This is a genomic window from Okeania sp. SIO2F5 (genome assembly GCF_010692685.1).
GTDB classification, from domain to species: Bacteria; Cyanobacteriota; Cyanobacteriia; order Cyanobacteriales; family Microcoleaceae; genus Okeania; species Okeania hirsuta.
On the sequence record NZ_JAAHGU010000006.1, the window covers coordinates 57,672 to 115,342 of the forward strand.

A 57,671-nucleotide genomic window follows, 5' to 3' on the forward strand; every position below is an offset into this window, starting at 1 on the left:
TGAGGTAATAATTATGCTACTGGAAATAGATTTGATCACACCTTTTCCATTATACAAATAATAGCACAAATTTATTTAAAATCAACCCCTTGCTGAAAATTTTTTCATCTATTTCAAAGGTACAGCGAACAGCAAATTTTTGCATATCAGTCAGGTATATCAGGTATAATATTCGCGGGCAAGATGCCCGCACTAATTATGAAATAAGCTGTCAAGCCTTCTAATTTAGCCGGAGGTACTGATAACTGAGAACTGAATTTCCTAACCTCCAGTTAAAGAATTTTTAAGTAATTCAATTCCACCCTTGACACCTTCATAACCAAAACGCAGAATTAGACCACTTAAAGTCGCACCCATTGCACAAAGGACCAACCCACCTAAACTAATAACACCATCATCATCCAACAAACCAAAACCAGTAACAAAAATCCCGATCGCCGGTAAAGTATTAGTACCCGGAATTGGAATCATCATCGAAATAGCCATCACAGCGATCGCGCAACCAATGACAATTCTACCAACAAAACTCGTACAAATATAACTCAATCGAGGACGAGAAATCAACTCAATTTTCTGTAACCAAGGAATGCCAGACTTCAAAATTCCTTGTATTTTATCCAGAGAGATTGAATGATTTAACCAACTCTTAGGCAACCACGGAGTTTTAGAACCAACTATTAGTTGAACTGCCAATAAAAGTAATAAAATTCCAAATGGAATTGAATAACCAGGAGCAGGTACAGGCAAAGCAGAAGGTAGAGACAAAATTACGAATAAAAAGCCAAAAATTCTCTCTCCTGCTAAATCAATAATGTCTCCCAAAGTAACTTTAGAAGCACATTTTTCGTCAAAAAAATATCGTTGTAATTCTACAGATAATTTGGCCACGAATTTATATTATTTAAAGTTAAATATGGAACTAAGTTAAAAGTACAAAACTTTCAAGGAATATATGATTAGAAGATTTGATAGTAACCATAAGAGATTGACTTATATCATGTTCGGATAATTAGAGATAAAAAAACTTTCTCCTTCTTATATCAAATTCGATAGTATTGGTGTAATTAAATAAAGAGTGTGGGTAGTGTGGGAAGATGGGGATCTCAAGAAAGATTTGGCAATGGCGCTGAGGATGGAACATTTTTTTATACCGAATTAAACTGATTTGATATTATACCTTAAAATTCTCTTTTCTTCCCTCCTGAGTTCTAACTCCTCCCTTATTATTTATCACTAATTATATCGTCTCCGGATAATTAGTGATCAAAAAAACTTTCTCCTTTTCCTCCTCTTTATTCTTTCTTCCCTCCTGAGTTCTGAGTCCTGAGTTCTGACCAAAAAATAAGGTCTCAAGCCTGCCCTTTTAATGGGATGAAAAAGCGGTCGAGAGATGGCGATCTTCGGAGCGGGTCTGTAAGAACGGGTCTCCTCGCCATATCTAATCGACCAAGAGAAAGAGAACTCCGTATCTCAAGCCTCCTGCTTTCCTGCGGAATGCTGCGCAAACAGTAGGAGGTACTGATAACTGATAACTGAAATGACTCCTCCCTTATTATTTATAACTATTTAACCGGACATGATATTACAAGCTTCTAATATAGAAAATAGCATCCTACAAATATAAAAAACCCAGATAAAATTATGGATGTTTTACCAAGATTCTACCGGGGTTATTTCAAGCAAAATAAAACTAAAAATTATCAAAGGAATAGTAAATTAGATTAAACTAGATTCTTATTCCTTAAAAAATCAATTAGGTACCAACAGTCCAGGAATTCATATACTCGATTTGTTCTGGAGTCAAAGTATCAATACCAATACCCATTGCTTGTAATTTCAAACGAGCAATTTCTTTATCAACTTCTACAGGAATAGAGTGTAAACCTGGTTCTAATTTACCTTTATTTGTAACTAAATATTCACAAGCTAATGCTTGGTTAGCAAAACTCATATCCATAACTGCACTAGGATGACCTTCAGCAGCAGCTAAGTTAATTAAACGACCTTCACCTAATACAATTACAGACTTACCATTCTTGAGTGTGTACTGTTGAGTGAAAGGTCTAACTGTCTTGATATCAGTAGCATTTTTACCCAAAGTTTCTAGGTCAATTTCAATATCAAAGTGACCGGAGTTACAAACTATCGCTCCATCCTTCATCGCATCGAAATGTTCGCCACGAATAACGTGCTTATTACCAGTAACAGTGATGAATAGATCCCCTTGAGGAGCAGCTTCTTCCATTGGCATAACGCGGAAACCATCCATTACTGCTTCAATAGCGCGAACTGGATCGATTTCAGTTACAATTACATTTGCACCCAGACCTCTAGCACGGAGAGCTGCACCTTTACCGCACCAACCATAACCTACAACTACAGTATTTTTACCAGCTAATAAAACATTAGTAGCACGAATAATACCATCTAAAGTAGATTGACCTGTACCGTAACGGTTATCAAAGAAGTGTTTGGTGTCCGCATCATTAACGTTCATAGCAGGGAAAGTCAACACCCCATCATTGAACATTGCTTTTAGACGAACAATACCTGTAGTAGTTTCTTCTGTAGTACCAATGAGGTCGGAAAGTTGACTTTGTCTCTCTTTGACCATGGTTGCTACTACATCGCTTCCATCATCAATAATAATATTAGGTCTATGGTCTAAAGCAATTTCAACGTGGCGCAGATAAGTTTCTGCATCCTCTCCTTTCATCGCATATACAGAAATACCATAATCTACTACCAGACTAGCAGCTACATCATCTTGAGTAGATAAAGGGTTACTGGCAATTAATACAGCATCAGCACCAGCATTTTTGAGGGCGATCGCTAAATGAGCAGTTTCGGTTGTAACATGACAGCAAGCTGCTAATTTAATTCCGCTTAATGGCTTTTCTTTGGCAAAGCGTTCTTGAATTTGGCGTAAAACTGGCATTTCTCGGCCTGCCCACTCAATTCTTTGCTTTCCTAGAGGGGCGAGGGACTGGTCTTTAACTTCGTTTTTGATTTGGACTGGTGTCGCTACCATTCAATTTTTCCTTGAAATTTTATTCTTTGTCAGTATAGCTAATTTTACAAAAGTCGATCAAGAGTGTTAATACGACAAAATTTATTTTGACATTCATGCCAATATATGTTAGATGGTCTGAAAAATTGCCAGCAAAACTGGCCGTGAGAGACCGGAATACAATCAGCGATCACTGATTAATATTATGTCTGTTGGTGTAATATCATGTCCGGTTGAACAGTTATAAAATAAATAACGACCGAGAAGTCAGTAGTCAGTGATCAGGAGTCAGGAGGGAATAAATAAGAAGGAAGAAGAACAGGATAAGAAGAAAAAAGTTTTTTTATCACGCTCTTATCCGGACATGATATAAAAACTTGAGAAATATCTACTTTTCCTTCTTGAAAATTTTCTTCTCTCTTCCTTCTTCCTTACCGGTACTTTGGCAAAAAATATGTTAATAACAGCGTCAAACCCTTATATAGTCAAGGTTTTACATTTAACAAACCTTTTTCCTGATATATCTAGGTTTTCCTGCGGAATGCTACGCAAAGAGCCATTTTTAGCCAGAGCAACGTATTTCCCTTACCGAAAAATTGTGGGTATGCGCCTTCCCTTTTCAGAGGATAATAAAGAAAAATTTTCATGATTAGTCAATCCTCTTCTTTTCAAGGAAAGGTAATTATTAATTATTAATTGTTGAACCCTACTAGCTTTGAAGGCATTTTCGCTGTAAAAAATATCAAAGTACCGTTACTGTATTTGTAACAAACAGTTATCAAATTGGTATCACACTATGTGTGCTGCGAGAGTGAAAAAACAGATAAAAAAAAGAGGTTACTCAAACCCCTATGTCTGAAATTATCCGATTGAAAGTATTGTTTTCAAACTATCCTACACAAAAAGCTCATAGTTGCCCAACTATTAATATCTAGAGCATAATCATCAGTTGATAACCCACTTGATTGAACAGCTAATTGACTAGCACTTTGTAAGTCTCGTAATACTGCTTGTGCTACATTCAAAGGATTTAATACTTCTTGAATTACTCCATCGTTTCTAGCTTGACGTACCTCTCTATTAAGAGCTGCTATTGTTTCCTTGAATGGTTGATAGCTACAGATAATTAGGCTTTCTGCCAAACCTTCAGGACCGATTAGTTTCCACCCAAAAGATTCTGTATCTCTAGGAAAATTACTAATCACAGGAGGCATATTTACGCTATCTTCTGGAGAAATAACTAACCCGGTTTCTGAAGACTCATTATTATTGAGAGATTGATTAGATGCAGCAGGATCGAGAACAAGAATGCACCCACTACTGTCTAAACTGAATAACATAAAATAAACTGGGCGATCGCCGTCATTATACAATCGACATTGAATTCGACTACCAATTGGTAATGTGAGTAATCCATCAGAAACTCCAAAGCTGCCTACACCTTCTATGTTCGTTTTAAATTTCGCCTCATTACTTACCCCTAAAGTTTCCCTACGCATAACTATCTTTGCTTTTGGAGTAATAGTAGCGAAATTGGATCTGACTTTAATTTGAGTCGAACTTTCATTTCTCGTTAAGCGTAGTATTTTAGCTGCGAGTAAAGTTTTTAATTGGGAACTTAACCTTTGTACTGCTACTTTTACTGCTTCTCCTCCTTCCCCTCCTTCTCCTACACTACTGGGTATAAGCACCTCGCCTAGAGAAAATAGAGCATAACGACCTTGGTACATCGAAGGTAGAGGAGCAGAGAGACTTTGAGCAATAGTTGTTTCTGGTACTCGACTAAATATATAATCTGCTGCTTGAATATTGTTTACTACTGTAACTTGGGACTCTGCGGAGAATCCACTGGTAGCATCTACCCGCTCAATTCTTGACAGTTCCCGATCGAGAGCAATAGTCAATTCAGTAGGTTTCGGCAAAATACGAATTTTTTCTCGCACCATTTCTCCTGCCAAAAGTTGAGGATTAGGAGAAGATGTTTGAGTATTTTTTTGTGTTTGGTTGTTTAGATTTTCTCCATTTTCAAACTTCTGTTTTTCCTGCTCTGACAACTCTTGTGAATTATTAGTTTCAATAATTATAGAAGCTTTAGCTTTTAAACCACTCCGACTGCGAATTTGTAATTTAAATTGGTAGTTGTTTGAGTTTAAATCCGAAGAAGGTACAGTTGTGAATAGGGAATTATATGTAACTGCATCAAGAACATTTATTGGCAGTCCTCCTAGCCAAAGGGTTGCTGTTTTGCCGTTATCTTCTACTGAGTTAACTACGCCACTAGCAGGGGGTGATAGGGGGGTTAAGAGATTTTGATAAGGCGTAGCTACTGGAGTTATGGTAGCTTTTTTGGTAAATTGAGCTATACTTTTTTCTGTTGCTTCTTTGAGTTCCGGTTGCTGATAAGTTCCAGCTAGTTGTTCGACGAAGCTAGTGCTTTGTGCAAAACTAATTTGTAGTTTGGTTGCAGGGGTTGTATGCCATAAATTTTGGGTAAGAGCATAAGTGAATAAACCCGAGCTAAAACCATTCCAATCAGTTTCGGTAGCAAATTGGTTATCTCGACTAGCATTAAGGATCAATCCTGGTAGTTGGCTTTGATTAATTGGCTGTCTTCTTTCTAAAGAGAGACGATCGCGTAGCAGTGTTTGCATTGCTTTCTCTTTTTTATTAATTTGCTCCGTAGTCGAACTAGGTCGAGAGCGAACTCTGAGAAAACCTTGCAAACTTTGACCGGGATATACATAGCTAGTGTCTAGTACAGTCACTACTTTTCTTGTATCAAGCGATTGCACTAATAACCATAGAGTTTCTTCTAGTACGTCATTTATTGCTCTACCTTCATTGTTAAGTGATACAGCGTCTATTGGCACTAGAGTATTTTGAAATGTTAATTTTGAGGAACTGAACTCCTCATTTTGTTCATTCTCATTTATCATTTTGCTGACACGACTACCATAACCACTAAAGTGAAAGAGAACTAGGTCATCAGGTCTAGCTTGATTAGTGAGATGATCAATAAAAGCTGTTTCTATATTTTCTCTGGTAGCTTGTTTATTTGTGAGAGTGAGAATATCAGTAGGTAAAAAACCAAACTTATGAACTAGCAATTCCTGTTGCATCTCCAAATCTGTAACACACCCAGATAGAGCTGCATCCGGATATTCGTTAATACCTATGAGAAGTGCTAATTTACGTCCAGTAGTTTGAGCTAGAGCAGTTGAGTAACGACTTTGGAGTCGCCACCACCATGCTTCACTTATTCCCAATGCTCCCAGGGCCAAGCTAGCCCTTTGCAGAAATTCACGCCGCTTTAATCCCATGCTTTTTCCTTAAACTCCTCACCTGAACTGAGTCAATCAGGACTTTTTATCACAACATTATTATTAATTGTCTACATATATTGAAGCACTCTGCAGTTAACCAATAAGGGGGATCGTAGCCAATTTTAAACACTATGCGGGTTTAGTTTACTACAACAAGTCAGCTCTTAAGCAACCATCAAGTTAAAGCAAATTTGAATAGATAACTTGACCCAATTCTTAGTGGAGGTTGAAAAGCTTACTTTTTGTATAGCTTTTTCAACCCACCTCCAAATTCTGGTACAATCATGCTTCATACTTTAAGGAGTGTACCAGAAAAATTTCTGCTCATATCAACTAGATGCTTTCATTGCTTTAGCCAACTCTTGAGCCACCTCTGGTCGTGAAAATTCTGGTGGTGGTAACTCACCCCGACGTAACATTTCTCGTACTTTTGTTCCTGATAGATGAATTCGTTCTTCTGGCAAACTTGGACTTGTTTTACTTGTAGCCATACCTTTAGTACGAGTACAGTAGAAAGCGTGTTCAAACTTCATTGGAACAATATCTAACTCTCCGGGTTCAAACTCATCAAAGATATATTGAGCATCATAAGTACCATAATAATCCCCTACCCCGGCATGATCTCGACCAACGATGAAATGGGTACAACCATAGTTTTTCCGCACTAAAGCATGAAAAATTGCTTCCCTTGGGCCAGCATAACGCATGGCTGAGGGATTAATGGCCATAATTACTCGGTTTTGAGGAAAGTATTTCTCAAACATAATCTCGTAGCAACGCATCCTCACATCAGCAGGAATGTCATCGGATTTTGTCGCACCTACTAAAGGATGTAGAAATAAACCATCTACTACTTCTAAAGCACACTTTTGAATATATTCATGGGCACGGTGGATGGGGTTACGAGTTTGGAAACCTACTACTGTTTTCCAATCTCTTTCTAAAAATAGTTTTCTGGACTCAGCTGGATCGATTTGATATTTAGGAAATAATGGGTGAGGGTGACGTTCTAATAACCACACTGGACCTGCTAAGTTAATAGGGCCAGCATCATAGAGAACTTTTACTCCTGGATGTTTGATTTCGTCTGTACGATAAACATTAATTGCTTCATGGGCTTTATTGTAGCGAAACTTTTGAGTTAATTCTAAAACTCCTACAAATTCTCCATCGGGAGAATCAAGACGCACCCAACTTCCTTCTTTGATTGAATCTGCTACTTCTTCTGAGACTGGTAGAGTGACTGGTATACTCCAAGGTAGACCATTTTGAAGACGCATATCAGTAACTACGGTTTCATAGTCTGCCGCTTCCATAAAGCCATTTAGAGGACTAAAGCCTCCTATAGCTATCATCACTAAGTCTGAAAGTGCTCGTTTATCTAGTTGTACTCGTGGTAAGCTTTCGGCTTTTTCCATGAACTCTTGTCGTTCTGCTGGTGTGGCAATCCGATTAATCAGATGGCCACCGTGTGCTGGTATACCATTGGGATGCTGACTCAAAGCAATTCCTCTCTTTGTTAACTACAGTAGTTGATCAAAATTAGGTTTTCTCATCTCGATCTTACATCTTTGAGGCACTTCTATCTTCAAATTTAGTTATTAGAAGTTGACTGAGGTTCAGGTAACTATCAAAGATGCTTTCTTTTTTCTAACTTCTTTAGTTGTAATTATATGACCGGACTTAATCAAAATTATATCTAAGGCCCAGGGTGGTAAAAAAATTGTGTCGCTATCTATATAAAAACTCTAAATATTTATAAATCACAATTTACTAATATAGCATTTCTATTTAATTAAGCTGTGAGAATATTTTTGAGGAATAAAGCAACTGGGAATTAAATTAGGAATATTTGTTTGATCGTTACAGTCATAAAATCTTACTACATTCGTAACAAAATCTAAATTAATTATAGATCATCAAGTCTGACATTATTATCAGTATTTTCTTCTCTCTAATTTTCAGAGATTTTCTACACAATCTAATGTAGATATAAAAAAAGTAAAAATCAGATAATGTAAAGTTATGTAAATAAAATGTTGTCTTGAATGTAAATAATTTGACAAAAACTGGTTTGACAAATTAGTATTATCTAAATAAGAAGTTGATAAAACTACAAAATTTAACTAGATAAACTATTAGCAATCTTTGATAATGAGTGCTAAAAATACGCCATTATATTTTGAGGACAAATTAAAGAATAAAGTCAAGGTTTTGCATCTGATTAATAATTAATTAGAGGTCAAAAAATTAGCACTCGCCTTGAAAGACTGCTAACTTAAATGTATCTAAAATATAGTTATAATATCAAAAATAATTAGAGAGGAAACACAGAAATGCAGTATACTTTTGAACTTTTAGGTATTTCTCCAATCTTACATTTTTTTAATCACCAACAAAAACTGCAAGTAGAAAAAAACTTAACTGTAGAATATCTAGGAAACCATGAATGTTCTCTAGATGTGTTTATAAAATCTGTTGAAAATGTTTCTACTGATCGTGGTTGGAGAGTAGATAAAGTTGTCGAAACAGTGATTAATTTTTGGATGAATAATCCTGATAGTATTCAGTATTGGAATTCTCGCTTAAAAGATGCTGGGGAGGAAAACCTTTTAGTGGCAAGAGTGGGAGATATTAAATCTTTAAGGCAATCCTTTGAATTATTATTGAATAATTAGGTGGTATTGATGTGGGTCTGGAGATATTTCATTCGCCAATGTAATGTCTACATAAAGACGGGCAATAAAAGTAATATTTTCAGACTTTTTATCTTAAAAATTGAAATTTGGAATTTTCTTAATTCAGATCAGTTAGCTATATTGCATAAGTTAGGTAAACTCGTGATTTTTTGATCTAATATTATATCCGGATAATAGCGTGACAAAAAAACTTTCTACACTTTAAAACTTCCTCTTCTTCCCTGCTGAGAGAATTACTTTGATTAGCGTAGTTATGACGATTGGAGATTTTTTTTATGTCCAATCAAATGGATTTGATATGATTTATGTCATGTCCGGTAGCATCGGTATTGTCAGCGTGAAGGTAAGGAAGAAGGAAGAAGCAAGAGGGAAGAAGGCTTAAAAGCTTGAAAAAACGTAAATTTCCTGTAAATATTCACCCTTGGTTTTACACAAACGCGCCCCAGCGGACATGATATTATGCAAGAGGTCTAATTAGGGTTTGCTGAAAAAGTCTTATGGGCAAGGGTAGGAGACAGGAGACAGGAGACAGGAGACAGGATAAATGGGAATTAATTAGGAGGTAGGAGGAAGAATAACCAAGGGATTATTCTGCGCAACTATGAGCCTAAAATGCGCTCTTTTTTGAACCATTATCACCATTAAGCTTGGACTTTTTTTAACTAAAAAATGCGCTCAACCTTTATATTTCAGTGCTTTTAGATTTAATCAGCAAACCCTAATTAAAAAAAATTGGTATAGCAGTCGAAGGAAAGGGCGCGGACATATCAAAAACTGAAAACTCAGACAAAGCCAGATTTTTCCTTCTTCCTTCTTCCTTGTTCTTTCTTTCTTCTTCCTTCTTATTCACAAATAACAACTTGAGGTGCTAATAATAAATTTTCCTCGGATTTGATTAACTGCCCAATACCCAGAAATACACCTTCAATATTATATACCCGTAAAGGATTTTCAGTTTTTTCGTCTTCTATTTCCCATTTTTTTTGATAAGGTAAACGTTGACCTTGACACCATCTTTTGGCATCCTCAATAACTAAAACTATTGCTTGTAAATGTGCCAATGCTACCTCCGGTGATAAGAGACTAAAAGTTTTTTGTTGTAGTTGAGTTTCCATCTCCTCAAAAGTAAGACTATCTTTCAAAGAAAAGCCACTACTTTCTGTTCGAGTTAAAGTAGCTAAAGTCCCTCCAGTATTTAAAACAGCACCTAGATCGCGAGCGATCGCCCGAATATAAGTTCCGGCACCACAAGCGATCGCTAAATCCAGCTCAGGAAAATCTCCACTCCGCCATTCAAGAACTTCTAAACTAGACACTTCTACAACCCGAGTAGGAATTTCAACAGTTTTTCCCTGACGAGCTAAATCATAAAGTCGCTTTCCTTCCACCTGTATTGCACTGTAACTAGGAGGCAGTTGTTCAATTTTTCCTAAGAAATTTGGCAGCACCGCTTCTATATCAGACAATGTTAACTGTGACGCTAGTGTAGATTTAACAATTTCTCCCTCTAAATCATCAGTGGTCGTAATTACACCAAATTTGACTGTGCCACAATAAGCTTTTTCTGAGCGTAGAAACTGTAATAATCTAGTTGCTTTTCCCACGGCAATAGGTAAGACACCAGTAGCCGCAGGATCGAGAGTTCCTCCATGGCCAACACGCTTGAGACCTAGTAACTTTCTTACTTTTGCTACACAGTCATGGGAAGTCATGCCAGATGGTTTGTTGAGATTGAGAAAGCCTTGCATTATATGGGTTTGCACACTATGGAATGATATTGCCAAAAATTAGTTTAGACTTTGAGTAAAAAACCTAATATTAATCATTTTAGCAATTGATTAATCCAAAATCCTGTTCATCAAAAATCTAAAATCATTTGTCACTGTGCAATGCCAGTTTTTCAATTTTACCTTCAGCTAATAGACATCTCCAAGAATAAAAAATCAATATCTATATCCCAAAGAAATTATCAATTCTTTCCCCTCCACGGTCGGGCCCCGCGGGTGGGTTCCCTACTGCCTACTCCCTACTGCCTACTCCCTATGGGTGGAGGAGATGTCTAATTATCATTACATTTAAGCAACGCCCATTATATTGTTATTCCACCCATAATTTTTCTTTATAGCGCTGCAGGCAACAGGCAACAGCTCCGGAAGGCAACAGGGGGAATAAATTGCGGATAATATAAGACTTTTAGCTATTTGGCCTCTCCTGCAATTTGTAAATATACCAGCGCTCATTGCTATATTCTTTGGTTTTATATCAGGTCTAATTAATTAGACGTAAATATTAATGATCTTCATCAATTATCTTGAGAATCTATCAAATTTCCCCCTAATCCCTACTCCCTACTCCCTACCCCCTAATCAATGTTATCATTTTCTTTGTGGGTTTAATACCCCACCGTCTACACAGTGTTCAAAATTACTTGGGGGAGCGTAGACGCGGAGCGGCAGGTCGTTGACTATCCCCATGTAATTTTCCTCCTGTCTCCTGTCTCCTGTCTCCTGTCTCCTTCTTCAATTGTGGGTATTTAAAGAGACATGATATTAGATAATAGTAAAGTCAAGATCGCCTTCTACAACATTCAGCACTATTGCCAGATAATCTTCATCATCATCCCTCAACCTAATAGCTACACCGTTTTCTCCACCTACAACTGTTGTCTCAAATTCTATGTCACTACGCTCCAAACCATTAATTAATCCAATTTGATCGTCTTCTTCAGGGTTGTAGTCTGTAATAATATCTGCATCTGATGGACTGAGACCACCTGTATTTTCACTAATAGCAAATAAATCTTCTCCTGTCCCTCCAGTTAAAGTATCAGAGTCGCGATCGCCGACTAGAGTATCATCACCTTCACCTCCATCTAGAGAATCATCTTCTTTACCTCCCAAGAGGCTATCATCTTCTTTACCTCCCAAAAGATAGTCATTGCCTTTATTACCATAGAGTGTATCTTCATTTTCTTCACCAAATAGAGAGTCATTATTCCTACCACCCCACAATGTGTCGCTACCATCACCCCCTAGAATAGAGTCCTGTTGTTGCCCACCGAGTAGAGAATCATTACCTTCACCTCCGAGCAAAGTATCATTATCTCCCTCTCCAAAAATTCTATCTCCTCCGCCTCTACCTTCTATAGAATCTCGACCTCCCATTCCCATAATGAGGTCTGCTCCTGCTGTACCATTGATATTCTCATCCTCTTCTGTGCCGAGAATTTCATTGAATTGATTTCCAGAACTCCCACTTCCATCGGTGCTTGTGCTATTACCACTCCCATCGCCATTACCACCTCCATTGGTATCGTTACCCCCTCCTGGCATTGATTCATCAATAATCGAAGGCCTAAAAAAACTAAACAGATCGATTACACCGTTAAAAAGGTTTTCTTGTGTTGCCGTGACCATAAAACTTTACCGAATAACTTCTTTGTGAATAATATTTATATTTATAGTAATAGTATAGATTGGTTAAGACATAAAGTGATACAGTCTCCGGATAATTAGTTATCGTATAATTCAGGAGTCAGGAGTCAGGAGTCAGGAGAAAGTAGTGAGAAATTCAGGATGAGAGTGGAAAAAATCTTGGGATATTCCGGCATTTTATGTCTGTATTTAATGGAAGTAGAAAGTGAGATAACTGTATAACCGGATTTCATATGATAATGATTTTTAGACAGGAAAATGTTTTTCCTACTGTTTCTAGAGCCAGTGTTCCTTCCTATACATAATCTGTTAATTATATTTTTATTCGCCTGTTCAGTAATAGTTAATAGGGATAATATTTGACAAATACACTATTCAAAATAATGGCGTTCCACAGTGACGAATGATTTTAGATTTTTGATTGAATTGGATTTTGGATTAATCAATTGCTAGAATAATTAATATTAGGTTGTTTTTAGTCAAACAGGACTTACGCAAAGACACTATATATAGCGAATGTCAAATAGAGCGATTGCTGACGCAAGGCTCCGCTAACCCTTAGAAAAATTATAGCGATCGCCTAACATTTTTAGTTTTATCCCTATTCATAAAAACCTAAATAACTGTCATTTTAATTGTAGGATATTTAAGTTCAGATACTAGATATTTGGATAATAATTGATGTTTCAGATGATCAATAGTTATCCCCAAAATATTTGCCATTTTTTTCAAATGATTCCAGACTAACATGGCACAAGCAATATGATTCTTTTGGATTTTTGCCCGACGACCCAATCCAAAACTCAAATCCTGTTAGTTGTTTAATTTCTCTATGAAACTCCTCTATTTTCCATCTAGGCGCAAATTTCAAACTCAACGTCATCTGTACTCTGATGACTGAGGTAATTAGTAACAATATATTCTGTTGGTGTTTGTAGAAACAGTAGCCCAGAATAATCTGACTTTTTGATCTCTCGGAAAACCTTTAATCTTAATAATTTTTCCTGATACTAATTCCTCCTGATTCGATGTTAATTATTCCAGTTTTTGTTTTTTTTCACCCCCTGTATCGTCTACTAAACGATTGCTTTTTAACGGGGAATAGTAAACTTTACCTAAGTTATCTATTAAGATAATGAGTTTTTTGGTTGGATATAAGCTATCCATTAATACTGTTTTTACTGGTATTTTCTTCTTTTTTACTACATCAATTATTATATATTCTATATTATCTATTTTACTATTTTCATCACTTTCACTCTTTATAAATCTGATAATATACTATGCAGAAACGTTATATTTGAGGATTAAAATATCAACAATTAACTGTTCCTATTCCACGCACTACCCTATGTTCGTTACCACTATACTGACGCCGAATAAGCTCAATATGCATGGGAATACTTTTTATTCAGAAACCTGTCATCAAAAATTAAATAACCATCTTCAGTAGTTACAATTTCTTCTCTGACATTTTCCCACAACATTTCTGTTCCTAAATCAATATTTTTCAAGTAACGATTAATTTGATTGCTGACGCAAAGCTACGCTATCGTGGCTAACTTTTTCTAGATTGTCAGCCAGGTTTGTCAGAGTGTAATGTTTCTGACTACTTATGAGATACTGACAATATTTTATATAATTAAAGTCTATTAAAAACTCTTCATAAAAATATATGTTATTTGAAATTATAATCATACCAGAGAACCTACAATATACTCAATCTAATTTTTCAGTTAATGATAATTTTGTGGCTCAGGTGTTGGTGGAGCCTAGCGGCAGCTATATCGCCAAGGGAAACGGAGTTTAGATCGCAAATCTAGAGAGAGTCTTAAAGATTAACACTATATATAGTGTCCTTACGTAAGTCCTGTTTTTAGATGATTTTGCCACTGAATATGGTCTGGGAAAGAATAAAAGAGTTATACTGGTCATCGATCAAGCCGGTTGGCATACCAGTCATAGTTTGAAGATACCAGAGGGTTTGGATTTAATCTATTTACCTGCCAAGTCACCAGAACTACAACTAGCAGAACGTTTGTGGCCTTTAACTAATGAAGTTGTGGCCAATAGCTCTCCCCTTTCTTTAGATGAACTTGAAGAACTATTAGTCTTTCGGTGCCAACAACTAATGAAACAGCATGATTTAATACAAGGACTAACTTGCTTCCATTGGTGGCCTCAAACTAGGGCTGTTCAATTATAAGCGATCGTTTGAACATAAAGGTAGTTTGCGTTGGCGGAGTAAGTGCGGCAGCTATATCGCCATCTTCTTGGCCATAAAGTTTGAATACTTCTACTGTAATGATTCTGGCTTTATTATAAGTAATCATCCGAACATGATATTAGACTGTTATGAAATCACTGGAGGTAATGTCATTTGCTATTACCCCTTCAAGTACAGTTAAAACTTCATTAGTGAGGGTGACCTTAACTTCAGTGCTTGTACCTGCATTTTCAATCGTTAATTCGCTGAAAGTTAAACCGTTAGATAATCCAAGTTTATCGTTATTAACTTCAAAGTCTGTAATAATGTCAGTTCCATCTCCTTGACTATAGATAAATACATCATTACCACCACCACCAGTTAGGGTGTCATCACCAAGACCACCTGTAAGTTGGTTGGCAGAATTATCACCTATAAGTTCATCATCACCATCAGAAGCAATCAAGTTCTCAATATTTGTTAAAGTATCTTGAGCGACAACCGTATTGAGCATAGCATCTTCCCAAACTTCAGCTATCTTATCGTAACCACTAGCTGTCAGATGATAACCATCCTTAGTGATATCACTAGACTCTAAAGGTGTATTAAAAATATCTACGAAATGTACATTATGTCCACTAGATTTTCTGGGTTCAACTATTTCACTAGGTATTCGCTCGTTAAACTCCTCAGTTCTCGCTTCTCTGTCCGAGTTACTAAAGTTTGGCAAAATAGATGCAACTAAAATTTGTGATTCTGGTAGTGCTGTGTTCATTCGATCTACCAGATCACCAAGGTCTGCAAGAGCAGTATCTGGACTATCCCCTTTATTAATATCATTTGTACCTGCCATCACTAAAACCATATTAGGATCATAAGTGGCTAAGGTATCTTCAATATTTGTGTATCTTGCGACTGATGGGTGATTTTTACCTCGAGCTTTACTGGCGTTATCTGTAAGTTGATTAATAGTGAATTTACCACGACCTTCGTGGTCTTGATCAATATCAGAAGGACCACTGTATGCTGTACCAACAAAATCTATATTGTAGCCAGCACCATTTAAAGACCTCCATAATTCGTTACGATAGCCAGCATTGCTGGCATCACTAGGATATCCGCTAGTGTTAGAGTCGCCTAGAGGTAAAATTTTAAAGTCTTCAGACCAAGTTTCAAACTTACGGCTGACTTCACCAGTCTCAAGGTTAGCAATAAGTCCACTGGTCTTGTTGCTAGCATAGTTGACTGTATCTTGACCCTCACCGCCATCGTAGCTGTTGTTACCAGGGCTACTGACGAAATTATCATCACCAGGACTACCGTTAAAAGTATTATCTCCACCTAAACCATTATCTGGAGAAGAAGCATCATTGTCTACAACTGTTAACACCGCTGTATCATCAGTGCCGAGGGTGGCTCCTCCTGTAGGGGAGGATAAAGTTAGATTAATTGTTTCGTCATCCTCTTGCTCANAACTTTCTGGTCAAAATGTAGATATTAATAATGAGGAGTTAGTCATTGAAAATGCAGAAGATATAAATATTTCTAAGATTTTAGCAATTTTAAGTTTGCCTATTAAACAATTGAACAGTTAAATTTTCAGTCAACGGGTGGCAGATTTGGTTGCGGATTTGCGATCATCTTCCAATAACAAACACTAGGCACGTTGCATACAATATCCTTACTGGGTTATCATTTTGCCTATATAATATATTAAAAATTCCCCAATTAATCTGGAGGTAATTATGTCAGAAAAATTGACTATTCTGCCCCATGGAGATCCAGACACCAGTCACATGATTCTAGAGGATGATACTCCCTTGGATAGTTTTATTAATGAAAAACAACAACGTCTACTCACAACGGTATTTTATAGCGGTGCTAAAATACCGATAAATGTTCCTTTTATTGTTGCTGCCAATGTGGGTTTATTTTCTCATCTCCTAGATTCAGGAATTGTACCTGATGTCTTTTTAAGTTTGAATATTATTGGTGAGAAAGAATGGTGGGAACGTAATGTTAGCTCTTATTTATTCTGGGAATTTGGCAAAGCACCAGATATCGTAATAGAAATTGTTTCTCCGACTCCCGGTAATGAATTAGGAAGTAAATTAACGGACTATGCAAAGTTAGGAATTCCTTATTATGTTGTCTACGATCCATTGCAAAAACTTAGCGAAACTGTACTGCAAGTCTTTCAATTACAAATTAATTCTTACGTTCCTAAAAATAATGCTTGGTTTGCTCATGTTAATTTGGGATTAACTCTATGGAATGGTGTATTTGAAAATGTTAATGGTACTTGGTTACGTTGGTGCAATGGTGATGGGAATGTAATTAAAACAGGAGATGAAATAACAACAGCAAAAAATCTGGAAATTTCCCAAAAAGATGCTCAAATATCCCTAAAAGATGCTGAGATATCTCTAAAAGATGCTCAAATTAAACAGGGGTTATTATTAGCAATTGAAATGGGATTAAAACTCAAGTTTGGTGATGAATATGTGGAGATTTTATCAGATATTTCAAAAATAGATGATGTGAAATTGTTAGAGACAATAGTATCTCAAATTCCCCAAATTTCCTCAATAGATGAATTGCGAAAACTATTGAATAATTGATAATGGATAATTAATTGAATCTAGGTTTAAAGACTCTCCTTTTAAGGATAAAAAAGGGATTTATCAAATTAAGGTCTATTCAAATCAAGCCCTTTCCCCCTACATTTTTAAGCTGACCATAATCATACACAATTCTTAACAGACAATTCTTAATTCAGTACGCTACAAGAGAAGTTAATGTATTACAAAATAAATTAATTTTTTTAGGAGCATACATAGTTATGTCTACAAATACACCAACTCTTGCAGGATTATACGTTTTCTCCTCAGAAGAGAAACTGACTTTTCCGCTCAAACATACGGAAGTTCAAGCTAAAATAGCTGGCAACCTATCCCGCGTCGAAGTAACTCAACAATTTGAGAACCCATTCACCGAACCCCTAGAAGCAACTTATGTCTTCCCATTACCAGATGAAGCAGCAGTCGATGAAATGGAAATCAAAATAGGCGATCGCTTAATCAAAGGTAATATCAAAAAACGAGAAGAAGCAAAAAAAATCTATCAACAAGCTAAACAACAAGGTCGCACCGCAGGGTTACTCGAACAACAGCGCGATAATATTTTCACTAAGTCCCTGGCAAATATTAAACCAGGGGAACAAATAGATGTAATTATTCGCTATACAGACTCCCTCAAATTTGAAGGTGGGGACTATGAATTTGTGTTTCCGATGGTTGTGGGACCTCGCTATATTCCTGGAACACCTATAGATGGAAGTGGCGATACAGACCAAGTTCCCGATGCTAGTCAAATTACACCACCAATAGTTCCCCCGGCAACTCGTTCAGGACATGATATTGGTATGACAGTAGAAATAGACTGTGGGATGCCAATTTTTCAGGTGAATTCCACATCCCACCAAATTCAAACATCCGAGCGAAGAGAAATTGTTACGGTTAAATTAGGAAATGAAGACACTATCCCAAATAAAGACTTCATTCTCCGCTATCAAGTTGCTAGCAATCATACCAAAGCAACAGTATTAACTCAAGCAGATGAACGTGGTGGATATTTTGCCATTTATCTAATTCCAGCTTTACGGTATCGCAGTGATGAAATTGTGCCTAAAGATGTGGTTTTCCTCATGGATACTTCCGGTTCCCAAAGGGGAGAACCCTTGCTCAAATGTCAGGAATTGATGCGCCGTTTTATTCACGGACTTAACCCCAACGACACTTTCACAATTATCGACTTTGCCAATACTACCAGAAAACTGTCAGAACAACCTCTACCGAATACACCTAAAAACATTGCCACTGCAATTAACTATATCAATAGATTAAATGCAAATGGTGGCACTGAATTACTTAATGGTATCCAGGAAGTGTTGCAATTTCCGCCTCCACCTGCGGGAAGACTACGGAGTATTGTGATGTTGACCGATGGTTATATTGGTAATGAAAAAGCAGTATTGGCAGAAGTGCAAGACCAACTCCAACCAGGTAACCGACTTTATAGTTTTGGTGTCGGTAGTTCGGTAAATCGATATTTGATTAACCGTTTGGCAGAAATTGGGCGGGGTATTGCCAGGGTTGTGCGACAGGATGAACCCACTCAGGAAGTAGCAGAGAAATTTTTTCAGCAAATTAATAACCCAGTATTGACTCAAATTGAGATTAATTGGAATGGTTGGGGTGAAGTACCAGAAATTTATCCGGTGACAACTCCAGATTTATTTGCCGAACAACCTTTGGTTTTCTTTGGGCACAAACAGGATGCTGTGGGAGGTGAGTTACAGGTTAATGGTATTGCTGCTGGTGGGGAAATTTATCAGCAGACTTTCGATATTCATTTTGCTGAGAGTGGTAATGTGGCAGTTGCTCAAATTTGGGCCAGGCAAAAGATTAAGCATTTGATGAATCAGATGTTTGATTATGATAAGAAGTCGATAGTAAAAGAGGTGACGGAGACTGCTTTAAGTTATCAATTGTTGTCTGAATATACGGCGTTTGTGGCAGTTAGTGAAGAGGTGCGTGTTGAACCTGGTGGTAAGAGTATTTCGATGGAAGTGCCTGTGGAAATGCCAGAGGGATTGAGTTATAAGGGGTTCGGTCCTGCACCTGAAATATTTCTAGTAGACAACTGTGCAGCTGAGAGTATGGTAGCTTATTCAGAACAAATTGTGCCGGAGTGTCGAAGAAGTTCAGCAGTACCTCAAGCAACTGATTGGATAGAAAAGGAAAGAGCAATTTCCCTACCAGTTGCGCGGCGTCGAAGAAGAGCAAAAGCAGCAGCACCTCAAACAACTGATTGGATGGAGCAAGAAAAGGAAAGAGCAATTTCCATCGATCCAAAGCCTTTAAGAGGAAGAAGAAGGAGAAGAGCAAATAGCAAAAAGCAAGATTCTGTAAACCTCACTCATAATACTTTGCAAATTATTCAGGTTACGGGGTTAGATGCAGGAGGGCAAGAAAATCTCCAACAGCATCTACAAAATCTGAATATACCATCAAATATTAATGGTGAAATAGTTTTGGAATTGCAGGTGAAAGGCGATCGCGTACTTCGAGTAATTTTAGATGATGAAGCTTCTACATTGAAGGATAAAAAAGTAGTAGAAGAAATTAAGCGATCGCTGTTAAAATGGTGCGTTCCCTCTGGTGTCGCAGATCGGATTGAGATTACAATCAAAGTTAGTTCCTAATATTCAGGAGTTGGGGGATAGAAAAAGTCTATTCCCCAATTGAGAATGCAGAGGGAAAATTTATCCAAATTGCCAAGATATTACAGCGCTTTTCATATTGACGACCTCGCGTCACAATCAAAACCCAGTAGGGATGTTCCATGGAACGTCCCTAATGTGGTCTACCGAAATGAAAACTGCTGTAAAGGCAAGATTTGTCGATTTATAGCAGTCGAAGAAAAGGTTAGGACAGATCAAAAGCTTAAAATTCAGACAAAGCAATATTTTTCGGTTCTTCAGTCCTTTCCTTCTTTCTTCTTCCTTCTTCCCTCTTCCTTCTTCCTTCTGCTGTAAATTGACAAAAAATTACCCTCATCTGCCAAATTACTCTGGCAATATCTCAGTGACAGTTTCATAAAAATTAGTTTCTGGTGGTTTAGCAAATAAATGTGACATTTGTTCCAATGCCGCTTTATAAGCATCAGTTTGATTCGCATCCATATCTTCAACTCCTTCCCAAAAAATTACAGCAATACCTTTATCTGTTCCTGGCAACTGCAATAAATAAGCTCCCTTAAAACCTTCGTTATAGGTAGCAACTGCCTTTTCATAAAGTTCTCTTGCTTCTTCAAACTTTCCTGGTTTAAATTCTCCCAAGGCAACATAAGCATATTTATGCTTCAAAAAATCCATAAAATCAGACATTTTTTCTCCTGATAGATAGGGTTTAATAGCAAATCAAAAGTCAAAAATAAGACTTCTTAACTTGATTAAGAAAGTGTTTGTCAAATAAATATTAAATCATGTATGGCGCTGCACGCAGGCAACAGGCAACAGGTAATAGGCAATAGGGGGAATAAAAAGCTGATAATATAAGACTTTTAGCTATTGGACAATTCCTACAATTTGTAAATATGCCAGCGCACATTGCTATAGTAGACTGTTTCATCTTCAAATATTGCAATAGACATCTCCGGAAAAGAGGGAGTAGGTAGTAGTTCACAGGGGTAGGTTTTTAACAAAGGGGTGAGCGATCGCTTCTATTCAGTAGAAAATTTCAAGCAAAGTGTGCTTTTTTATACAAAAAATGGGCGAAATTCTCCCCACACTTCCCCCTCTTCTCCCTCTTCCCACACCCTAAGATACAATTATAAAAAACCTACCCCTGTGAAACTCCCCTACTCCCCCACTCCCCTACTCCCCTACTCCCTATTCCCTACTCCCTGAAATAATATCCTCAGACAAAGATTTCCAGAAAGGATTATTTTTTCCTAAACGGGTTGTATTTGTCGCATCATGGATACTTCCCCTGAGATTCTGATAATATTTATCGTCCATAAAATTAATATTTAAACTAGCATCAGCTACTAACCTACGGAATTTTTCCTGAGTATAATCTCTACCATTAATTAATGCTCCTACGGGATTTGAAACTAACAATTCTCCGTTAACTACCACCGAATTAACCATATTCGGCCACCAAGAATAACCACTATATCCAAACATAGCTGGCACTTGAATAATCTGGTCATCGCTTAAATTAAACTCCCGCTTCAACTTTTCAATTAATGGGTCTAATTTTTCCCGCTGTAAATAGAGATTATGCTGAATTAACTTCTGATTTTTTAGCGCTGCTCGTACCGTTGTTTGAGTACTTAAACCACGATTTATTGCCGCTTGTCCATATCCTTGTTGACTCAATTCTTGTAATAGTTTTACCCCTGCTTCTGGACTAACAATTAACATTAAAGGTTTGCCAAATTTACTAGGAATAAAAGTAATAATTTCATCTACATGACGAATCATTAACCAAGAAGTATCAATATCTACTGGCGGACCTTGAATTTTTTGCGCTTTAATAAAATCAACAATTTCTGGATTCAGACCTACTTCACCTGCCTTACCATAATAAATTCTTCCCAGATCGTATCCTGGTAGAGGTGGTGTCACTTCTAGGTTGCCATAAGCATCTGCCCATCTATTTAGGGGATCGAGTTGTCTAGGTTTACCTACTTCAAACCAGCCAAAATCTTCTTTGAGCAGACTTCTAGCGTATTGGTCATTTTCCCCAGGGCGGTTAGCTTTGAGTACCACATTCATATTATGGGTTTTGCCTTGAGAGGGAAATTGCACATAACCTATTTCTTTAGTATCTTGCATCCAGGTGGTGCCACCAGAATTAATTTGAGCTTTAGCACCTGTTTTTTCGACGATATGTTTGATTTTGGCGACAAATTCTTGATTGCCAAAACCACGTTCGCTGACATGAAGCTCTTTGACTGGAGCAGTATTGGGAGACATTAACCAGGGGACTACACCTATTTGAATACTATCAGAAGCAATTTGTCTACCATTTTTTTCAGCGATCGCTGTTAATTTAACGACTCCTTTCCAGTTACGATCGGCGAACTGTTTAGCTTCCACACCTAATACTACTTTCTCTCTAGATATTAATGCTTCAGTACCAGAAATATCTACTGGTTGCCATCCGTATTCTGTTTTTTGGAATACATTAATATAGTCACTAGCATCTGTATCTGTTGAGATATAGATTTGAGCATCTTGATAATTTTCTGCTACTTGAATATTCACCAGCGCTAAGTCTGCTTCATCTGTTTTGCCATTAACTTCTCGATCGCGCCAGTCTGGTATTCGATCGCCATTATCATCATCGCTATTAAATAGCATCAATGCACCTTCTGATAAAGTCCATTTTTCTCTACTCGATCTGTCAGCTTCATCTAACTCTCCGTCTCTGTTGGTGTCGCCATACATGGTGAAACCAGGAGATAAACTATATGCAATGGGTGAATAATTGGTTGTATTATTGTCTGTGTCATCTTCTGTATTTTCTACCCATCTTCTTGCTGCTATGACTTTTTCATAGGAGGCAACTGCTAAATAACCCTGATATTCGATCATTTTTTCGATCGCTTTATCTGTAATTAACGAGTTTTGGGGAATTTGGCGCAGGTTGAAAATTGCCTCTAACCAAAGATTTTCTGCTTCTTGCCAAGTTTGGTAATTTGCCTGAATTGTTTTTCCTTTTTCTACTGCCTTACTTGCTTTGGCGATCGCTTGCTTCCAGCTTTGAAGCGCTTTTTCTTCTCTAATAATATTAGCTTCTACATTACGGAAGTTTTTCAGGTTTTTTTCATACTTTTGTAGGTGAAATTGGTATTGCCAGGGTTCTTCTACTTCTTGGAGAGTTGGCCTTTGAGAAACTTTATTCAGTTCAGCTTTTATTTCGTCTCTAAGCTGGTAAAGTTCTGATAGTGAATTTACTTTTCTTGTAGTTTTTAAGTTGTTGTTTATTGACTCGAGGGTTTCTAAAGGCGAAACTGCTGAGTTTGCTTGTTCTAGAAGTGAAGGTTGTGCCACTGCTTGAGGAACAGGCACCCAAATAATTGCTACTAATGCTCCAATGGTATTAACTAGAGCTATTTTGACATATCTAATCCAACACATAGTATACATCCTCATATATACTAATGGATTTTAGCGGATTTTTGGCAACTCAGAGGACTAATTTCCTATCTTTTCAATATTAGACATAGGCATGAAAAAGATATAGAATTTTTGCACATAGCAGGCAACAGGCAACAGTTCCGGAAAGCAACAAGGAATAGATTTTTAGGAAAAAGGTACGAAAAATGATTTAGGGAACTTACTTTTACAACTCTAGCTGATGTTAAATAAAGGGTAAGTTTATTTTCACCAGATGTCTATTGACTCTACAGGATTCCCGCCGAATAATTATTCCGGTGGTGGTACATAGTAATGGTAAAGGAAGCACCGAGAGTTTGGGGAGATGGGGGGATGGGGAGTGTAGAGAGCACTAGGAGTTTGGGAAAAATTAAAAAACATATATCCTCACCATTACCATCCAGGACTACCATTATTCCTTCACTGAAAACTAAATTAAGCTTAATCAGTTAGTGTTAATTGATTTATATTTCCGGTTGAGAGATTGTAATTCGTAAGGTATTACAGAATTTTGAAAAAATCTCTCTGTCAGTTCAGTTTTTTATACCTAAATTATAATTTTTCAACCGGAAATTATTTTAAGGTTCTCTCACCCATTCCTGATTTGGTTTTGCCAAATTAGATGTTTCCACATTATTAGAACTGGAACTATTACTAGGTAACTCTAAGCAGTAACCAGCACCGTATACTGTTTTAATATACCGAGGATGGCGAGGATCTGGTTCCATCTTTGTTCTCAGATGTCTAATATGGACTCGGATCGTCTCAATATCATCATCTGGATCGTAACCCCAGACTTCCTTGAGAATTTCACTCGGAGATACTGTCTGGCCATGTCGTTGCAGTAAACAATGGAGTAACTCAAATTCTAAATGAGTTAGTTTGACTGTCTGCTCAAACCAAATAGCCTCAAACCTTTCAGGAACAAGAGTCAGAGGACCATAATTCAGAATTTCGCTATGTTTAGCTGCTTGTGGTATTCGATCTGTGCGTCGGAGTAGGGCACGCACTCGTGCCAGCATTTCTTCTACTTCAAAGGGTTTTGTCAGATAATCATCTGCTCCAGCATTAAAGCCTTCTACTTTATTTTGGGTGTGACTTAAAGCAGTTAACATCAGTACCGGAATATCGGCTGTCCGTTCATCACGACGCAGACGTTGACAAACTGTAAACCCATCTACCTTTGGTAGCATTAAATCTAATACTATCAGGTCTGGTAGTAGTTGGAGGGCTAGAGCTTGCCCTTTTATGCCATCTTCTGCTTGGCTAACTTCATAGCCAGCCATTTCTAGGTTGACAGCAACGAGTTCTGCGATCGCAGGATCGTCGTCAATGACGAGTATTCTGGGCATCATTTGCTACACTTACCTATAATTTTTTTTATTGTAATGTTTAATTAAGATTTTTAAGTTTGTTCTCACATTTTGTTATAATTATTTTTCAATACATAGCCCATTTTTAATTTTATTTTTCTACTTCTCTATAACATAATTTTATCTTTTTGTCAAGTAAGGCAATTATAGAATATAGAAAAATATCTAAGTGGTTCTTTAACTAGCTCTTGGCGATCGGCTTTCAGCTATCAACTTGAGTTGAAATTCCCAGCTTGTAGACACTAGATAATTCAAGAGGGGTTGAAATTCTCTTTGAAATTGCATTTACTCGGTTTCAGTATAAATCTAAGCTGTTTGCGAAGCATTCCGTTTAGGAAATACTGACTGCACCAAATTGCTGTTTGAGGAGAATTCCCTCAGGAAATGCTTTTTAAATTAAGTCCTTGAATTTTAGTAAAGCTATTGTTTAATTGTGACTTAAGGCCAAGTAAATTTTAAGTAAACTTTTGCTCTCCAAATTTTTTGATAAAAGTAAAATATTGGGGATATAAAAGTTAAAAAAAAGCCATTGATTTAATTTAAAACTTTGTGCTTAAAATCTAGGAATTATAGGTAAAAATTGTGCTTGTTCTTTAAAATATTTCCATGCAATTGATTCCGGATCTTTTTGACTACTCCATTCTCCAAAATCAGGTTTTGTTTTCCGTTTACTGATAGTACTAGCATGAACATTGAGCCTAATTGCTAATTCCTTTTGGGTAAGAGGAGAAACTATTTCAGTAGCAGATTGAAGTAGGGAATTTTCTGGAATATCTTTTAGATGAGAATTATTTGGTAGTTGAGCCTCATAATTTGAATCTTTCGAGATTAATTGAGTATTGTTTTCTAAAATTTTATCCGTTGTTCTTCCAACTAGAGATACAGCAGTAGGAAAATAATATAATAAACCACCCTCTTGTGTAATTCCTAATTCAGCACCAAATTCTTTAGCTTGTTCATCAAGAAACTCTTGGACTATTTTTCCCGATAGTTGAGAATTTATGGCTAAATCTAAGGCTGTAATATATCCATTATTTTCCTGAATTAACTGATAGAATATGTTATTCAAATAATCTTTTTGTTGTTTTTGTTTTTCCTGATAACGCTTGACGAACCAGGTAACTCCAGAAGCAATAGCAATGATTGTGAATATACGCCAGGATAAACCTAGCATTAGCAATGCTAATCCAAAAGAAATTACAATGGGAAAATTATCTGTGGATTTATTATTATTGTTAATTTTTCTTGGTTGTTCGGGCATTTTAATGTTCTTGAGCCAACTTTTATACTTGTTAGGTATCACCAACATTTACTGTTAATATAGCTAAATATAGACATAATTAGTCAATACTTTTAGCGTATTTTTAATAAATAATGATGTAGTTGGGATAAATTTTTGTCAAGAATTAAGTCTATCAGACTAATTATTAATGTCATTGAGGTGATTTCTGAAGCCAAACAAATACAATACGAGTTAGAATAAAGTTTTGCTAGTATTGATATTGGTTTGAACACCTAGCTACACTTAGCTACATTAATATTAATCAAGCTAGAATTATCGGTAGACTTCTGAAATTCATTGATCGATACTGTAAACTGTAACAAATTTAAAGTTAACTCTTCAATTTCTTCTGCCTGAAAATTAATTGAGGATCAAATCAAAAAACTAGCTAGTTAATAAATAATTTCACATTAATGATTACTTGAATATAACATATCGCTTCGATAATTCATGTTCTCATCACTCACAAAAAAAATGGCATTATGAATAATTTTTCAAAATTAATAATGGTAACAAAATGTTAATTTAGGAAAAAAAATAATCAAAACTTTGTCAATATTCCCGATACTAGAGTTAATCTAAATATTATCGTATCAAGTATAAATTGCAATAATTAAAGCGATTTTAACCTAATAATTCTATACATCAAAAATTATTTTTATTGATAATGATTCAATTCCTATATATAAAATTAGTGAGAAAAAAGAAGTCTACTTTGAGTAGGTAAAAAAAGAGTAGTCCCAAATTATTAAATACCTGTCTTATTTAATAGACCTCTCCTCTTTAATTAGTTATGAAAAAACTGATTCTCTAACTTCAACGCCATCTTCCTGCTCACTTAATTTATCAATATTCAACCGGAAATGATATAACTATGTTTTTATAAAGTATACCTCCTTAGTTTGCAAGATTTTAAACAATGTTTCGTAAATTAAAAATTATTGGTGGCACCATTCTAGTCTATTTGTCCATCACTAGTTGTAGCCCTAGCAAAGTTCTTCAGTGTAATGAATTGATTGTTACTATTAACAAAGGAAATACTCTTGTCAATTCTGAAAATTCCTTTGATGCTGCGACAACTAATCAGCTAGGAGGAGATTTAGAAGCAATTTCTCAGGAGTTAGAAGCTCTCAAACTTGAGGATGAAACTCTTCAGCAGTTTCAAAAAGACTTAACTCGAACATTTAAAGAACTTTCTCAAGCTTTTCTTGATATGAGTGTAGCTCTTAAAACTAGCACACAAGTTGAAGCTTCATTAGAGGGTAGAAAAAAATTTAATCAGGCTAAAAATCAACTTACTCAAACAGGCCAGCAAGCTAATAAGGTTGCTACAGAAAAAGATATTTTGTTAGATAAGCTGGTTACTTATTGTCAAGATAAATAAGTTTAGAGCACTTTACACCTAATAAATAATTTCTATTACCAAAAATATAGGGTCTCAAACCTTCCCTTTTAAGGGGATAGAAAGCGGTCGGTCTTCGGAACTTTCCTAAGGGTGGGATGGCGAGGAAACCTCGCCATATCCAATCGACCAAGATAAAGAAAATTCTGCATCTTCTCGCTTCTGTATTGCAGGAGATGCTGATAACTGTTAACGCAGTTCTTCCGAAGGAGGCTAACTGATAACTGAATTGACAGTTAAGTTTTAAGTGGTTTTTGTTAGGAAAAATATTGATTGGTAACTTCAATCAAACTATTAGTGATGAATTTCTAGCTCTAGTACATAATGTCCCATGCGTAACTGCTGAGACCATAGTTCATATTCTAAACGCAGATAATCTGGAACTGGTCTTCCCTGAACTACTAGGTTACGGGTAAAGTTACGCATTTGTAGCTGATAATGTAAATTGAATGACTCGTCTTGTAACCAATAACGACAGATGCCATATACTCCTCTTTCCCAGATATGGCGGTAACAATATTTACCGTTTCCTTGCATAGTCATAATGACTCGGGACGGGGAAACTTCTAGCCATAAAAGTCTTGGTTTTAAGACAGTTGGCAATATTGATGGCTCATCTATGTCTATACATGATGTTTCTTTGTCTGTAATTGCAGGTTCATGCAATAATATATGAAATTGATCGCGGTCTTTATGATATACAGTGGCCGCTGTTTCAACTATGGACCAAATTGGCAAGTCTGTTGATATTAATGATAGACTTACGGATTTGCGTTGATAAGTTAGCATATATTTTCTTAGGGTAAGTTGTAATTATTTAATGGTTGTTAGTTCTACAAAGATCAAAAATATTACTCTTGGTTAATAGCTTTTTCTTTCGCACGCAACCTTGGCCAAACTCTAATTTAGATTTAACTCTATTCTGACTCAGAATTTAAGCTATCGGAATATACAGCACTTTTAAGTAAGTTAGGTACACCTGCACAACAACAATATTTACTGATTAAGATCGTGATTAGATAATCTGTACTTCATCAACCTATAATATGCTATATATCTGTGGTTTGTTATTGATAGGTTTTATGGAACTCATAGATAAAATGTATAATTATAAGGTTTCTATTTCTTGCGGAAACCCTACGCAAACATAATATTAAGATGAACTCAAGAAAGTCAAAACAAAGATGCCTTTGGCTGAAAATTTTAGCTGACAATAATTTCAAGCAATTACTTCATGTGAAGCAGTGTTAAATTATTTTAGTTAATTGTTATTAATATAGAAGTAATATAGTATCAATCAAATTCATCTCTCTCATGATTTTTGTGAAGTTTGTGAGATAAAAAAAATTAATAACACTTTGATATCAAGGTTAGGAAACTATTAAACATCATTGCATCATCAAATACTATGCGAATAAATATAGTAGTTAAAACAAAAAGGCAATTCACAATAGCAATTCACAATAGCAATTCACAATAACTTTTTTCTTAACTCCTGAATTATGAGACTTGGGTCATTAACTCATGTTAAGATCTTAACTATTCCTATAGTAGCATATTTATGTAGTTGGACACAAGGGATAGTATTTATAAAAAAAATTTTAAAATTATCTATACTAAAATATTGCCAGTAACCAGTCTAAGTAAATTTATTAATTTTAATTATATCTTTGTTTGTTTTTGTTACAATGTTTTAACTAAATATATTAAATAATCACTTGATGAGTTAAATTTTACTGCTTTAAATAATCTTGAAGAAGGAAAAAGGAAGAAGGAAAAAGTGGATGGCGACTCAAACCACAACCAATTGTCAACACTCTATAGACGGGGGGATAATCAACCCAAAAGAAAAAGATAAACCATCAAAGGTAATCAGAGAGTTGTTTGTCAGAGAAAAATAAATTGCTCGTGTTTTACAGTTTATTTATTAATGGTATAGTCGGTATTCAAAATTAAAGCAAGATAGTAAGTAGGATAGTTATAATTTAAATATATAAGCCTTAAAGAAAGAGGTTTTTGATCTACTTTATTTTTTGCTGAAGAATTAACTAGGTATAATATTACTACATTAAATTAGAAGATGAAATTATTTATTTTTTGTATATTTACTTGATTACTACTCATAGTAAACAATTTGATCGAATAATTTTAGATATAAGCTTGAGTGATTTAAAGACAGTATTTTGATGTTTGTCAGAATGCAATACTAAATTAATATTCAAAATTTGTCTCAAATCAACTATAATAGCTACAAATAGACAAGAAAAAGACAAGATAAAGTCTAAAAGAAATTCTCAGAGGCTTTGACTCATCAGTTCTAATCGCCAAAACTTCCCTTAATGGTCATTTTAGTTAACAGTTAACAGTACCTCCTCCAATAGGGAGGCTTAAAATACTGAATTTTCTTTTCTTTTGGTCAACCTCTCTATACGGTTTTCCTAACTGATTTTTGCTAACAGTATAACAATTAGTAGTAAATTTTTTATTGGTATTTATAGCAAATATTGAGTTGCTTAGGACATTAGGATAGGGAGCGGGGAGTAGGGAGTGGGGACAATCAGAATATTTGCTTTGTGTAAGAAGATAGGTTTTTTCATCACTAATTATCAGGACTTGATATTAAATGAATTCTGCACAGGTATTTATTTACTCACCCTTCCCAGACTCCTATAAAATTGTGGCTGTGCAAATTTTGCAAATTTATAGTTAATTTTATGATACCTGCTGTAGTAACTACACAAATTACAAATAGTCAAGAAACTTTGATAATTCAAAGACCACAATCAGGTCTATGCCTCAAAGGTAACATTCAAATTCCTGGAGATAAATCAATTTCTCATCGGTCTCTTATGCTAGGAGCGATCGCTCAAGGAAAAACTACCATAAAAGGCTTGCTTCTAGGGGAAGATCCCCGCAGCACTGCTAAATGTTTTTCACTTCTTGGGGCTGATATTTCTCAACTCAATACAGACTTGGTGGAGGTTCAGGGAGTTGGACTAGATAATCTCATAGAACCATCTCAGGTTTTGGACTGTGGTAATTCTGGCACTACAATGCGACTAATGTTGGGGATTTTGGCCTCCCATCCCGAACGTTTTTTTACTGTTACTGGAGATAGTTCCCTGGTCCAGCGTCCCATGTCCCGTGTGATTGAGCCTCTGACACAAATGGGCGCTCAAATCTGGGGTAGACAAGGTGGCTCTTTAGCCCCATTGGCCATTCAGGGACAAAAGTTACGACCGATCCATTATCATTCTCCCATTGCTTCAGCCCAGGTAAAATCTTGTATTTTGTTTGCTGGTTTAATGACGGAAGGGAAAACTACGGTAACTGAACCTGCTCTTTCACGAGACCATAGTGAAAGAATGTTGCAAGCTTTTGGCGCTCAAATTAGTATCGACCCAGAAACAAATAGTGTGACTGTGACAGGTCCAGCTAAATTGCGAGGTCAAGATGTGGTTGTGCCTGGTGATATTAGTTCGGCAGCTTTTTGGTTAGTAGCAGCAGCTATTGTGCCTGGATCGGAATTGGTAATTGAAAATGTTGGTGTTAATCCTACCCGCACAGGTATATTAGAAGCTTTGGAAATGATGCAGGCTAATATTATACAGGAAAATCAGCGGGTTGTTGCTGGAGAACCTGTGGCTGATTTACGAGTATGTTATAGTCCTTTGAAAGCTTGTGAAATTTCTGGTGCGATAATTCCACGACTTATTGATGAAATTCCTATTTTGGCAGTTGCTGCTATGTTTGCTGAAGGGACAACTGTGATTAAGGATGCGGCTGAGTTGCGGGTCAAAGAGAGCGATCGCTTGATGGCTATGGCCACTCAACTCCAGAAACTGGGAGGTAGAGTTACAGAATTACCGGATGGATTGGAAATTACTGGTGGTGTGGCCTTGACTGGTGGTGATGTTGAGAGTTATGGGGATCATCGAGTTGCTATGAGTTTGGCGATCGCTGCTCTTAATGTGATTAACACTACCAATATCCATCAGGCTGAAGCTGCAAGCATTTCTTATCCCAATTTTACTGCTACTCTGCAACAAATTTGTAGGTCATAGTAAAATTTCGGTAAGTGGGAAATCAGCTATTTGACTCCTAGGTCGGAGCTTACGCTATTAATAGCTAGATGGAAACTACTCGATGGATTTTCTCCGTAGTCAAAAAAATGTGTTTTAATTTACGAAAAACTTAAAAAGTAGCCTCACTGGTCTTTTATTCTGGAAAGAGTAGTTGTAATTGACACCATAAGCGTGAATGACTGCTGTATACATACTACGGTATGATACTGTTCAACAATTAATAATTAATTATTAATAATTAGGGCTTGCTGATTAATTCTAAAAGTATTTACAGATAAAGGTTTTAGCGTTTTAGCGTTGAAAAAAGTACCAACTTTTTGGTGGAAAAAGCTCATGCATGCTGGTATTTTAGGATGATTATGGCAGAAAAATTGAGAGACAATTCTTGCTCCTACCTCCTCTACATTCCCATTTCTCCAGTATAGCTGTCTCCAGTATAGCTGTCTCCTACAAAGAGCAAAAAGACTTTATTCAGCAGACCCTAATTAATTATTACCTCTCCTTTAAAACGGATAGGATTGACTCAAAGGAAAATTTTTATTTATTATCCCCTTAAAAGGGGAGGCTTTAAAGCACAATTTTTCGGTAATGTGAAAATCGTGGTTTTAACCAATTTACAACTCCTCGGAAGAATCTACGGGAATTTATCTCGTGGAGTGTCAAATAAAGTAGTTAAAAAATTAAGACATTGGTTAATTTATTGAAAATGTAATTTCAAATTAATAACCAATGTCTTAATTGTTGGGGCTTTTTTTTATTTAATTGATGATTTTTCCCCTAAAAGTTGTTCTTTCCAAGCTTGAAGCTCTACGGATAACTCCTGGCGGTTAGAAGCACGAAGTAGATAGCGATATATAAACCACCCAGAATAGATAATACCAATTAACTCGAAAGTAGGGGCTAGCAGCGGGATATCATTTAATGATTCGATTACTGCCAACATTACCTTGAGAGTAACAATGACTCCTAGAATTAAGCCAAGAGTAACAATTGGCTTCTGATATTGTCCAAAGAAGCCAGATATAATAGCTGGTAGCTCTGATAATATTTCCAAGACTTGGTTTTTAATATCTTGGAACTGGTCGGATGTTTCTTCAGAATTGGATACTGTAGTTAGAGAACCTGGTTCTGTAGGGCTTACTCCTACTTCTTTTGTAGTATCTTTTTCTTCTTGCATAATTTAATGATGTCCCTTCAATTACTAAGGTAGTTATGATAAACATTTGAGTGAATCTTATGGTCAATATTCCAGAGTTTTAAAGGACATGGCCTACTCTTAACTCAAAGTTATCTTGATTTTTCAAACATAAACCTAAACCAGAAAATCTGACATTGCAAGAATAATCATATATGGATTTAGCATATCTAGTGGTCTATTATTATTTCTACAAATCTTAAATCCTACATTTCGCACGACGAAATGTAATATCATGTCCGGTTAAATACTTATAAATAACTACGGAGGAGTCAGGAGTCAGTCCTCAGGAGTCAGGAGAGAAAAAGAAGGAAAAGGAGAAGGCAGTTTTTGATTACAAAGCGACATGATATAAAACATCAAATTATAAAAATTTAAGAGTAACTATTGCAGAGTAAAGAAAAAAAGTTCTAACACTCCTATGTATGAGAAGAGTATTGCAGAAGAAAGCTGAGTAGTTCATATTATTAAGGCCATTAGTATCAAGTCTAAGTCACAAAAAATAGGTTTGATACTTTTGTTTTCTGAGCTTCAGGACTTTTTAAAATATCTACGCCAAATATATTTTGTGCAAGGTTTTATTGAAGTAAGATTTGTTCAAAATTTACTGTTTCTTTTCCACAACTATTTTCTGTTCTAATTTGAGCTACTTAATTTAACTTCTAAAATTATATTCAGCATTTTCATATATTAAATAGGTGGTAGTGGTGCATTTTCATAATGTCGTTCATTAATTGATAATGGATAATTACCTCTGGTTAAAACCGTTACAAAATTGAATATAAGGAAATATCCTAGCACTTTTTTTCCCTTGAAAGGGTCGGCTAATAAAGCTGAATTATTTAATTAATAATTAATAATTATTAATTAGGGCTTGCTGATTAAATCTAAAAGTATTTACAGATAAAGATAAGCACCTTTTTGGGGCTTTTAAAAACTGCGCCTATTTCAGTCTAAAACCCTCAAAAAGTTAGTATTTTAGGCGCATAGTTGGGCAGAAAAATTATTCTTACAATTCTTACTCCTACCTCCTCGCTCATTCCCATTCCTCCCCTCCTGGGAGGGGGAGGGGCAAGGGGTGGGTTGTCTCCTGTCTACTGTCTCCTGTATTCCCCTCCTGGGAGGGGAATATGGGGAGTCTGGGAGAAATTAAAATATATATCCTCGTTCTTCTTAATGTTGGTCAAGATTAAATTTAGATGAACCCACCCGCTCCGTCACCCCAATGACCTAAAATTAGTGGTAATTTCTGAATGACTTTGATGGAAGTATTTAACAATTACTAAATACTAATTTAGATGTTTCAGTTCTACATAAGATTGAGATGAAGGTTATAATTTTGAGACTAAATATTTTACATTTTCGACAGCTTCTTCATATCTATGTTTAGCTAAAGTAATTTCTTCTCCATCTGGCATTTTAAAAATTTCCCCTTTATCAGGAAGTTGATGTAAAGGAGTGCCGATAGATGCAGAGACTTTTCCTGAAGAATGAAAATCTTTGACATTGGTAAAATAGGCATTTTGCCATGTAATGAGAGAATCTAATGAATTATCATTCCTAGTAAAATATTGAGGAAAACTTTGATATTGTCTATAGCAGAAATTAATTAATTCTTGTCTGATATATTTATCAGCCTTAGCTACACCTTTATTGCTCGTGTAATTGTTAAAAACAAATTGTTTTATTTTAGGTAATTTCAGCTCGAATCGCTTAACTTGTTTATTAAATGTGAGGACTTTACTGGCATATTTTTTGAGAGATTCTGAAGGATATTGTTCATAAAGTAGCATTAAAATTCCTTTAATTCCTTCTAATGAAGTAAAATCAGTTATCATAGGAATTATTAAATAATCAGAAGAAAGTAACGCCATCTGTGTATAGATGGAAAAACTAGGATTGCAGTCTATGAAAACAACTAATTCTTTATATTTTTCTTTGTCAAACTCACTTTGACATAATCTTTTAATTGCTGTCATATGATTTTTCCATGCAGTATCATTTGCTGGATTAAGTACAGAATAATTAAGAGCTAACGACAAAGATTTTAAAAAAGAATCACCAGCAATTAAATACATATTTTCTGGGATAGATTCATTATAGAGTGAGGCTCGAACTTTATAAGTAGAATTTTTTGGTAATGATTTAAATTCAGAATTACCGTTCAAAATCCAATAAATAAACCCTACTACATTACATCTTGTGTAAGTTCCTTGCAACTTTTGATTATTTTTATATCCTTTTTTTCCACCTCCAAGTAAAAGTTGATAAATGTTAGCTTGAGGACACATATCAATAACTAAAATTTGTGTCTCTGGATTATTTTAAGCATACAATATTTAAGCATTAGAACATAAAGTTGTTTGACCAACACCACATTTATTATTGTAAAAAGCATAAACTTTTATCGACATAAATACTTGCTCGTCAATTTATACTAAATTAGTATCTTATACTATAACAAATAATAGATATGTTGGCAAATTAAGCTCTAAAAATCTTGAAATTATTTCAAAATTTTCATTGCCGAATAATTAAGGTTTAAAGCCTCTCCTTTCAAGGAGAAACAAGCGGTCGAGGGATGGCGTTAGCGGAGCGGGTCTGTAAGAACGGGTTTCCTCGCCATATCCAATCGACCAAGAGAGAAAAAAAAATCCCTTTTGCGTAAATCATCCCCTTGAAAATAAGAGGTAATTATTAATTATTAATGAGGGCTTGCTAATTAATTAGCAAAGTATTGACAGATAACGGTTTTAGCGTTTTAGGGTTTAAAAAAGTACCAGCTTTTGGGTGTAAAAAGCTCATGCATGCTAGTATTTTGGGATGATTATGGCAGAAAAATTGATAGATAATTCTTAACTCCTATCTCTTCGCTCATTCCCATTTTTCCTGTCTCCTGTCTCCTACCCCATCAAAAAGACTTTCCATACGCAAACCCTAATTATTAATTGTTGAAACTACTATATTTCTATAGAACCCCTAACCGTATCTTTATAAAGGTAGGGGTTTTTGACTAATAATTCAGAAGTCATAAGTTATACCAATTTATAAAATATTGCAAAGCGTGACAACACAGGGAAAAGGGAACAGGGAACAGGGAAAGAAAAACATAAATATTAAAGAGGAAAAAAGGTGGAAATTTTAGAATTTATGGGATTTATAATTTTTTCTTTTAGGAATAAATCAGAAATTAAGATGTAACTGCCTTTTTTGAATTTGGTATTAGGATATTGATATTTAATTTATATAGTTATAGATATCTCCAATAATCAAAAATAAAGTCAATTATTGCACTCTTATTCATCAATTATTTCCTCCTACTCCCTATTCCCTATGCATGAAGGAGATGCTTAATAGAACCCATTTGATATCTATAGATAAACTTTGGGTTTAAACTTCCTTAAACGCAAAGCATTACTTACCACAGAAACTGAACTAAAAGCCATTGCTGCACCAGCAATCATTGGATTTAATAACCAACCAAAAAAGGGATATAAAATACCTGCAGCAATAGGAATACTCAAAACATTATAAATATAGGCAAAAAATAGATTTTGACGAATATTTTTCATGGTGGCATGACTGAGTTGAATTGCCGTAACAATTCCCCATAAATCTCCAGAAATTAAAGTTAGATCGCTAGCTGCCATTGCCACATCTGTACCTGTACCAATAGCAATTCCTACATCTGCTTGAGCTAATGCTGGAGCATCATTAATTCCATCTCCTACCATCGCGACGATTTTATGTTTTTGTTTTGAACTATTTCTTTCTTGTTGAATAGATTGAATAATATTAGCTTTTTGGTCGGGACGTACTTCAGCAAAAATTCTTTTAATACCCACTTCAGAGGCGATCGCTTCTGCTGTTTTTTGGTTATCTCCTGTTAACATTACTACTTCTAATCCCATTTTTTGTAGAGCTTTAACTACATCCCCAGAAGATGGTTTAATTGCATCAGCAATTCCAATTAAACCTTCAATTTTTCCGTTAATAACTATTAAAGCAGTAGTTTTTGCTTCACTTTCCCATTGTTGGCGATTTGATTGTAAAGTTTGAGTATCAATTTTCAATTCATCCATCCATCTTTGTGTACCAATTTGTACCAACTTTCCTGATACATTTCCCTGTACTCCCATTCCTGCTACAGCTTCAAAATTAGTCACTTCTGGTAGGGGATTTTTTACTCCTTGAGATTGAGCATAATTAACTACAGCTTCCGCTAAAGGATGTTCTGAATTTTTTTCTAAAGCAGCAGCTATTGCTAATAGTTCAATTTCATTATTATTAGTGACACCTTTAACCGTAATATAGTTAGTAACACTAGGTTTGCCTTGGGTAATTGTTCCAGTTTTATCACAAACAATAGTAGTTAATTTATGTGCTAATTCTAAGCTATCTGCACCTTTAATTAAAACTCCATTTTCTGCTCCTTTCCCAGTACCAACCATAATAGAAGTGGGAGTTGCTAAACCCAAGGCACAAGGACAAGCAATAATTAAAACTCCTACTGTACTAATCATGGCAAAAGTTATATTTCCCATGGTATTAAACCAAATAATAAAAGTTATAATAGCAATGGTTATTACTACAGGCACAAACCATCCAGTTATTTTATCTGCTAATTTTTGAATAGGTGCTTTACTGCATTGAGCATCTTTTACCAATTGTACAATTTGGGCTAATACTGTATCTTTACCAACTTTTGTGGCTTGAAATTTGAAACTTCCTGTTTTATTAATTGTTGCTCCGATTACCTCATCTCCTAGTTGTTTTTTAACAGGAATTGGTTCACCTGTCACCATAGATTCATCAATAGAAGATTCTCCTTCTACAACTTCTCCATCTACAGGAATTTTTTCTCCAGGGCGGACTAAAATTACATCTCCTACTACAACTTCTTGAATGGGAAGATCGCTCTCTTTTCCATTACGAATAACTCTAGCAGTTTTTGCTTGTAAACCCATTAATTTACGAATAGCTTCTGAAGTTTTTCCTCTAGCACGATTTTCCAATAGTTTTCCTAATAGGAGAAGGGTAATAATAACTGATGAAGCTTCATAATATACTTCTGCTTTTAAACCTTGAGTAATAAAAAAATTGGGGTTTAAAGTAGCAAATAAAGAATATAAATAAGCAGCACCTGTTCCTAAAGCAACTAAAGTATTCATATCCGCAGTATAATGTTTAAATGCTTTAAATGCTCCTACAAAAAAACTTTGACCACACCATAACTGTACAGGCAAACTCAAAAATAATTGCACCCAATAATTATGCAGCCAACTAGGAATAAAAGGAATATATAATCCTATCATTGCAGGTAGGGAACCAATGAATAATAAACTACTAATAATTCCCCCAAGAATAACTTTACGGATTAACTCTTTTTCTTCTGCTTCCCTAACTTTTTTTTCAGTATCTTCTTCTTCTTCAGATTCTGCAAAAGCATAATAACCAGCTTTTCTTACAGATTCTTGAATATGAGTTAAATTAGTTTCTTGAGAATAATAAGAAACTGTAGCTTGAGAGAGGGCAAAATTAACATTACATTCAATGACTCCTGATACTTCTTTAATTGCTTTTTCAACTCTATTTGCACAAGCAGCACAACTCATTCCCTGTAGACGAATACGAATAGTTTCCATCACTATAACCTCAAGATTTTTCAATAATTAATACACTTACTAATAAACGCTATATCTAATTTTATACAACTCAAATTTATCGGTCATTAAATTTATTCTGATTTTCTTTTTTTTTCTAGTGGGTTAATAATCTGATTAGGATTTCCAGTAGGATTAGTACTCAGTTTGTCTCTTGAGCAGAAAATACTCATCATTCTTTCTCATTGCCTGTTCCCTTTTCCTTATTTCCTAAAATCTACAATATCTCACAACTCAAATAAGATTGCTATATATTGATCTTGCTACTTAAATTCATATTTAAGATGAAATGAGTTAGTGCAGGATGGCAGAAATAACTGACCAGTTACAAAATCCTAAAAGCCTTACCAATCAATACTTTTAACTTTTGAATTTTGACTTCCGCGTAGTGGCATTAGGTACAATAGAGAATAGGGTATTGAAACATTTTTACTACAAAATTTACATAAAATTAGAGTCAGTAATGAATTCTATGTAGATACTTATATTTGATAGTTAACCTCAAAGAGAAACATAGCTATCGCCTATAAAATTTGTCTAATAATTTTATAATTTTCTCTGCACTAACAGCTCTGGCAATTGCTTTAATTAAGGTTTTAAAAATTAATTATTTTTCGTTAATTCTATCCATTTTAAGGAGAGCATTGACTAATCATGAAAATTTTTATTTATTATCGCCTTAAAATGGGATGCTTTATACCATTTCTCAAACACTTTTCTACATTTTGTTGAGTGGGGGAGAAGTAAAAAGTAAGAATAATTAACATTAACTGGGCTATTTTAAACAAAAAGGTGATTTTAATTGTTAAATACAGTATTTTTAGCTAGAAAAACTACATATTTTTAGCACAACAAGTAATACCAGTGTGATAAATGTTTGAGACTTTGTTGCCTATTCCCTGTTTCCTATAACTAGAGTTTTATAACATTCTTTTTTCAAAATCGTATAACAGAGATTAATCTAAAAATAAAATAGTATTTTACTATTATAAAAAATGTTGTAAATACTTACCTTCAAAATAGCGATCGCCAACCTCATTTCACACAAACAAGTATTTTTATCCCATAAAAATTATTGATATTTATGTTAGACTTAAAAAAAGTAATAAAGCACCATCATATTAGATTTAGATATGAATAATCCTAATAATACTGCTATTTCCTTTCATCATGTAAATAAGATTTATCCTAATAAAACTATTGCTTTACAAGACATAAGTTTTACAATTAATTATGGTAAATTTGTGACTTTTGTTGGTCCCTCTGGCTGTGGAAAAAGTACAGTATTGCGATTAATATCAAAATTAAGTGAAGTTAGTTCAGGAAAAATTGAATCAAATATAGACCGCAATAAAAATGAATTAGCTTTTGTCTTTCAAGAACCAGCTTTAATGCCTTGGTCTAACGTTATTGATAACGTACATTTACCTCTAAAACTAATAGGAAAATCTCTCAGAGAATCTCGAACAATAGTACAAGAAGCCATTAATTTAGTAGGATTAGATGGTTTTGAACGTTCTTACCCACGACAACTATCAGGTGGGATGAAGATGCGAGTTTCTATTGCTAGAGCATTAGTAACTAACCCAAGAATTGTTTTGATGGATGAACCTTTTGGAGCTTTAGATGAAATGACTCGCAGTAAACTGAATAGCGATCTATTAAGGGTATGGCAAGAACGAAATTGGACTGTAGTTTTTGTCACTCACAATATTTATGAAGCGGTGTATTTATCTCAACAAGTAATTGTTATGGCTGCCCGCCCTGGTAGGGTAGTAGCAGATGTCAAAATAGATGTGAATTATCCTCGTAGTGAAGATTTCCGAATGTCGCAGTTATGTAATGATTATTGTCGGGAAATTTCTAATTATTTGGAGATGGGAGTATCAGGTCATTATAGTAATTAGCATTTATATTTTAAGGAAGAAGGAAGAAGGAAGAAAGTAGAAGGAAGAAAGTAGAAGGAAGAAAGTAGAAGGAAGAAAGTAGAAGGAAGAAGAAAAAATATTGCGTTGTCTGAATTTTAAGCTGTCAATCTGTCCTAACCTTTCCTTCGACTACTTTAACAAAAACAATTATAAATAATTGGATATTAAATAGTCTCTAGTTAAATACCGATAAAAAATGTTTGAAGAAGAAATAAAATTAACTATCAATTATCGTATACAAGATTATATAGAAGCAAATCGTATTGATTTTCGTAGTCGATTTATTTTCCAAATTCTACGATTTATTGCTCTATGTTATGTATTATTTTTAGCTTTATTCATTGCAGTCAGTCCTCATCCTAATTTTTATGCAATCTTCGTTTTGATTTTGTTTCTAGCATTTGTATTTTATGAATGGACCTGGCTGCCTTTTTTGTCTAAAAATTTATTTGAGAAGCAAATAAAATTTTTTAAGAATCAAGTTACTTTAATTTTTAAACAAGATGAAATTATTGAATTTTGTGCTTATCAAGAACTAAAACTTAGATGGTTTTACAAACATATTACAACACCTAAAATGCTGTTGATATTTATCAACCCACAAGGTTTTATAATAATTCCTAAAAAATATTGTTCTAGTGAAGAGCAATACGAAAAAATATGTTATCTAATAACTAAATTTCCTCAAGGTAATTAAACCATATACCTACCACCTACCACCGCTCCACCTAGAAAATTATTTGTAGCAAACATTTATCATTTTCTTTGTGGGTTTAATACCCCACCGTCAACGGTGGTGTTCACGCATTACTTGGGGGAGCGAATCCCCATGTAATTTTCCTCCTGTCTCCTGTCTCCTGTCTCCTGTCTCCTTCTTCAACACGCTTGGTATAAGACTTCCCTGAATTAAATTTCATTATCCATATTCCTGATTGAAAGTCTCTGTTTTGCCTTTTTTTCTTTCCTCTTCAACTAAACATTAATCTTAAAATTACCTAGATATAGCAATACAAGAATTGGGCGCGGACATTTTTCAATCCTCAAACCTTTTTACAGTTTGCTATTCCCTATTCCCTATTCCCTATTCCCTAGCGCTATACTTTTCAACCAGTATTTGAGTATAACTATTCAAAGGAAAATCAAAAGCAACTTCAGGAGTAACCCACTCCCATCGCACAATTTCTTCATTAAGAGTTTTTACTCATTTAAAACAGTCAGAGCTTTTGTTGCGTATGTCGCAATAGGAGTTTTTACTCATTTAAAACAGTCAGAGCTTTTGTTGCGTATGTCGCAATAGGAGTTTTTACTCATTTAAAACAGTCAGAGCTTTTGTTGCGTATGTCGCAATAGGAGTTTTTACTCATTTAAAACAGTCAGAGCTTTTGTTGCGTATGTCGCAATAGGAGTTTTTACTCATTTAAAACAGTCAGAGCTTTTGTTGCGGATATTGCTTTTTAACTTTTGATTTTTGACTTCTGTGAAGCAGTACCAGATGTCCTAAACTATCTGAAATAATCATTATTTCTATCAAGGAACAATCATGCGACTATCTCAAATGTTATTAGTCACTCTCCGAGACGACCCCGCAGAAGCAGAAATTCCCAGCCACAAACTCCTCATCCGTGCTGGATATATTCGTCGCATCGGCAGTGGTCTCTACGCATATCTCCCTCTAATGTTGCGGGTCCTCAATAAAGTCTCCAAAATTGTCCGCGAAGAAATGGATGCTACTGGTGCCCAAGAATGTCTGCTTCCTCAACTTCAACCCGCCGACCTGTGGCGAGAGTCTGGTCGTTGGGATACTTATACTCAGGCTGAGGGTATTATGTTTTCTCTAATTGACCGTCAAAATCGGGAATTAGGGTTAGGTCCAACTCATGAGGAGGTAATTACTACTGTTGCTAAAGATATGATTCGTTCCTATCGGCAACTACCTCTACATCTCTATCAACTCCAAACTAAGTTCCGGGATGAAATTCGCCCCAGGTTTGGGTTAATGCGAGGCCGGGAATTTATTATGAAGGATGGCTATTCTTTCCATGCTGACCAGGAAAGTCTCAAAAAGACTTATCAGGATATGGATAAGGCTTATCGAAATATGTTACGTCGCAGTGGATTAGAATTTCGAGCGGTTGATGCTGACTCTGGGGCAATTGGTGGGTCTGGGTCTCAAGAATTTATGGTTTTGGCTGATGCTGGTGAGGATGAAATTCTCTATACCGAGGATGGCAAGTATGCAGCAAATTTGGAAAAAGCTGTTTCTATCCCACCTGATGCAGAAATTTCACCTTTTGAGAGTTATGAAAAATTGGAAACTCCTGGCACGGAGACTATTGAAAAGCTGTGCAAGTTTCTCAAATGTTCTCCTACTAATATTGTGAAAAATGTTTTATACCAGTCAGTCTATGACAATGGAATGACTGTTTTAGTTTTGGTGAATATTCGGGGAGACCAAGATGTTAATGATGTGAAGTTGTTGAATGAGTTGACTAAGTTGGCTGGAAATTATGAGGCGAAAACTGTTTTAGCTTTGAATGTGCCTGATGTGGAGGCTCAAAAGAAATGGGCAACTAAGTCTTTACCTTTGGGTTATATTGCTCCAGATTTGTCTGATGACTATATTGCTTCTAGTAAAGAGGTAAGTTCTAAGTTCTTACGAATGGTAGACCAGACAGCCGTAAGCTTGACAAATTTCGCAACAGGTAGTAACGAATCTGGTTATCACGTTATGGGGGCAAATTGGGGCCAGGAATTTGAATTGCCAAAGTTGGTGGTAGATGTACGAAAAGCTCAAAAAGGCGATCGCTCTATCCATGACCCCAGTCAAACCTTAGAAACTGCTAGAGGTATTGAGGTTGGTCATATATTCCAGTTAGGGACGAAATATTCTGAAGCTATGGGGGCAACTTATACAAATGAACAGGGTGAGGAAATGCCTTTGGTGATGGGATGTTATGGTGTGGGTGTGTCCCGTTTGGCTCAGTCAGCAGTGGAACAGTCTTATGATAAGGATGGGATTATTTGGCCTGTGGCGATCGCTCCTTATCATGTGGTTATTTGTATTCCTAATATTAAGGATGCTCAACAAATGGAAGTGGCAGAAAGTCTCTATAAAGAATTAAATGAAGCTGGAATAGAGACTATTTTAGATGACCGAGATGAGCGAGCGGGTGTTAAATTCAAAGATGCAGATTTAATTGGAATTCCTTATCGAATAGTTACCGGGCGATCGCTCAAGTCAGGTAAAGTTGAATTGGTAGAAAGAGCGACTCATCAATCTCAGGAAATTCTGGTAGAGGAAGTATTATCTACTTTAAAAGACTTAATTGAGAAAGCATTAACTTAATTTACACTTTTCAGCAATAACTAGAATTTTGGTATTGCTGAAAAATATTTCTGCAAGACAAAGTTTAAGTAAGATGAGGGGGCGGGTGTTAAATTTAAAGATGTAGATTTAATAGGAATTCCCGATCGAATAGTTATAGCAATGAGCGCTGGTATATTTACAAATTGTAGTAGGGGCAAAAGAGCTAGAAGTCTTATATGATCGGCAATTTATTCCCCCTGTTCCCTGTTCCCTGTTCCCTGTTCCCTGCGCACAGCGCTATATATAGAATCCGGTTATATAGTATATGTTTATAACTATACTTCAATCTCTCGACACTTCCCCCTCTTCCCCAACTATATAATAAGTATTCAACCGGATTTGATATTACGGGGCGATCGTTAAAATCTGGCAAAGTTGAATTGTTGACGTACTCCCCGGCATAAATGCACGGGGATTCTCAAGCGGATATTACGAAGCGGGATAAATCCACGCTTCTCCACCCTTTTTCCTGTTTCTTAGGCTCTTAACTAGACCGTTTCTAGTCCCCGTCAGACCGCCTCCCCAGGCAACTTCTTTAACGTCCAAGATGCGCCCCACCTCAGACACCCCTCTATTTCTCACAATCAGCGCGGAGGCCACGTCTCGATGAGTCATATAACCACATTCAGGACAAGAATGAACTCTAAAGCTGAGTTTTTTCTTCCCTGTATGAGCATTGCAATTGGGACAAATTTGAGAAGTATAATCTTTATTGACCTTCCCGAAATAGACTCCTCGCTTCCAACAAACCCATTGCAGGATGGTGACAAACTGACCGAAACCTGCATCTAAGGTATGTTTTCCCAACATTCTTTTGGCCCATGCCTGAAAATTAAGGTCTTCAACAAAAATCATTCCTGCTTGGTCACATAAATGATGGGCTAACTTAAAATGGAAGTCTTTTCGAGTATTGGCTATCGTTTCGTGTAAACGAGCAATAATCTTGCTTAACTTTTGCCAGTTATTTGACCCAATCTGTTTCTTCTGGAGTCTGCGTTGCAGTAATTTCATCTGGCGGTGCAAACTGTTAAAGAATCTGGGTCGTTTAATTAATTCTCCCTCTGATGTGGCTAGGAATTTATCGAGTCCCAAATCAATCCCAATGGGAGCACCATGAGGGGGGACATCGGGAACATCCACATCACACTCTAAACAGAGAGTTTTGACTTAGTTAACAATTTACGTCATAACGCGGCACAATACGATAGTTGTCTCGAACAATAACTTAGTGAAATTTATCAAACCAAGAGCATTGACTTAATCAAAAAATAACGATATTATACGTTATAAACCGTACTATTAGACCGATTGTGTTTGCTGCGCACATGAAACACAAATAAATGAAATGAAATCCATTAGAACCAAGCTCAAACTGAATAACCAGCAAAAAACTCTGATGGCTCAACACGCGGGGTATAGCAGATGGTGCTATAACTGGGGTTTAAGTTTGTGGAATGCTGCATATATTCATGGTTACAAGCCTAATGCTCGAAAGCTAAGAGAGGTTTTTACCAATCACACAAAACCACTTTATCCTTGGATGAAAAACTTGTCCTCTAGGGTCTATCAATATGCTTTCATCAATTTAGGTGAAGCGTTCAAGAGGTTTTTTCAAGGGTTGGGTAAACACCCAAGGTTCAAGAAGAAAGGTAAACATGATTCCTTCACAATTGATAATTGTGGAAAACCAATAGAACTAAATGGATGGAATCATAAATTACCTTTTATTGGTATTGTTAAAACTTATGAACCAGTTGAAGCTACAACTAAAAAAATCACCATTAGTAGACAGGCAGGAGATTGGTACTTAAGTTGTAGCTATGAATTCACTCCTAATCCAACAGAAAAGACCACTGAAGTTGTAGGTGTTGATTTAGGTGTAAAAACCTTAGCAACTTTAAGCACGGGAGTTGTTTTCCCTGGTGCTAAATCTTACAAGAAATTTGAAAGCAAGCTCTCTAAGTTACAATACCTTAACCGCAATAAAAAGATTGGTTCAGCTAACTGGAAAAAGGCGCAACTTAAAATTGCCAAGCTACACACAAAGGTAGCTAATATCCGTAAAGACGTGCTTCATAAATTGACAACATATCTAGCTAAAAACCACAGCATTGTGTCAATTGAAGATTTGAATGTTCGCGGTATGTTGGCTAACCATAAGCTAGCTAAGTCTATAGCCGATCAAGGATTTTATGAATTCAGGCGACAACTTGAGTACAAGTGTGAGTGGTACGGCTCTGAATTAGTAGTCGTTGATAGATTCTTTCCATCATCAAAAACTTGCTCAAACTGCGGTCATGTCCAAGATATGCCGTTAAATGTAAGGACTTATGACTGCCCTGAGTGTGGCTTGTCAATAGACAGAGATTTAAACGCTAGTATTAATTTGAGAGATGCGGTCGGCTTGACCGTGAATGCCTGTGGATGAGTAGCCGCCGACGGCCTCAGTTGAAGCAGGAAGTAAACAGTAAAATGTCATGTTATGACGTTTTATATCGGTTTTATGAAGCAGAAGCTACATATAATTCTACATTAGGCAAATCTTCAAGGATTTGTAGATATAGTTCTTGGAGTTCTGTAACAGCTTTTATAGATGAATCTCCTTGTTGTATGAAATCATTTACTCCTGCCATTAATAAAATAATATCAGGAGTATCAGACTTGTTCCAAGCTTCATTATTAACTATTCCATCAATAGTTATACCTGGTCTGCCTTCATGTTTTAATGGTTCATTTCCCTGTGTTCCAACAAATTCAAAGTCAATATTTTCTTCTTTGAGATCAAAGTATAAAGATCCTCGATGAATCAGTGTATCAGTAATTGAATCTCCTAAAGGCATTATTTTTAAAGTAGCTGCTAAGGTAGCAGAACTTACAGTGGTAAGTAAAGATGTTGTCATCATTACTACTGATACTAAAGCTCTCTTGACTTGTTTCATTAGTGTCGTGAGTTAAGATTTTTATTGATTTAGTTGACATGGTTAACAATAACACTAATAAAACAATACCAAACCAGTATTTTTGCTGAACCTATTTGCTTTGTTGCACAAACAGAGCAAATAGGTTCATTAATTAATAATTAATAATTACCTGGTGGTTAAAACCGTTACATAATTGAATATATAAGGAAATTCAAGAGCACTTTTTTCTCCACAGCGAGTGAGAGGCTTTATCATTTTCTTTGTGGGTTTAATACCCCACCGTCAACGGGGGTGTTCAAAATTACTTGGGGTGAGAATCCCCATGTAATTTTCCTCCTGTCTCCTGTCTCCTGTCTCCTGTCTCCTTCTTCAAACCTTGATTTTTCGGTAAAAATATTGGAATTTTAGGGGTTATGAATTTATCAAAATAATTAGCTCTAAAACCATGCTTTTTAATCAGTTATCAGTTAAATCTTTTTTCTAGTTTGATCAAAAGAATAAAGTGAGAATTTAACTTCTGAATTATTACTTCTGACTTGATCAAAAACTTGATTTTTTCCTCTCAAATCACACAATCCCAAAAGTCCCAAAATTTACGTCAAAAATACTAATTTCAACAAGTACCTGCTAATTTCGACATAATAGAAGTAATATAGTTAACCTAAGAGAAAGTTATAATTCAGCTCCTCACTGCCATTGTGCCTAATTCTCAAGGAGGGACAAAATGAAAGAACAAAATCAAACTCGTAATTTATCTGTTGGTATTGTGGCCAGTGTTTGTGCATTGGCAGTGGCGGTAGGTGGTGGCATCGCCTTATGGACAAATTTACAATCAACCACCACAAAAACTTCTGATAATTCTCAGACTTTTACAACTCCCTCAACTCCAAAGTCACCTGATGAGACTTTGCCTCCCCCACCTCCTGCTAAAGTTGAATCTCCAGACTCTGTTCCTTTATATGTGCCTCAACCCAAAGCAGTTACAGAAAAAACTGTAGAACTTTATTGGGTTAAAGACACTACTGGAGAAATTGATTTAGTTTCTTCTACAGTAAAATTAGAAACGGCAGACGAACCGGAAGCTATTTTAAAAGCTGCTTTTGACCGTTTGCTCGTAGGTCCAGCAAATACCGATGTCCTTAGTGCTATTCCCACAGGTACAAAAGTTCAAGCACTTACTGTTGAAAATAATGGGGTCTACATCGACTTATCTGAAGAATTTACTTCTGGAGGCGGTAGTGCTTCGATGATGAGTCGCTTGGGACAAGTTATCTATACTGCCTCTACTTTAGAACCAGATGTAAAAGTGTGGATTTTTGTGGGTGGTAAACCTTTAAAAATGCTTGGGGGTGAAGGTTTAGAAGTATCTCAGCCCATTACTCGTGATAATTTTCAGCAAGAGTTCCAATTTTAGATATCATATACCATTTTAGGGGCGGTTTTAAAGTAAACAAATAGTTCAAAGCCGCTCCTGACAAAGTCAATTTTTTCAGTATCTACTCAGAATCACGATTTACAGTATCAGGGGAAAAAGCAGGTAAACAAATAGCAATATATTCTGCTCCCTCAGCACCAGGTGTACTGTATTTTACCCATTCTCCCTTACGAGCTATTACTGCTTGGCCAGCATTAACTTCTAACTGACCGCCTTCATACTCAACACATAGTTTTCCTTGAAGTACCAGAGTAAATTCATCAAATTCTGGCCTTTGACCTGGTTCCATCCAGCCACTAGGAGAGCGCATTTGGGCAACGCTAATAGCATCTGTTTGGCTATTGACATGACCAATATATTCGTCAATTTGCTTCGGTTTGTTACCTACAGGTTCAATCCGAGTAGGCTTTTCCATCAATTGTGGCATGATTTTTATACACTTTAGTTGGGGTTAACTAACATTAAAGGCTGATTATATTCTACGGGTTGCCCATTTTCGATTAAAATTTCCACTATTTGTCCAGAGACCTCTGCTTCAATCTCATTCATAACTTTCATCGCTTCAATAATACAAACTGTTTGGCCAGAAGTAATTCGATCGCCCACTTCTACAAATGGTGGCTCATCAGGAGCAGGAGCGCGGTAAAAAGTGCCCACAACTGGAGATAAAATTTCTTCAAATTTGTTTGAGATCGTAGGAGGTGCTCCTGAAGTTATAGGAGCAGTTTTTATCGCTGTTGTATCTAATGAGGTAGTACCAGGAGAAACAAATTCAGAAGGGTCAGTCCCATCGGAAGAAGGTAATGAGAGGCGATCGTTAAATAAAGTTCCTTTTCGTACCGTTAATTCCAAATCTCCACTTTTTAAAGTCAACTCCGAAATATTAGTTTGGTCTATTGCTGTTAGTAGTTCCCGCAGTTGATGTAAATCTAATTGCACTGTTTTTATATCCTCACTTAATCGGCGTTCAACTCAATTAATACTTAATAAAAAGAAGAGTTTATTACTGTTTTAGTATAGATGTAGAAGCGTGAAATTCAAAGTCATAAATTTTTTTTACTTACAGAAGTGAGGTTGAGATTTAGGTTTTAGCATAATTACTACTTATTAATAAATAAATGTAGCAGTTTAAAGAAAAAGACAGGAAGCTTATTGCCTGCTAGGAATACTGAATTAGATATCCGATCAAACCCAAATTAAAATAAATTACAATAAATAAATTATCAATTTATCTTTTTTCTTCCTCTCTTAAGTCCATCTTAATCTTCTAAAGGGGCTTTGTGCGGTGGTAATTATGCACATTTATTAAGCCCCCATAAAGATACCTCAGAATTACACAATCAATGCATAACTTACTTCTAAAATAAATCTAGTTTTCTGCTATTACTCTCTACCCAAATAAGAATCATTTCGAGTATCTATCTTAATCCGTTCTCCCTTAGATATAAATAAAGGAACCATAATTTGAGCTCCTGTTTCGACAATAGCAGGTTTACTACCACCAGTAGCAGTATCTCCTTTAACACCAGGGTCAGTTTCGGTTACTTCTAAAATTACTGAGTTAGGCAGTTCCACTTCTATTATTTGTTCGCCCCACTTAATAACATTAACCTCCATACCTTCAGTTAGATACTTAACACGCTCGCCAATTTGCTCTGAACTTAAACTGGCCTCCTCATAGGTTTCCATATCCATAAACACAAATTGGTCAGCATCTTTATAAGTATGCTGCATAAGTCTCTTATCCAAAGTAGCTTGAGGTACTGTTTCTCCTGCTCTAAATGTTCGTTCCACTACACTACCAGTTTGTGAATTTTTGAGCTTTGTTCGGACAAAAGCAGAACCTTTGCCTGGTTTAACGTGCAGAAATTCTACTACCCGCCAAACTGAACCATCCAATTCAATCGTCACACCGGGGCGAAAATCATTACTAGAAATCATATAACAACGTTATTGCGGTTTTTAATTAAATTATCAGATTAGAACTTAACATTAGACATCGTACAATATTCGGGAGTCAGAAAAATTGTCAAATATCGTGGGAGTAGAAAGCAATTTTTAGCACCTCGTCAAAATAATTTTATGTAAAATCTCTGATGTCTGGCGATCGAAATCAAAAGTTTTTTGTCTGAGACATATTAAGGCATATAGTAGTACTTTCTGTTGTTAAGACAATAGACTTGAGTTATTTGCGCAGCATTCTGCTAGGAAAAGGCAACAACTCTAGAAGGCATTTTGCCTTAACCTTAAATGCGTAATGTCATCAGGACTTACGCAAAATATCAAATTATACACCATCTGTAGGGGCAAACGGCCGTTTGCTGGCGCATAACTATCGTTAACGTCCCTACTATATGCGGTGGTTATGGGTAAGTCCTGATCATGTCCGGGTAATTAGTGATCAAAAAACTTTCTCCTTCTATTCTTCTTTCTTCCCTCCTGAGGACTGACTCCTGAATTCTGCTGAGTGATTTATTTATAACTGTTCAACCGGACATGATATAACTCTATATCTCTACTCTATTGCCTATTGCCATATATCAGCAAAACTATAGCGCTGTGCGCAGGCAACAGGCAGTAGGGAACAGCTCATTTGGGGGAATAAAAAGCTTATAATATAAGACTTTTAGCTATTGGACACCTCCTGCAATTTGTAAATATGCCAGCACACATTGCTATAAGTCGTGACCAAATCTAAAACCTAATTTTTGCCCCCAAAAATCCGATGAGTGTGGACAGCCATGTAATATTAGTAAGGGAACAAAAATTCATAAATATGCTAAATCTTCACAATTCCGTCATTAACACTTGTAAACGCTTGCTTAAAACTGGCATCCTAGCACTATTACTTTTCACTTTGTCTGTTGGTCTTAGTGCTGCTTGGTGGGACTTTGGTGGTAGCACAACAACTCGTGAAAGTCGTTTGCCCCAGGGCGATCCGATTACCGATGGTAAGGCATTATTGAGGTATGCTCTACCGATAGACAATGAACCAGTGCGTAAAATACAAAGGAGTCTGGAAGATATTGCTAATAGACTGCGAGCAAAACGTTGGTCTTCTGTTAGTAGTGATATTGCTGCTGCATCTAGGGTTCTTAATATTAGTAAGTCTCAGTTATTAGCTAGTGTTTCTGAGTCGAAACAATCTGAGGCAGAGGCCATAATTGAACAACTTGAGCAGGGCATTGTTAATATTCGAGAAGTTGCTGAAGCTAAAGATGGGGAACAAGTATTGGAGCAACGGGCACAACTACTAGCATTAGTTGGTCAGCTTGAAAAGTTGATGCTAGAAGGATTTCCGTTTGAGGTTCCTTCAGAGTTTGCTAATTTACCTCAACTCAAAGGTCGCGCTACTATTGAGATGGAAACGGAAAAGGGTTCTTTGACTTTGGTTGTTGATGGTTATAGTGCCCCTATTACTGCTGGTAATTTTGTAGATTTAGTTCAGAGGGGTTTTTACGATGGCCTAGAGTTTATTCGCTCAGAACAGTCTTATGTTTTACAAACTGGAGACCCTCCTGGCCCAGAAGTTGGTTTTATTGACCCTGATAGTGGTGAGTATCGTAATATCCCACTGGAAATTTTGGTCAAGGGAGATGAGGAACCAATATATAGTTTTACTTTAGAGGAAATTGGTCGTTTTCGGGAACAACCTGTTCTGCCTTTTTCTGCTTATGGTACGGTGGCAATGGCTCGTCCTGAATCTGAAAATGATGGTGGTTCTTCTCAATTTTTCTTTTTCTTATTTCAGCCAGAGTTGACTCCTGCAGGTGTTAATTTACTGGATGGTCGTTATACGGTTTTTGGTTATGTGGTTGAAGGGAAGAAGATTTTGGAAAAATTAGGTAAAGGAGACAAAATTATTTCTGCTAAGGTAGTTGCTGGATTAGAAAATCTTGTTGAACCTGAAGCTTAAAATAGTTAAGTAAAACTTAGCCTAAAATTAGGGTAATTGGATAATTTAGCGACTAAAATAATCTTGAGATTTTCAGACTAAGCTACCAATTACTCTAATTAGTTTAAAGTTTAAATAATAAAAATTACAGTTATAAAAATAGGAAAAATTTAGGAAGAAGGAAGAAGGAAAAATCTGGTGTTGTCCTAGTTTTAAGCTTTTCATATGTCCGCACTCTTTCCTTCGACGACTATTACAGTTGTTATAGGTAAAAAAAGTTTTACTATACATGTATAGTTTCATTTTCTCTTCTGGATTTTGCTATAGCTAATCTTCTAATTTTATCTCTCGGATTTTTGGTTTATTCTGATTTATTATTTCTTACTTATTTCTCTTTTTGATTAAATGGCTGTTATCGAATTCGTAATATTCACAGGATTAGGAATTGTATTAGGTGCATTTATATTTAATATATCTAATGACAGAGAACAAAAGCGTATTTTAGATGATGCCTTTTACAAATTATTAGAACTTCAAAATGGTAAAATTTCTCTAATTCAATTAGCTGCTGCGGCTAAAGTTGATGCTCAAATAGCTCAGAAATATCTTGAAGTTCAAGTACAAGTTTTCACTGCAACCTTAGAAATTGATGAACAAGGAGATACATTCTACAAATTTCCTAAACTTAGTTTACCTCCTGTTTTAGATAAACAACAATGGTAAGGAATTTAGGTATTAGGTTTTCGGTATTAGGTTTTCGGTGTTAAGTTTTAGGTCTTATACAAAATCCGGTTTAGTAACGAGATATTCAAAAAAATCAAAATCTTTGTCTGATAAGGATTTGAATATTTAGGTAACTACCCTATAATAACCGGATTTAGTATTAGGTATTAGATTTTAGGTATTAGATTTTAAATGTTAAGTTTTAAGTGTTTTACTAAGGGTAAAAAAAATTATACCATGTCCGGATGATGATGATTAAGTATAATAAAAATGTTTGATTGAATTTATTGAAGCGCTCTTGAGAGAAGATCTCAAATTTTTGCTTCCTTTATTTAACCTTTTTGATTTTTTTTCATATACTTATCTTGACTCTGCTACCTACTCCCTGTTACATGAATGTCGAAATATTTTATCAAATTGGTATTAGGAGAATTATTTCGGATTTAACGCTCCTAATCTTTGATAAGGCCAAAAGCGAATTATTGCCCTACCTATAATATTTTTCTTAGGCAAAAAACCCCAAACATGAGAGTCATTACTATTATTACGATTATCTCCCATCACAAAATATTGATTTTCAGGAACTTTGATTGAAATTGGTAAAGTATATTCAGGGGGTTCAGCAATATAATTTTCAGTCAGCGGTTGGTCATTTATATACACTAAACCATTCTCAATTTTAATAGTATCTCCTGGCAGACCAATAACTCTTTTAATAAAAGCTTGATTTTTAGCATAACCATAGCGTTGTAACTGTTGGGGTGGTTGAAAAACAATAATATCCCCTCTAACAGGTGGATGAAAATAATAAGAGACTTTTTCCACTACTAGGCGATCGCCTACTTCTAAAGTAGGTATCATTGAGTCTGAAGGTATATATCTTGGTTCTGCAATTAATATTCTGACTAATAAAGATAAAGATAAAGCGATCGCCAAAACTTTAATATTTTCTTTTTGTTGTTGCCATATTTTTAGCCACCAGGGAGTTATGGAGTTAGCTGTTATTGGTTGATTTAAGGATTCTTTTTCTGATGTCATTTCTATGATTTTATTCTTGAGTATTTCTATACTATAGCAAAACTCCTGGGAATGAGAATTTATCTATTCTAAATAGATATAGTAATCCTATTTGAGTTGCTGGTAAAAATATCTTTGAATTTAAGAAACAGGAAATAGGGGTAAAAGTTTGAGAGTTTTTATATATCCTGAAATTTTTTACAAATGATTTATGATTGCTATAATACTATGATTTTTCCCTATTATATACGTCAGCATTCGGCTATTAATATTCAGCATTTCCGTTTGTCATGCGCTCGAATTCAGATGCATGAACGTAATAACTTACTAAGGTTAGCTGATAACCTTTTTATTTCGGTGCGAAATGCCGAAGCAAACATATTTCACTCTTTGGAAATTAATTTCTCCTTCGGTGCGATAATAAGTTAATAACTCATAGCTGATAGCTGAAGTCCGCAGTTCATCTGTAGAAGGTTCGCTGAAAGCTGTTTGCGCAGCATGACAAACGGAAATGCTTACCTATGTACAATGCACATATTAAAATTGTTTATATAATCTGAAATATTAAAATATTTGCTATATATTTTCTCTTTTTTCAGGGTGTTATGTGAGATATTCCGTAGCGGTAATTATTCTATTTCATATAAAGTAATCATCAATAGTATAATTAGTGTGAATTTGTAATTTTTTCACAAATTTACCACTCGTTCTATTCTTTATAATTCTATGCTGATTCAATTCAGTGTTGGCAACTATTTATCTTTTAAAAAAATTGTCACTTTGAGTATGGTGACTACAGATTTAACTGCTCAGAATAAAAGTGTTGATAAAAATAATGTTTTTCAAGTTGATGATGAGTTAAGTTTGTTGAAAAGTTGTGCTGTTTATGGCGCGAATGCTAGTAGCAAAAGTAATTTGGTTAAAGCATTAGATTTTATGCGTCTGTTTGTGCTTAATTCATCAAAAGAAACTCAGATAGAAGATGCTATTAATGTAGAGGAGTTTAGATTAAGTACGGAGACAGAAGGAAAACCTTCTTTTTTTGAAATAGTTTTTATTTTAGACCATAAATTATATAGGTATGGTTTTGAAGTCGATAAAAAACAAGTGGTTTCTGAATGGTTATTTTATGTGCCAAAAGTTAGGGATACTAGACTATTTGAACGTGATGAAAATGGCATTGAGATGACTAATGTATTTAGTGAAAATCAGTATTTCGGTAAATTTATCGCTGATAAAACCAGAAATAATGCTCTTTTTCTGTCTGTTAATGCTCAATTTAATGGAAAAATCTCTACAAGTATTTTGCGGTGGTTTAGAGATTTGAATGTAATTTCAGGATTACATAGCGATTTTTATCAACAACTCACAATTGAATTTTTCAAGGATAGTCAATATAAAAAAGAAATTATTCAATTAATTAGGAAGTGGGACTTAGGTATTGATGATATTAAAATTGATACGAGGAAGGTTTTACTAGAACAAATACCTAGTTCTATTTCAGAAGAGTTGAAGAAAATTATGCAAAATTCTGAATTACAAACCGATGATATTCAAAGTTTTCATAAGAAGTATAACTCTGAAGGAAAAGTGGCATCTTTAGAAGTATTTGATTTTGATGAGGATGAGTCAGAAGGAACTAAGAAGTTGTTCGCTTTTGCCGTGCCAATTTTGGATACTTTAAAAAATGGATAAATTTTAATAATTGATGAACTTGATGCTAGGTTACATCCAATCATCACTCGCGCAATTATTGATTTATTTAACTCTAAGACAACAAATCCTAAAAACGCCCAACTTATTTTTACTACCCACGATACTAATTTACTTAGTAATAAAATTTTTAGACGAGACCAGATATGGTTTACAGAAAAAAATCGGCAGGGAGCGACTGATTTATATTCTTTAGTTGAATACAAAGTACCGAATGATGCACCTTTTGAAAGTGATTATATTAAGGGTAAATATGGAGCTATACCTTTTCTTGGTAATTTCACTGAATTATTTGAAAAAAATGGCTAAAAAAAAAGAATATAAGAGAAATTATCAACATTCTGGAAAAAGTAAATATAGTCGTTATTCAAGAAATGACACAGTAGCAACACGAGAAGTTATTGAGCGTTTTTTGATAGTTTGTGAGGGAAAAGAAACGGAACCAAATTATTTTCGGAGTTTTCGCGTGCCTAAAGATGTGATTGACATACGAGGATTGGGTAAAAATACAATTAGTTTGGTTGAAGATGCTCTAAAGATTATTAAAGAAGATGGTAATTACAATCAAGTATGGTGTGTATTTGACCGTGATTCATTTCCCGTAAAAAATTTTAATCAAGCTATAAAAGATGCTAAAAATTATAATATTGAAGTTGCTTATTCAAATGAAGCATTTGAAATTTGGTATTTGTTACATTTTGAATATCGAGATACTGCCATGTCTCGCAAAGATTATAGAAAATCTTTAACTAAAAAGCTGAATAAAAAATATGAAAAAAATAGCAACAAAATGTATGAGATATTGGAAAGTAAGCAACCTCAAGCAATTAAAAATGCTGAGAAGTTGTTAGAGCAATATAATCCACTGAATCCTGTTAATGATAATCCTTCCACAACTGTACATTTATTGGTCAAAGAACTTAATAGATTTGTTCGTCCATAGAATAGACCTCAAGTTTTTGTGCTTCATAAAATGAAATGACTATTGCGACATCCGCAACAGAGAGGGGAGCTAGATATTTTTCTGGTGCTTGACAAAATGAGATGACTATTGCGATATCCGCAACAGAGAGGGGAAGTAGATATTTTCTCCATCACAGACCTCAAATCTTGGTGCTTGACAGAATGAAATGACTATTGCGACATCCGCAACAGAGAGGGGAAGTAGATATTTTCTCCATCACAGACCTCAAATCTTGGTGCTTGACAGAATGAAATGACTATTGCGACATCCGCAACAGAGAGGGGAGCTAGATATTTTTCTGGTGCTTGACAAAATGAGATGACTATTGCGATATCCGCAACAGAGAGGGGAAGTAGATATTTTCTCCATCACAGACCTCAAATCTTGGTGCTTGACAGAATGAAATGACTATTGCGGCATCCGCAACAGAGGGGGGAGCTAGATATTTTCTCCACCACAGACCTCAAGAGTGCTTCATAAAATGAAATAACTATTGCGACATCCGCAATAGAGAGAGCAAGTAGATATTTTCCCCACCACAGACCTCAAGAGTGCTTCATAAAATGAAATAACTATTGCGACATCCGCAATAGAGAGAGCAAGTAGATATTTTCCCTCCACATAATCCGTATTATTAATTATTCAAAAATCTCTTCCCTTCTACCTTCTAACTTTAATTATAGTAGTCGAAAGAAAGGGCCCGGACATATTAACAGCTTAAAACTCAGACAACGCCAGATTTTTCCTTCTCTCCTAGATCGCTAAACACCTTCTTCCTTATCTACTTCTTCCTTTTCTACCTCTCTCCTTCCTCCTTATTTCTTCTTTCTTATTCATTCATTTTTTTACACAAACTTTATCTTGACTATCTTCTGTACAATCTTCAAACTTCAGTTTTCCAGCCAAAATTTGTTGCTGAACTTCTTCAACTTTTTGCTTAACTTCTTCTGGCAAAACATCATTAAAACGACCCAACTTAGTAATATCTGGATTTTCAATTCCTAAAATATATTTTTCTCCCTTAACTTGATTATTTTTAACAAGATTAGCAACATAAGCGATCGCTCCTCCAACATCCTGCACTGCACTGGTTAGCACTGCTTTTGGCGCAACATCAAGCTGGTCAGTTGTATTACCCACCGCATAAATTCCTTTTTCTTGTGCCGTTTTCAAAACTGCTGGAGCAGCATTATCTAATAAGTGATAAATCACATCAACCCCAGTAGAAATTAAAGCCAAAGCTGCCTCCTTTCCTTTAGCAATATCATTAAAATCTCCAGTGTAACTAATTACAACTTCAACACT

General features: G+C 35.6%; 36 protein-coding genes and 4 pseudogenes (1 of these 40 only partly in view). 17 read left to right on the forward strand and 23 right to left on the reverse strand.

The window, feature by feature from the left end:
- Positions 1-261 precede the first annotated feature (261 nt).
- The 4 genes from F6K27_RS03380 to sat all read right to left on the reverse strand — a co-directional run bounded on the left by F6K27_RS03380 (position 262) and on the right by sat (position 7,835).
- Positions 262-888, reverse strand: a complete 627-nt coding sequence (locus F6K27_RS03380) for an exopolysaccharide biosynthesis protein (protein WP_124155689.1) — start codon at positions 886-888, stop codon at positions 262-264.
- Between the two features lie 865 nt (positions 889-1,753).
- Positions 1,754-3,031, reverse strand: coding sequence for an adenosylhomocysteinase (gene ahcY / locus F6K27_RS03385; RefSeq protein WP_287273917.1), 1,278 nt, complete (start codon positions 3,029-3,031; stop codon positions 1,754-1,756).
- Between the two features lie 863 nt (positions 3,032-3,894).
- On the reverse strand, positions 3,895-6,330 hold the full coding sequence (locus F6K27_RS03390) for a caspase family protein (protein ID WP_287273919.1): 2,436 nt from the start codon (positions 6,328-6,330) through the stop codon (positions 3,895-3,897).
- Between the two features lie 332 nt (positions 6,331-6,662).
- Positions 6,663-7,835, reverse strand: coding sequence for a sulfate adenylyltransferase (gene sat / locus F6K27_RS03395; RefSeq protein WP_287273921.1), 1,173 nt, complete (start codon positions 7,833-7,835; stop codon positions 6,663-6,665).
- An 834-nt stretch (positions 7,836-8,669) separates the two neighbouring features.
- Between sat and F6K27_RS03400 the strand changes: the two genes are divergently transcribed.
- Together F6K27_RS03400 and F6K27_RS03405 are read left to right on the forward strand one after the other, a co-directional pair.
- A complete protein-coding gene (locus F6K27_RS03400; RefSeq protein WP_287239930.1) occupies positions 8,670-9,011 on the forward strand; it encodes a hypothetical protein in 342 nt (113 codons plus the stop codon).
- Positions 9,012-9,270: 259 nt separating this feature from the next.
- On the forward strand, positions 9,271-9,414 hold the full coding sequence (locus tag F6K27_RS03405) for a hypothetical protein (protein WP_287284100.1): 144 nt from the start codon (positions 9,271-9,273) through the stop codon (positions 9,412-9,414).
- Between the two features lie 460 nt (positions 9,415-9,874).
- Here the strand turns inward: F6K27_RS03405 and truB are convergent, their stop codons facing one another.
- The 3 genes and pseudogenes from truB to F6K27_RS03420 all read right to left on the reverse strand — a co-directional run bounded on the left by truB (position 9,875) and on the right by F6K27_RS03420 (position 14,119).
- The gene (truB, locus tag F6K27_RS03410; RefSeq protein ID WP_287274079.1) at positions 9,875-10,780 is read right to left on the reverse strand and encodes a tRNA pseudouridine(55) synthase TruB; all 906 of its coding nucleotides are present in this window, start codon (positions 10,778-10,780) and stop codon (positions 9,875-9,877) included.
- A gap of 801 nt (positions 10,781-11,581) precedes the next feature.
- Positions 11,582-12,448: a calcium-binding protein gene (locus F6K27_RS03415; protein ID WP_287273923.1), complete on the reverse strand. Its 867-nt coding sequence runs from the start codon at positions 12,446-12,448 to the stop codon at positions 11,582-11,584.
- Between the two features lie 633 nt (positions 12,449-13,081).
- Positions 13,082-14,119 (reverse strand): annotated as a pseudogene (locus tag F6K27_RS03420) (transposase).
- 223 nt (positions 14,120-14,342) lie between these two features.
- Here F6K27_RS03420 and F6K27_RS03425 point away from each other — a divergent pair.
- Positions 14,343-14,672, forward strand: a pseudogene (locus F6K27_RS03425) (transposase); the annotation flags it as partial.
- Between the two features lie 139 nt (positions 14,673-14,811).
- On the opposite strand, the gene F6K27_RS03430 reads toward F6K27_RS03425, so the two are convergent.
- Complete coding sequence (locus F6K27_RS03430; RefSeq protein ID WP_287300840.1) at positions 14,812-16,062, reverse strand: SGNH/GDSL hydrolase family protein; 1,251 nt, start codon at positions 16,060-16,062, stop codon at positions 14,812-14,814.
- 355 nt (positions 16,063-16,417) lie between these two features.
- Here F6K27_RS03430 and F6K27_RS03435 point away from each other — a divergent pair, with 355 nt between their 5' ends.
- Positions 16,418-17,293, forward strand: a complete 876-nt coding sequence (locus tag F6K27_RS03435; protein ID WP_287273930.1) for a Uma2 family endonuclease — start codon at positions 16,418-16,420, stop codon at positions 17,291-17,293.
- 221 nt (positions 17,294-17,514) lie between these two features.
- Positions 17,515-19,938, forward strand: coding sequence for a VIT domain-containing protein (locus tag F6K27_RS03440; protein ID WP_287273932.1), 2,424 nt, complete (start codon positions 17,515-17,517; stop codon positions 19,936-19,938).
- A 363-nt stretch (positions 19,939-20,301) separates the two neighbouring features.
- On the opposite strand, the gene F6K27_RS03445 is transcribed toward F6K27_RS03440, so the two are convergent.
- The 4 genes from F6K27_RS03445 to F6K27_RS03460 form a co-directional block, all read right to left on the reverse strand.
- On the reverse strand, positions 20,302-20,622 hold the full coding sequence (locus F6K27_RS03445) for an antibiotic biosynthesis monooxygenase (protein WP_124145868.1): 321 nt from the start codon (positions 20,620-20,622) through the stop codon (positions 20,302-20,304).
- A gap of 504 nt (positions 20,623-21,126) precedes the next feature.
- Entirely contained in the window at positions 21,127-23,385 is a 2,259-nt protein-coding gene (locus tag F6K27_RS03450; RefSeq protein ID WP_287273934.1) for a protein-arginine deiminase domain-containing protein, read from the reverse strand.
- 596 nt (positions 23,386-23,981) lie between these two features.
- Positions 23,982-24,755, reverse strand: a complete 774-nt coding sequence (locus F6K27_RS03455; RefSeq protein WP_124145896.1) for a response regulator transcription factor — start codon at positions 24,753-24,755, stop codon at positions 23,982-23,984.
- A gap of 574 nt (positions 24,756-25,329) precedes the next feature.
- On the reverse strand, positions 25,330-26,037 hold the full coding sequence (locus tag F6K27_RS03460; protein WP_287273936.1) for a hypothetical protein: 708 nt from the start codon (positions 26,035-26,037) through the stop codon (positions 25,330-25,332).
- Between the two features lie 940 nt (positions 26,038-26,977).
- Between F6K27_RS03460 and F6K27_RS03465 the strand changes: the two genes are divergently transcribed.
- Positions 26,978-27,442: a hypothetical protein gene (locus tag F6K27_RS03465; protein WP_287273938.1), complete on the forward strand. Its 465-nt coding sequence runs from the start codon at positions 26,978-26,980 to the stop codon at positions 27,440-27,442.
- Between the two features lie 312 nt (positions 27,443-27,754).
- Here F6K27_RS03465 and F6K27_RS03470 read toward each other — a convergent pair whose 3' ends face one another.
- Positions 27,755-28,249, reverse strand: a complete 495-nt coding sequence (locus tag F6K27_RS03470) for a hypothetical protein (RefSeq protein WP_124145872.1) — start codon at positions 28,247-28,249, stop codon at positions 27,755-27,757.
- Positions 28,250-29,211: 962 nt separating this feature from the next.
- Between F6K27_RS03470 and F6K27_RS03475 the strand changes: the two genes are divergently transcribed.
- Positions 29,212-29,361, forward strand: coding sequence for a hypothetical protein (locus F6K27_RS03475; RefSeq protein WP_287273940.1), 150 nt, complete (start codon positions 29,212-29,214; stop codon positions 29,359-29,361).
- A gap of 813 nt (positions 29,362-30,174) precedes the next feature.
- Positions 30,175-31,524 (forward strand): 3-phosphoshikimate 1-carboxyvinyltransferase, encoded by a 1,350-nt coding sequence (gene aroA / locus F6K27_RS03480; protein ID WP_287273941.1) that lies wholly within the window; start codon positions 30,175-30,177, stop codon positions 31,522-31,524.
- A gap of 775 nt (positions 31,525-32,299) precedes the next feature.
- Here the strand turns inward: aroA and F6K27_RS03485 are convergent.
- From F6K27_RS03485 to F6K27_RS03495, 3 genes are all read right to left on the reverse strand, one after another.
- A complete protein-coding gene (locus tag F6K27_RS03485; RefSeq protein ID WP_287273943.1) occupies positions 32,300-32,722 on the reverse strand; it encodes a CAAD domain-containing protein in 423 nt (140 codons plus the stop codon).
- Between the two features lie 1,349 nt (positions 32,723-34,071).
- Positions 34,072-35,046, reverse strand: coding sequence for a ParA family protein (locus F6K27_RS03490; RefSeq protein ID WP_287274081.1), 975 nt, complete (start codon positions 35,044-35,046; stop codon positions 34,072-34,074).
- Between the two features lie 1,065 nt (positions 35,047-36,111).
- Positions 36,112-38,385, reverse strand: coding sequence for a heavy metal translocating P-type ATPase (locus F6K27_RS03495; protein WP_287273945.1), 2,274 nt, complete (start codon positions 38,383-38,385; stop codon positions 36,112-36,114).
- 1,151 nt (positions 38,386-39,536) lie between these two features.
- On the opposite strand from F6K27_RS03495, the gene F6K27_RS03500 reads away from it, so the two are divergent.
- The 3 genes from F6K27_RS03500 (at position 39,537) to proS (ending at position 43,677) form a co-directional block, all read left to right on the forward strand.
- Positions 39,537-40,310: an ABC transporter ATP-binding protein gene (locus F6K27_RS03500; protein ID WP_287273947.1), complete on the forward strand. Its 774-nt coding sequence runs from the start codon at positions 39,537-39,539 to the stop codon at positions 40,308-40,310.
- Positions 40,311-40,527: 217 nt separating this feature from the next.
- Positions 40,528-41,028 carry a YcxB family protein gene (locus tag F6K27_RS03505; RefSeq protein WP_124154455.1) on the forward strand — a complete coding sequence of 167 codons (501 nt, stop codon included), beginning with the start codon at positions 40,528-40,530 and terminating at the stop codon, positions 41,026-41,028.
- A gap of 843 nt (positions 41,029-41,871) precedes the next feature.
- A complete protein-coding gene (gene proS, locus F6K27_RS03510; protein WP_287273949.1) occupies positions 41,872-43,677 on the forward strand; it encodes a proline--tRNA ligase in 1,806 nt (601 codons plus the stop codon).
- 450 nt (positions 43,678-44,127) lie between these two features.
- On the opposite strand, the pseudogene F6K27_RS03515 reads toward proS, so the two are convergent.
- Positions 44,128-44,856 (reverse strand): annotated as a pseudogene (locus F6K27_RS03515) (RNA-guided endonuclease InsQ/TnpB family protein); the annotation flags it as partial.
- A 187-nt stretch (positions 44,857-45,043) separates the two neighbouring features.
- Here F6K27_RS03515 and F6K27_RS03520 point away from each other — a divergent pair.
- On the forward strand, positions 45,044-46,126 hold the full coding sequence (locus F6K27_RS03520) for an RNA-guided endonuclease TnpB family protein (RefSeq protein ID WP_124154458.1): 1,083 nt from the start codon (positions 45,044-45,046) through the stop codon (positions 46,124-46,126).
- A gap of 73 nt (positions 46,127-46,199) precedes the next feature.
- Here F6K27_RS03520 and F6K27_RS03525 read toward each other — a convergent pair whose 3' ends face one another.
- Positions 46,200-46,637, reverse strand: a complete 438-nt coding sequence (locus F6K27_RS03525) for an SGNH/GDSL hydrolase family protein (protein WP_124145882.1) — start codon at positions 46,635-46,637, stop codon at positions 46,200-46,202.
- Between the two features lie 706 nt (positions 46,638-47,343).
- Between F6K27_RS03525 and F6K27_RS03530 the strand changes: the two genes are divergently transcribed.
- Positions 47,344-48,033 carry a GerMN domain-containing protein gene (locus tag F6K27_RS03530; RefSeq protein WP_287273951.1) on the forward strand — a complete coding sequence of 230 codons (690 nt, stop codon included), beginning with the start codon at positions 47,344-47,346 and terminating at the stop codon, positions 48,031-48,033.
- An 82-nt stretch (positions 48,034-48,115) separates the two neighbouring features.
- Here F6K27_RS03530 and F6K27_RS03535 read toward each other — a convergent pair whose 3' ends face one another.
- The 3 genes from F6K27_RS03535 to efp all read right to left on the reverse strand — a co-directional run bounded on the left by F6K27_RS03535 (position 48,116) and on the right by efp (position 49,995).
- On the reverse strand, positions 48,116-48,481 hold the full coding sequence (locus F6K27_RS03535; RefSeq protein WP_287273953.1) for a cupin domain-containing protein: 366 nt from the start codon (positions 48,479-48,481) through the stop codon (positions 48,116-48,118).
- A 14-nt stretch (positions 48,482-48,495) separates the two neighbouring features.
- Positions 48,496-48,993 (reverse strand): acetyl-CoA carboxylase biotin carboxyl carrier protein, encoded by a 498-nt coding sequence (gene accB / locus F6K27_RS03540; protein ID WP_287273955.1) that lies wholly within the window; start codon positions 48,991-48,993, stop codon positions 48,496-48,498.
- A gap of 444 nt (positions 48,994-49,437) precedes the next feature.
- A complete protein-coding gene (gene efp, locus F6K27_RS03545; protein WP_287273956.1) occupies positions 49,438-49,995 on the reverse strand; it encodes an elongation factor P in 558 nt (185 codons plus the stop codon).
- Between the two features lie 835 nt (positions 49,996-50,830).
- Here efp and F6K27_RS03550 point away from each other — a divergent pair.
- Together F6K27_RS03550 and F6K27_RS03555 are read left to right on the forward strand one after the other, a co-directional pair.
- Positions 50,831-51,970 carry a peptidylprolyl isomerase gene (locus F6K27_RS03550; RefSeq protein ID WP_287273958.1) on the forward strand — a complete coding sequence of 380 codons (1,140 nt, stop codon included), beginning with the start codon at positions 50,831-50,833 and terminating at the stop codon, positions 51,968-51,970.
- 384 nt (positions 51,971-52,354) lie between these two features.
- Positions 52,355-52,672, forward strand: coding sequence for a hypothetical protein (locus tag F6K27_RS03555; protein WP_287273960.1), 318 nt, complete (start codon positions 52,355-52,357; stop codon positions 52,670-52,672).
- A gap of 432 nt (positions 52,673-53,104) precedes the next feature.
- On the opposite strand, the gene lepB is transcribed toward F6K27_RS03555, so the two are convergent.
- Positions 53,105-53,710 carry a signal peptidase I gene (lepB, locus tag F6K27_RS03560; protein ID WP_124145889.1) on the reverse strand — a complete coding sequence of 202 codons (606 nt, stop codon included), beginning with the start codon at positions 53,708-53,710 and terminating at the stop codon, positions 53,105-53,107.
- 765 nt (positions 53,711-54,475) lie between these two features.
- Between lepB and F6K27_RS03565 the strand changes: the two are divergent.
- Both F6K27_RS03565 and F6K27_RS03570 read left to right on the forward strand, forming a co-directional pair.
- A pseudogene (locus F6K27_RS03565) lies at positions 54,476-55,711 on the forward strand (ATP/GTP-binding protein).
- A complete protein-coding gene (locus F6K27_RS03570; RefSeq protein WP_287273962.1) occupies positions 55,704-56,345 on the forward strand; it encodes an RloB family protein in 642 nt (213 codons plus the stop codon). Before F6K27_RS03565 ends, F6K27_RS03570 begins: the two are co-directional and overlap by 8 nt.
- 858 nt (positions 56,346-57,203) lie before the next feature.
- Here F6K27_RS03570 and F6K27_RS03575 read toward each other — a convergent pair.
- A protein-coding gene (locus tag F6K27_RS03575; protein ID WP_287273963.1) for a BMP family protein crosses the window boundary here: on the reverse strand, positions 57,204-57,671 show its 3' end. 600 nt of this gene lie beyond the right edge of the window; only the last 468 of its 1,068 coding nucleotides appear in the window; the start codon falls outside the window, past its right edge — the gene reads right to left on this strand; it ends in the stop codon at positions 57,204-57,206.

Coding starts and splice junctions, on each gene's coding strand:
- F6K27_RS03435 (WP_287273930.1), top strand. CDS start 16,418: ATGTCAGAAAAATTGACTATTCTGCCCCATGGAGATCCAGACACCAGT.
- aroA (WP_287273941.1), top strand. CDS start 30,175: ATGATACCTGCTGTAGTAACTACACAAATTACAAATAGTCAAGAAACT.
- F6K27_RS03555 (WP_287273960.1), top strand. CDS start 52,355: ATGGCTGTTATCGAATTCGTAATATTCACAGGATTAGGAATTGTATTA.
- F6K27_RS03470 (WP_124145872.1), bottom strand. CDS start 28,249: ATGCTAACTTATCAACGCAAATCCGTAAGTCTATCATTAATATCAACA.
- F6K27_RS03465 (WP_287273938.1), top strand. CDS start 26,978: ATGTTTCGTAAATTAAAAATTATTGGTGGCACCATTCTAGTCTATTTG.
- ahcY (WP_287273917.1), bottom strand. CDS start 3,031: ATGGTAGCGACACCAGTCCAAATCAAAAACGAAGTTAAAGACCAGTCC.
- F6K27_RS03485 (WP_287273943.1), bottom strand. CDS start 32,722: ATGCAAGAAGAAAAAGATACTACAAAAGAAGTAGGAGTAAGCCCTACA.
- F6K27_RS03460 (WP_287273936.1), bottom strand. CDS start 26,037: ATGCCCGAACAACCAAGAAAAATTAACAATAATAATAAATCCACAGAT.
- F6K27_RS03550 (WP_287273958.1), top strand. CDS start 50,831: ATGCTAAATCTTCACAATTCCGTCATTAACACTTGTAAACGCTTGCTT.
- F6K27_RS03505 (WP_124154455.1), top strand. CDS start 40,528: ATGTTTGAAGAAGAAATAAAATTAACTATCAATTATCGTATACAAGAT.
- F6K27_RS03390 (WP_287273919.1), bottom strand. CDS start 6,330: ATGGGATTAAAGCGGCGTGAATTTCTGCAAAGGGCTAGCTTGGCCCTG.
- efp (WP_287273956.1), bottom strand. CDS start 49,995: ATGATTTCTAGTAATGATTTTCGCCCCGGTGTGACGATTGAATTGGAT.
- F6K27_RS03455 (WP_124145896.1), bottom strand. CDS start 24,755: ATGCCCAGAATACTCGTCATTGACGACGATCCTGCGATCGCAGAACTC.
- F6K27_RS03525 (WP_124145882.1), bottom strand. CDS start 46,637: ATGAAACAAGTCAAGAGAGCTTTAGTATCAGTAGTAATGATGACAACA.
- F6K27_RS03495 (WP_287273945.1), bottom strand. CDS start 38,385: ATGGAAACTATTCGTATTCGTCTACAGGGAATGAGTTGTGCTGCTTGT.
- F6K27_RS03520 (WP_124154458.1), top strand. CDS start 45,044: ATGAAATCCATTAGAACCAAGCTCAAACTGAATAACCAGCAAAAAACT.
- F6K27_RS03500 (WP_287273947.1), top strand. CDS start 39,537: ATGAATAATCCTAATAATACTGCTATTTCCTTTCATCATGTAAATAAG.
- F6K27_RS03400 (WP_287239930.1), top strand. CDS start 8,670: ATGCAGTATACTTTTGAACTTTTAGGTATTTCTCCAATCTTACATTTT.
- F6K27_RS03415 (WP_287273923.1), bottom strand. CDS start 12,448: ATGGTCACGGCAACACAAGAAAACCTTTTTAACGGTGTAATCGATCTG.
- F6K27_RS03530 (WP_287273951.1), top strand. CDS start 47,344: ATGAAAGAACAAAATCAAACTCGTAATTTATCTGTTGGTATTGTGGCC.
- proS (WP_287273949.1), top strand. CDS start 41,872: ATGCGACTATCTCAAATGTTATTAGTCACTCTCCGAGACGACCCCGCA.
- F6K27_RS03440 (WP_287273932.1), top strand. CDS start 17,515: ATGTCTACAAATACACCAACTCTTGCAGGATTATACGTTTTCTCCTCA.
- F6K27_RS03570 (WP_287273962.1), top strand. CDS start 55,704: ATGGCTAAAAAAAAAGAATATAAGAGAAATTATCAACATTCTGGAAAA.
- F6K27_RS03535 (WP_287273953.1), bottom strand. CDS start 48,481: ATGCCACAATTGATGGAAAAGCCTACTCGGATTGAACCTGTAGGTAAC.
- truB (WP_287274079.1), bottom strand. CDS start 10,780: ATGCAAGGCTTTCTCAATCTCAACAAACCATCTGGCATGACTTCCCAT.
- F6K27_RS03445 (WP_124145868.1), bottom strand. CDS start 20,622: ATGTCTGATTTTATGGATTTTTTGAAGCATAAATATGCTTATGTTGCC.
- lepB (WP_124145889.1), bottom strand. CDS start 53,710: ATGACATCAGAAAAAGAATCCTTAAATCAACCAATAACAGCTAACTCC.
- F6K27_RS03450 (WP_287273934.1), bottom strand. CDS start 23,385: ATGTGTTGGATTAGATATGTCAAAATAGCTCTAGTTAATACCATTGGA.